At 29.1% G+C, this 57,671-nt stretch carries 62 protein-coding genes and 1 pseudogene (2 of these 63 cut by a window edge); 25 read left to right on the plus strand and 38 right to left on the minus strand.

Annotated features, from left to right (window positions below):
* On the minus strand, nucleotides 1-490 hold the 5' portion of the coding sequence (gene surE, locus F1B92_RS00295) for a 5'/3'-nucleotidase SurE (RefSeq protein WP_154569923.1). The gene continues 284 nt to the left of window position 1, outside the view; the window shows 490 of its 774 coding nt (coding positions 1-490); the start codon lies at nucleotides 488-490; the stop codon falls past the left edge of the window.
* A 67-nt stretch (nucleotides 491-557) separates the two neighbouring features.
* Between surE and lpxB the strand changes: the two genes are divergently transcribed.
* From lpxB to serC, 18 genes are read left to right on the plus strand one after another with little or no spacing between them, the layout of a single operon-like run.
* Nucleotides 558-1,589, plus strand: a complete 1,032-nt coding sequence (lpxB, locus tag F1B92_RS00300) for a lipid-A-disaccharide synthase (RefSeq protein ID WP_154569924.1) — start codon at nucleotides 558-560, stop codon at nucleotides 1,587-1,589.
* A gap of 12 nt (nucleotides 1,590-1,601) precedes the next feature.
* Nucleotides 1,602-2,087, plus strand: a complete 486-nt coding sequence (greA, locus tag F1B92_RS00305; RefSeq protein WP_154569925.1) for a transcription elongation factor GreA — start codon at nucleotides 1,602-1,604, stop codon at nucleotides 2,085-2,087.
* 9 nt (nucleotides 2,088-2,096) lie between these two features.
* Complete coding sequence (locus F1B92_RS00310) at nucleotides 2,097-2,807, plus strand: UDP-2,3-diacylglucosamine diphosphatase (RefSeq protein ID WP_154569926.1); 711 nt, start codon at nucleotides 2,097-2,099, stop codon at nucleotides 2,805-2,807.
* Between the two features lie 23 nt (nucleotides 2,808-2,830).
* Nucleotides 2,831-3,454 (plus strand): phosphoserine phosphatase SerB, encoded by a 624-nt coding sequence (gene serB / locus F1B92_RS00315; RefSeq protein WP_154569927.1) that lies wholly within the window; start codon nucleotides 2,831-2,833, stop codon nucleotides 3,452-3,454.
* Nucleotides 3,447-4,439, plus strand: coding sequence for a transaldolase (locus tag F1B92_RS00320; protein WP_154569928.1), 993 nt, complete (start codon nucleotides 3,447-3,449; stop codon nucleotides 4,437-4,439). Before serB ends, F1B92_RS00320 begins: the two co-directional genes overlap by 8 nt.
* Before the next feature lie 9 nt (nucleotides 4,440-4,448).
* Nucleotides 4,449-5,591, plus strand: a complete 1,143-nt coding sequence (locus F1B92_RS00325) for a type IV pilus twitching motility protein PilT (RefSeq protein ID WP_154569929.1) — start codon at nucleotides 4,449-4,451, stop codon at nucleotides 5,589-5,591.
* Nucleotides 5,592-5,651: 60 nt separating this feature from the next.
* Nucleotides 5,652-6,188, plus strand: coding sequence for a 50S ribosomal protein L25/general stress protein Ctc (locus F1B92_RS00330; RefSeq protein ID WP_154569930.1), 537 nt, complete (start codon nucleotides 5,652-5,654; stop codon nucleotides 6,186-6,188).
* Between the two features lie 2 nt (nucleotides 6,189-6,190).
* On the plus strand, nucleotides 6,191-6,736 hold the full coding sequence (gene pth, locus F1B92_RS00335; RefSeq protein WP_154569931.1) for an aminoacyl-tRNA hydrolase: 546 nt from the start codon (nucleotides 6,191-6,193) through the stop codon (nucleotides 6,734-6,736).
* Nucleotides 6,733-7,794, plus strand: a complete 1,062-nt coding sequence (locus F1B92_RS00340) for an LptF/LptG family permease (protein ID WP_154569932.1) — start codon at nucleotides 6,733-6,735, stop codon at nucleotides 7,792-7,794. The genes pth and F1B92_RS00340 overlap by 4 nt, the downstream gene beginning before the upstream one ends.
* Nucleotides 7,795-7,853: 59 nt before the next feature.
* Nucleotides 7,854-9,074, plus strand: a complete 1,221-nt coding sequence (gene lysA, locus F1B92_RS00345; protein ID WP_154569933.1) for a diaminopimelate decarboxylase — start codon at nucleotides 7,854-7,856, stop codon at nucleotides 9,072-9,074.
* Complete coding sequence (gene pheA, locus F1B92_RS00350) at nucleotides 9,061-10,134, plus strand: prephenate dehydratase (protein WP_154569934.1); 1,074 nt, start codon at nucleotides 9,061-9,063, stop codon at nucleotides 10,132-10,134. Before lysA ends, pheA begins: the two co-directional genes overlap by 14 nt.
* A complete protein-coding gene (gene hisC / locus F1B92_RS00355) occupies nucleotides 10,131-11,225 on the plus strand; it encodes a histidinol-phosphate transaminase (RefSeq protein ID WP_154569935.1) in 1,095 nt (364 codons plus the stop codon). The genes pheA and hisC overlap by 4 nt, the downstream gene beginning before the upstream one ends.
* An 8-nt stretch (nucleotides 11,226-11,233) precedes the next feature.
* Entirely contained in the window at nucleotides 11,234-13,078 is a 1,845-nt protein-coding gene (dxs, locus tag F1B92_RS00360; protein WP_154569936.1) for a 1-deoxy-D-xylulose-5-phosphate synthase, read from the plus strand.
* A gap of 50 nt (nucleotides 13,079-13,128) precedes the next feature.
* Entirely contained in the window at nucleotides 13,129-13,545 is a 417-nt protein-coding gene (locus F1B92_RS00365) for a Fur family transcriptional regulator (RefSeq protein WP_326833053.1), read from the plus strand.
* A 34-nt stretch (nucleotides 13,546-13,579) separates the two neighbouring features.
* A complete protein-coding gene (locus F1B92_RS09425) occupies nucleotides 13,580-14,944 on the plus strand; it encodes a CYTH and CHAD domain-containing protein (RefSeq protein ID WP_154569937.1) in 1,365 nt (454 codons plus the stop codon).
* Between the two features lie 10 nt (nucleotides 14,945-14,954).
* On the plus strand, nucleotides 14,955-15,671 hold the full coding sequence (ubiE, locus tag F1B92_RS00375) for a bifunctional demethylmenaquinone methyltransferase/2-methoxy-6-polyprenyl-1,4-benzoquinol methylase UbiE (protein ID WP_154569938.1): 717 nt from the start codon (nucleotides 14,955-14,957) through the stop codon (nucleotides 15,669-15,671).
* Nucleotides 15,671-16,837 carry an exodeoxyribonuclease VII large subunit gene (gene xseA, locus F1B92_RS00380; protein ID WP_154569939.1) on the plus strand — a complete coding sequence of 389 codons (1,167 nt, stop codon included), beginning with the start codon at nucleotides 15,671-15,673 and terminating at the stop codon, nucleotides 16,835-16,837. Before ubiE ends, xseA begins: the two co-directional genes overlap by 1 nt.
* Nucleotides 16,838-16,846: 9 nt before the next feature.
* Nucleotides 16,847-17,926, plus strand: coding sequence for a phosphoserine transaminase (gene serC / locus F1B92_RS00385; RefSeq protein ID WP_154569940.1), 1,080 nt, complete (start codon nucleotides 16,847-16,849; stop codon nucleotides 17,924-17,926).
* Between the two features lie 15 nt (nucleotides 17,927-17,941).
* On the opposite strand, the gene ccoS is transcribed toward serC, so the two are convergent.
* The 13 genes from ccoS to F1B92_RS00450 are packed head-to-tail and all read right to left on the minus strand — an operon-like array spanning nucleotide 17,942 to nucleotide 28,852.
* A complete protein-coding gene (ccoS, locus tag F1B92_RS00390) occupies nucleotides 17,942-18,166 on the minus strand; it encodes a cbb3-type cytochrome oxidase assembly protein CcoS (RefSeq protein ID WP_154569941.1) in 225 nt (74 codons plus the stop codon).
* Nucleotides 18,163-20,544 carry a heavy metal translocating P-type ATPase gene (locus F1B92_RS00395; RefSeq protein ID WP_154569942.1) on the minus strand — a complete coding sequence of 794 codons (2,382 nt, stop codon included), beginning with the start codon at nucleotides 20,542-20,544 and terminating at the stop codon, nucleotides 18,163-18,165. The genes ccoS and F1B92_RS00395 overlap by 4 nt, the downstream gene beginning before the upstream one ends.
* 60 nt (nucleotides 20,545-20,604) lie before the next feature.
* The gene (locus tag F1B92_RS00400; protein WP_154569943.1) at nucleotides 20,605-21,708 is read right to left on the minus strand and encodes a DNA adenine methylase; all 1,104 of its coding nucleotides are present in this window, start codon (nucleotides 21,706-21,708) and stop codon (nucleotides 20,605-20,607) included.
* Nucleotides 21,708-22,304 (minus strand): lactate utilization protein, encoded by a 597-nt coding sequence (locus F1B92_RS00405; RefSeq protein ID WP_154569944.1) that lies wholly within the window; start codon nucleotides 22,302-22,304, stop codon nucleotides 21,708-21,710. Before F1B92_RS00405 ends, F1B92_RS00400 begins: the two co-directional genes overlap by 1 nt.
* Complete coding sequence (locus tag F1B92_RS00410; protein WP_154569945.1) at nucleotides 22,301-22,735, minus strand: Sua5 YciO YrdC YwlC family protein; 435 nt, start codon at nucleotides 22,733-22,735, stop codon at nucleotides 22,301-22,303. The genes F1B92_RS00405 and F1B92_RS00410 overlap by 4 nt, the downstream gene beginning before the upstream one ends.
* A 52-nt stretch (nucleotides 22,736-22,787) precedes the next feature.
* Entirely contained in the window at nucleotides 22,788-23,537 is a 750-nt protein-coding gene (gene mreC / locus F1B92_RS00415; RefSeq protein ID WP_154569946.1) for a rod shape-determining protein MreC, read from the minus strand.
* Nucleotides 23,530-24,564, minus strand: coding sequence for a rod shape-determining protein (locus F1B92_RS00420; RefSeq protein ID WP_154569947.1), 1,035 nt, complete (start codon nucleotides 24,562-24,564; stop codon nucleotides 23,530-23,532). The genes mreC and F1B92_RS00420 overlap by 8 nt, the downstream gene beginning before the upstream one ends.
* Nucleotides 24,565-24,573: 9 nt before the next feature.
* Nucleotides 24,574-25,800, minus strand: coding sequence for an ATP-dependent Clp protease ATP-binding subunit ClpX (gene clpX, locus F1B92_RS00425; RefSeq protein WP_154569948.1), 1,227 nt, complete (start codon nucleotides 25,798-25,800; stop codon nucleotides 24,574-24,576).
* Nucleotides 25,800-26,585 carry an acyl-ACP--UDP-N-acetylglucosamine O-acyltransferase gene (gene lpxA / locus F1B92_RS00430; RefSeq protein ID WP_154569949.1) on the minus strand — a complete coding sequence of 262 codons (786 nt, stop codon included), beginning with the start codon at nucleotides 26,583-26,585 and terminating at the stop codon, nucleotides 25,800-25,802. The genes clpX and lpxA overlap by 1 nt, the downstream gene beginning before the upstream one ends.
* An 11-nt stretch (nucleotides 26,586-26,596) precedes the next feature.
* Nucleotides 26,597-27,046: a 3-hydroxyacyl-ACP dehydratase FabZ gene (gene fabZ / locus F1B92_RS00435; protein WP_154569950.1), complete on the minus strand. Its 450-nt coding sequence runs from the start codon at nucleotides 27,044-27,046 to the stop codon at nucleotides 26,597-26,599.
* Nucleotides 27,047-27,083: 37 nt separating this feature from the next.
* Nucleotides 27,084-28,145 carry an epoxyqueuosine reductase QueH gene (locus F1B92_RS00440; RefSeq protein WP_154569951.1) on the minus strand — a complete coding sequence of 354 codons (1,062 nt, stop codon included), beginning with the start codon at nucleotides 28,143-28,145 and terminating at the stop codon, nucleotides 27,084-27,086.
* Nucleotides 28,146-28,148: 3 nt separating this feature from the next.
* Entirely contained in the window at nucleotides 28,149-28,652 is a 504-nt protein-coding gene (gene bcp / locus F1B92_RS00445) for a thioredoxin-dependent thiol peroxidase (RefSeq protein ID WP_154569952.1), read from the minus strand.
* On the minus strand, nucleotides 28,649-28,852 hold the full coding sequence (locus tag F1B92_RS00450) for a tautomerase family protein (protein WP_154569953.1): 204 nt from the start codon (nucleotides 28,850-28,852) through the stop codon (nucleotides 28,649-28,651). Before F1B92_RS00450 ends, bcp begins: the two co-directional genes overlap by 4 nt.
* A gap of 142 nt (nucleotides 28,853-28,994) precedes the next feature.
* Between F1B92_RS00450 and F1B92_RS00455 the strand changes: the two genes are divergently transcribed.
* The 6 genes and pseudogenes from F1B92_RS00455 to F1B92_RS00480 all read left to right on the plus strand — a co-directional run bounded on the left by F1B92_RS00455 (nucleotide 28,995) and on the right by F1B92_RS00480 (nucleotide 33,222).
* Nucleotides 28,995-29,921 (plus strand): branched-chain amino acid transaminase, encoded by a 927-nt coding sequence (locus tag F1B92_RS00455; RefSeq protein WP_154569954.1) that lies wholly within the window; start codon nucleotides 28,995-28,997, stop codon nucleotides 29,919-29,921.
* Nucleotides 29,922-29,936: 15 nt separating this feature from the next.
* The gene (locus F1B92_RS00460) at nucleotides 29,937-31,007 is read left to right on the plus strand and encodes an SPFH domain-containing protein (protein ID WP_154569955.1); all 1,071 of its coding nucleotides are present in this window, start codon (nucleotides 29,937-29,939) and stop codon (nucleotides 31,005-31,007) included.
* Entirely contained in the window at nucleotides 31,004-31,741 is a 738-nt protein-coding gene (gene hisIE, locus F1B92_RS00465; RefSeq protein ID WP_154569956.1) for a bifunctional phosphoribosyl-AMP cyclohydrolase/phosphoribosyl-ATP diphosphatase HisIE, read from the plus strand. The genes F1B92_RS00460 and hisIE overlap by 4 nt, the downstream gene beginning before the upstream one ends.
* Nucleotides 31,742-31,758: 17 nt before the next feature.
* Nucleotides 31,759-32,008 (plus strand): annotated as a pseudogene (locus tag F1B92_RS00470) (DNA adenine methylase); the annotation flags it as partial.
* Between the two features lie 272 nt (nucleotides 32,009-32,280).
* Nucleotides 32,281-32,463 carry a hypothetical protein gene (locus F1B92_RS00475; RefSeq protein ID WP_154569957.1) on the plus strand — a complete coding sequence of 61 codons (183 nt, stop codon included), beginning with the start codon at nucleotides 32,281-32,283 and terminating at the stop codon, nucleotides 32,461-32,463.
* A gap of 348 nt (nucleotides 32,464-32,811) precedes the next feature.
* On the plus strand, nucleotides 32,812-33,222 hold the full coding sequence (locus F1B92_RS00480; protein ID WP_154569958.1) for an SEL1-like repeat protein: 411 nt from the start codon (nucleotides 32,812-32,814) through the stop codon (nucleotides 33,220-33,222).
* A gap of 1,151 nt (nucleotides 33,223-34,373) precedes the next feature.
* Here F1B92_RS00480 and purF read toward each other — a convergent pair.
* The 21 genes from purF to mqnP all read right to left on the minus strand — a co-directional run bounded on the left by purF (nucleotide 34,374) and on the right by mqnP (nucleotide 52,027).
* Nucleotides 34,374-35,714 carry an amidophosphoribosyltransferase gene (purF, locus tag F1B92_RS00485; protein WP_154569959.1) on the minus strand — a complete coding sequence of 447 codons (1,341 nt, stop codon included), beginning with the start codon at nucleotides 35,712-35,714 and terminating at the stop codon, nucleotides 34,374-34,376.
* 1 nt (nucleotide 35,715) lies between these two features.
* A complete protein-coding gene (gene dapB, locus F1B92_RS00490; RefSeq protein WP_154569960.1) occupies nucleotides 35,716-36,468 on the minus strand; it encodes a 4-hydroxy-tetrahydrodipicolinate reductase in 753 nt (250 codons plus the stop codon).
* 91 nt (nucleotides 36,469-36,559) lie between these two features.
* Nucleotides 36,560-39,052, minus strand: a complete 2,493-nt coding sequence (locus tag F1B92_RS00495; protein WP_154569961.1) for a molybdopterin guanine dinucleotide-containing S/N-oxide reductase — start codon at nucleotides 39,050-39,052, stop codon at nucleotides 36,560-36,562.
* 9 nt (nucleotides 39,053-39,061) lie between these two features.
* The gene (locus tag F1B92_RS00500; RefSeq protein WP_154569962.1) at nucleotides 39,062-39,622 is read right to left on the minus strand and encodes a hypothetical protein; all 561 of its coding nucleotides are present in this window, start codon (nucleotides 39,620-39,622) and stop codon (nucleotides 39,062-39,064) included.
* A gap of 200 nt (nucleotides 39,623-39,822) precedes the next feature.
* Nucleotides 39,823-40,764 carry a thioredoxin-disulfide reductase gene (gene trxB / locus F1B92_RS00505; RefSeq protein ID WP_154569963.1) on the minus strand — a complete coding sequence of 314 codons (942 nt, stop codon included), beginning with the start codon at nucleotides 40,762-40,764 and terminating at the stop codon, nucleotides 39,823-39,825.
* 77 nt (nucleotides 40,765-40,841) lie between these two features.
* A complete protein-coding gene (trxA, locus tag F1B92_RS00510) occupies nucleotides 40,842-41,156 on the minus strand; it encodes a thioredoxin (RefSeq protein ID WP_154569964.1) in 315 nt (104 codons plus the stop codon).
* A 67-nt stretch (nucleotides 41,157-41,223) separates the two neighbouring features.
* A complete protein-coding gene (locus tag F1B92_RS00515; protein WP_154569965.1) occupies nucleotides 41,224-41,562 on the minus strand; it encodes a YraN family protein in 339 nt (112 codons plus the stop codon).
* A 2-nt stretch (nucleotides 41,563-41,564) separates the two neighbouring features.
* The gene (locus tag F1B92_RS00520) at nucleotides 41,565-42,824 is read right to left on the minus strand and encodes a homoserine dehydrogenase (protein ID WP_154569966.1); all 1,260 of its coding nucleotides are present in this window, start codon (nucleotides 42,822-42,824) and stop codon (nucleotides 41,565-41,567) included.
* Nucleotides 42,821-44,029 (minus strand): LL-diaminopimelate aminotransferase, encoded by a 1,209-nt coding sequence (locus tag F1B92_RS00525; protein ID WP_154569967.1) that lies wholly within the window; start codon nucleotides 44,027-44,029, stop codon nucleotides 42,821-42,823. Before F1B92_RS00525 ends, F1B92_RS00520 begins: the two co-directional genes overlap by 4 nt.
* A gap of 9 nt (nucleotides 44,030-44,038) precedes the next feature.
* Nucleotides 44,039-44,710 carry a hypothetical protein gene (locus F1B92_RS00530; RefSeq protein WP_154569968.1) on the minus strand — a complete coding sequence of 224 codons (672 nt, stop codon included), beginning with the start codon at nucleotides 44,708-44,710 and terminating at the stop codon, nucleotides 44,039-44,041.
* Nucleotides 44,704-45,627 carry a hypothetical protein gene (locus tag F1B92_RS00535; RefSeq protein ID WP_154569969.1) on the minus strand — a complete coding sequence of 308 codons (924 nt, stop codon included), beginning with the start codon at nucleotides 45,625-45,627 and terminating at the stop codon, nucleotides 44,704-44,706. Before F1B92_RS00535 ends, F1B92_RS00530 begins: the two co-directional genes overlap by 7 nt.
* Nucleotides 45,620-46,300 (minus strand): 23S rRNA (guanosine(2251)-2'-O)-methyltransferase RlmB, encoded by a 681-nt coding sequence (gene rlmB / locus F1B92_RS00540; RefSeq protein ID WP_154569970.1) that lies wholly within the window; start codon nucleotides 46,298-46,300, stop codon nucleotides 45,620-45,622. The genes F1B92_RS00535 and rlmB overlap by 8 nt, the downstream gene beginning before the upstream one ends.
* Before the next feature lie 35 nt (nucleotides 46,301-46,335).
* Nucleotides 46,336-47,148, minus strand: coding sequence for a 16S rRNA (cytidine(1402)-2'-O)-methyltransferase (gene rsmI, locus F1B92_RS00545; protein WP_154569971.1), 813 nt, complete (start codon nucleotides 47,146-47,148; stop codon nucleotides 46,336-46,338).
* On the minus strand, nucleotides 47,149-47,349 hold the full coding sequence (gene rpmE / locus F1B92_RS00550; protein ID WP_154569972.1) for a 50S ribosomal protein L31: 201 nt from the start codon (nucleotides 47,347-47,349) through the stop codon (nucleotides 47,149-47,151).
* A gap of 72 nt (nucleotides 47,350-47,421) precedes the next feature.
* Nucleotides 47,422-48,078, minus strand: coding sequence for a 16S rRNA (uracil(1498)-N(3))-methyltransferase (locus tag F1B92_RS00555; protein ID WP_154569973.1), 657 nt, complete (start codon nucleotides 48,076-48,078; stop codon nucleotides 47,422-47,424).
* The gene (locus F1B92_RS00560) at nucleotides 48,079-48,468 is read right to left on the minus strand and encodes a hypothetical protein (protein ID WP_154569974.1); all 390 of its coding nucleotides are present in this window, start codon (nucleotides 48,466-48,468) and stop codon (nucleotides 48,079-48,081) included.
* A complete protein-coding gene (locus F1B92_RS00565; RefSeq protein ID WP_154569975.1) occupies nucleotides 48,469-49,050 on the minus strand; it encodes a 6-pyruvoyl trahydropterin synthase family protein in 582 nt (193 codons plus the stop codon).
* On the minus strand, nucleotides 49,047-49,787 hold the full coding sequence (locus F1B92_RS00570) for a 7-carboxy-7-deazaguanine synthase QueE (RefSeq protein ID WP_154569976.1): 741 nt from the start codon (nucleotides 49,785-49,787) through the stop codon (nucleotides 49,047-49,049). The genes F1B92_RS00565 and F1B92_RS00570 overlap by 4 nt, the downstream gene beginning before the upstream one ends.
* Nucleotides 49,788-49,789: 2 nt before the next feature.
* Complete coding sequence (gene moaA / locus F1B92_RS00575) at nucleotides 49,790-50,761, minus strand: GTP 3',8-cyclase MoaA (RefSeq protein WP_154569977.1); 972 nt, start codon at nucleotides 50,759-50,761, stop codon at nucleotides 49,790-49,792.
* 60 nt (nucleotides 50,762-50,821) lie between these two features.
* The gene (locus tag F1B92_RS00580) at nucleotides 50,822-51,145 is read right to left on the minus strand and encodes a hypothetical protein (protein WP_154569978.1); all 324 of its coding nucleotides are present in this window, start codon (nucleotides 51,143-51,145) and stop codon (nucleotides 50,822-50,824) included.
* A gap of 9 nt (nucleotides 51,146-51,154) precedes the next feature.
* Complete coding sequence (gene mqnP, locus F1B92_RS00585; RefSeq protein ID WP_154569979.1) at nucleotides 51,155-52,027, minus strand: menaquinone biosynthesis prenyltransferase MqnP; 873 nt, start codon at nucleotides 52,025-52,027, stop codon at nucleotides 51,155-51,157.
* 86 nt (nucleotides 52,028-52,113) lie between these two features.
* Here mqnP and miaA point away from each other — a divergent pair, with 86 nt between their 5' ends.
* A complete protein-coding gene (gene miaA / locus F1B92_RS00590) occupies nucleotides 52,114-52,998 on the plus strand; it encodes a tRNA (adenosine(37)-N6)-dimethylallyltransferase MiaA (protein ID WP_154569980.1) in 885 nt (294 codons plus the stop codon).
* On the opposite strand, the gene nuoN is transcribed toward miaA, so the two are convergent.
* The 3 genes in view from nuoN to nuoL are tightly spaced (each overlapping or abutting the next) and all read right to left on the minus strand, a layout consistent with a single transcriptional unit that may run on beyond the window.
* Nucleotides 52,979-54,427, minus strand: a complete 1,449-nt coding sequence (gene nuoN / locus F1B92_RS00595; RefSeq protein WP_154569981.1) for an NADH-quinone oxidoreductase subunit NuoN — start codon at nucleotides 54,425-54,427, stop codon at nucleotides 52,979-52,981. The genes miaA and nuoN overlap by 20 nt on opposite strands.
* Entirely contained in the window at nucleotides 54,414-55,931 is a 1,518-nt protein-coding gene (locus tag F1B92_RS00600; RefSeq protein WP_154569982.1) for an NADH-quinone oxidoreductase subunit M, read from the minus strand. Before F1B92_RS00600 ends, nuoN begins: the two co-directional genes overlap by 14 nt.
* A protein-coding gene (gene nuoL, locus F1B92_RS00605; RefSeq protein ID WP_154569983.1) for an NADH-quinone oxidoreductase subunit L crosses the window boundary here: on the minus strand, nucleotides 55,922-57,671 show its 3' portion. 101 nt of this gene lie beyond the right edge of the window; 1,750 of the gene's 1,851 nt are visible here — the last part of the coding sequence; the start codon falls outside the window, past its right edge — the gene reads right to left on this strand; its stop codon occupies nucleotides 55,922-55,924. The genes F1B92_RS00600 and nuoL overlap by 10 nt, the downstream gene beginning before the upstream one ends.

Genomic DNA, 57,671 nt, shown 5'->3' on the forward strand with positions numbered 1-57,671 from the left:
TATTTTTTGACAAAGGATAGCCATTTTCAAAAATTTTTCTTACTAAATTATGAGTGATTTCACACGCTAAATCAAATCCAAATTTCTCCAAACTATCGCCATCATAAAATTGAGAAACGCTAATAGAATTTATACCTTGCAAAACGCCCTCCATAGCACCGCCACAAGTCCCTGAATAAGTAATATCTTGAGCTAAATTTGCACCGTGATTTATACCACTTATAATCAAGTCTGGCTTTTTGTCGCAAAACAAAGTGTGAAGCCCTAAATATATACAATCGCTAGGCGTTCCATCTACTAGTTTATAAAAATTATCATCAACTTTTACAAATTTTAGGGGTTTTGTTAATGTCAAAGAATGAGCACAAGCCGATTTTTCAGAGCTTGGAGCGACTATTGTAACTTTTGCAATATCTTTTAAAGCATAAGCTAATTCTAGTAAGCCTTTTGCTTCAAAACCATCATCGTTTGTTATTAAAATTTCTTTCAAAATTTATCCTTTTTGCCTTAATTTTAACATAATTTTGTTATAATAACCTAAAAAATTTAGGAAATTTATGAAAAATATTTTGGTTTCTTGTCTTGAGCCATCAGCGAATTTGCATTTATCAGGCATATTAAAATTCGCTCGCAACTATAAACTAGAAGGAATTTTTGATCCAAAATTTGGCAAACCTCTTATTTCAAGTAGTGAATTTTGTGCTATGGGTTTTGTGGAAGTTTTGCCGCTTATTTTTAAAGCAAAAAAAGCTATAAAAAATATGGTAAATTTAGCCAAAAATAGCGACGAAATTTTACTAATAGATAGCCCCGCTTTTAATCTACCTCTTGCAAAAGCCATCAAAAAAGCTGGTATAAAAACAAAAATTACATATTATATTTTGCCACAAGTTTGGGCCTGGAAAAAAAATAGAGTCAAAAAAGTAGAAAAATATTGTGATAATTTAGCCTCCATTTTACCATTTGATTCTAAATTTTATAACAAATCAAAATTCGTAGGTCATCCTTTACTAGATGAGATAAATTACCAAAAAACTTCATATAAAAAAAATAAAATCATCTCATTTTTACCTGGTTCAAGAAAATCTGAAATTTCAAGATTGATGCCTATTTTTAGAGAACTTACTGCCAAATTTGATGGTTTTAAAAAACTCTTAGTTGTGCCTTTAAATTTAAAAGATTGCATAGATGAAATTTACGGCGATGTGAGTAAATTTGAGGTTGTATTTGATACAAAAACAGCACTTTTAAAAAGTGAATTTGCTTTTATTTGCTCAGGTACAGCAACACTTGAAGCAGCTCTTATTGGCACTCCATTTGTACTTTGCTATAAAGCAAAGGCTATTGATATTTTTATAGCAAAAAGAGTTGTTAATATAAAATACGCTGGTCTTGCAAATATAATGTATGATTTTATGGGAAGAGATCCTTTTCATAAAGAGCTAATCCAAAATGATGTAACTTTGCAAAATTTATATCAAGCGTATGTAAATTGCAATCCTAATGATTTTTTAGAAGCAAGTCAAGTTTTAAAGCAATACTTAAAATTTGGAAGTGCTTTAAATATGGTAAAAATTTTAAATTTATAATTAAGGAGCATTATGACAACAGAACCAATGACTTTATATGGATATGAAAAATTATCATCAGAACTTAGAGATTTAAAACTAGTTCAAAGACCAAAAATAGTTGAAGAAGTCGATATAGCAAGAAGCCACGGAGATTTAAAAGAAAATGCAGAATATCACGCCGCAAAAGAAAAACAAGCTTTTATTGAAGCAAGGATAGCTGAAATAGGAAATTTAATCGCAAAAGCTCAAGTAATTGATCCAAGCAGTTATGAGCATAATAGGGTTAAATTTGGCTCAACAATTACAATTATGGATGTAGAGAGCGAGATTGAAAAAACTTATACAATAGTAGGCACTAGTGAAAGCAATTTAGATAAAAATTTAATTAGCATCAACACCCCTCTTGCAAGAGGATTGATTGGAAAACAAGAAGGGGATAGCGTTATATTAAATTTACCAAATGGCACAACTGAGATTGAGATAGTTAAAATTTGCTATAAAGAGATTGAATTTTAAAGAAAATTTATGGAATTTGAGTTAAAGCAAGATGCGATTTTTATAAGTGATGCGCATGCAAATGAAAATCGTCCTTATTTTTTTGAATTTTTAAAAAATACTAAAAAAAATTTGCCTAAATTTAGTCAAATTTTTTTTATGGGCGATATGTTCGATTTTTTGGCAAATACAACTTTTACTCAAAAATTTTATCAAAAAGAGATAAATTTGATTAACCAATTATCTCAAATTTATGAAATTTTTTATTTTGAGGGAAATCACGATTTTAATTTAAAAAATATTTTTCCAAAAGTAAAAGTTTTTAATCATAAATCGCAGCCAGTTTTATTTAAAACAAAATTTAATCAAAAAATTTTGCTAGCACACGGGGATTTGTTTTTGCCAATTTTAACTCAAAATTTTATGCTTTTTTTGAGAAACAAGCCCTTTTTAAAGGTTATGAATTTTTTAGATCTTTTATTTAAATTTAAAATTTCAAAAGCTATATTAAAAAGTCAAAAAGATAAAATTTTATATAAAAAATTTATAAATTTTGATAAATACATAGCAAAAAAATTAATTAACTATGATGGCGATTACGTTATCGAGGGACATTATCATCAAGATGTAAAATTTCAAATGGATGATAAAATTTATATAAATTTAAACTCATACGCAGTAACACAAAAAATTTATGTGGTAAATTTTAGTGAAAATGGGCTTATTTTAAACGGAATTTAGTATAATTATTAAAAAGGATTTTTATGATAAAACTTTGTATTTTTGACTTTGACAATACCATAATGGATGGTGAAACTATCGATTTTATGGCAAGATTGATAGGAAAAGAAGAGATTGTAAAAGATTTGACGCTAAAAGCTATGAAAGGCGAGCTTGATTTTTTTGAAAGTTTAAAAGCTAGGGCTTTAAATTTAAAGGGGCTAAGAGTTGATGAGGCTAAAAATGCTCTTTTAAATTTACCATATATCAACGGAGCAAAAGATTTGATTGCATATTTAAAGAAAAAAGGCATAAAAGTTGTTGTTTTTAGCGGAGGATATCATTTAGCAACAGATATCGCAAAAGAAATTTTAGGATTTGATGCTAGTTTTGCTAATTATTTGCACGAAAAAGACGGAATTTTAACTGGTGAAGTTGGCGGAGAGATGATGTTTGGATACTCAAAAGGGAAGGTTTTAGAAGAGATTCAAAATTTAATGGGCTTACAAAAAGATGAAATTATGTGTGTTGGAGATGGGGCTAATGATATTTCTATGTTTAAAAAAGCTGGATTATCTGTGGCTTTTTGTGCAAAAGATGTGCTTAAAAAATACGCTACACACATTGTTGATATTAAAGATTTAAGGGAGTTAAAAAAGTATGTATGATGGAAATTTTTCACTTTGGTGTGATTTTGTAGAGAGAGATTTTATAGGTGGTGAATTTAAAGAACTTTTAAACAATCAAACAATCAACGGTGCTACATCAAATCCTAGCATTTTTAAAAGTGCTATTTTAAATTCATCTGCTTATCTTAAACAAAAAGAGGATTTTAAACATAAAAAAGCAAAAGATTTATATGAAATTCTTGCTACAACAGATATCAAACTTGCAGCACAAGCTATGCTTAAAAATTTTGCAAATAAAGACGATGGCTTTATAAGTATTGAAGTAGATCCAAATTTAAGCGATAATGCAAACGCAACTTATGAAGAGGGAAAGAGACTTTATGGAAAAATTGCAATGCCTAATGTTATGATTAAAATTCCTGCTACTGAAGCTGGATTTGAAGCTATGAGTGATTTAATGTCAAAAGGAGTTAATATAAATGCTACTTTGATATTTTCTCCAACTCAAACTAAAAAATGCCTAGATGCTTTCCAAAGCGGAACTGAAAAATTTAAAAAACGCTTTTTAAATGCCGACTTACCGCAAGGTGTTATAAGTGTTTTTGTAAGTAGATTTGATAGATTGATGGATGATAAATTTAATGAATTAGGGATAGAAAAATCAAAACTTGGAATTTACAATGCCACAAAATGCTATCACTTAATACAAGAAGCAAATTTGCCAAATGTAAGAACTCTTTTTGCAAGCACTGGCGTAAAAGGAGATGATTTAAAAGCTAGTTACTATATAGATGAGCTTATGTTTAAAAATGCCATAAATACAGCTCCTCTTGAAACTATAAAAGCATTTTTAGAAAAAAAACAAGAGATAAAAGAGCCTGCTAATCAAAAAATATTGGATGAATATTTTGCAAATTTAGAAAAAAATGAAATTTGTATGAAAGATGTTTATAGCAAGCTTTTAAGCGACGGCCTAAATCAATTTGAAATCGCTTTTGATGAAATTTTAAAAAGTTTAAAATAAGGTGTTAAAATGGTAAATGAATTTTCAAATTTAAAAAAACTTGATAGCTACTTAAATTTATTAATCAAGCATGGCGGAAGCGACTTACATATGAAAGCAGGCTCTATAATTAGGATCAGAATAAACGGAGAGTTAAAAAAAGTTGGTGATAAAATTTTTACAAAAAATGATTCAGTCGCTCTGGCACAAGGACTTGCTGGCGGTGATTATGATAGATTGCTAGAACAAAAAAGTTTAGATTTTAGTTACGCTTTGGGAAGCGATTACAGATTTCGTGTAAATATATTTTTACAATTAGATGGTATTAGCTTTGTTTTTAGGGTAATTCCTGCAAAAATTCCATCAATTGATGATCTAAAGCTTCCAAAAATTATCAAAAAAATTTCAGATGAAACAATGCGTGGATTGATTCTAATAACAGGTCCAACAGGAAGTGGAAAAACAACAACAATCGCAAGTATGATAGATAGAATAAACAACAAAAGAAATAGCCACATTATAACAATCGAAGATCCTGTTGAATTTGTGTTTAAAGATGATAGATGCATTATAAATCAAAGATCAATTGGAAGTAATTGTAATAATTTTGCCGATTCTCTTCGTGCAGCATTAAGAGAAGATCCTGATATCATTTTTGTTGGAGAAATGAGAGATTTAGAGACGATTGAAACAGCACTTCACGCTGCAGAAACAGGACACCTTGTACTATCTACATTGCATACAATTGATGCAAAAGAAAGCATTAATAGGGTTGTTTCTATGTTTGAAAAAGAGGAGCAAGAAAGAATTAGATTAAGCCTAGCTTCTGTTTTAGCAGCCACCATTTCACAACGTCTTGCAATTTCAAATGATGGCGGAAGAAGAGCTGTTGTTGAGGTGCTTATAAAAAATACTAGAATAAAAGATATGATTCTAGAAAATAGAATTCACGAAATCCCTGATGCTATACAAGATGGTAAAAATACGTATGGAATGCAAACTTTTGATCAACATCTTTTAGAATTATATGAACAAGGAATAGTTTCAAAAGATGAGGCTTTAGATAAAAGCACAAATAGAGGAGATCTTGATATTATGATTAAAAACATAATAGCCAAAAAAACTGGCGGACAATCAAAAGATGAAAATTTAATCAAACTTCAAGATGTTTAAAGCTAAATTTAGTAAATTTTGGCTAAAATCTCAAGTTTATTTTATTATGAAAGGAAAGCGATGTTAGAAGGTATCGTTAGAGAGAGTATCGGCAAAAAGTCTGCTAAGGCTTTAAAAAGAGATGGTTATCTAATCGCTAATGTTTATGCGAAAGGATTTGAAAATATAAATGCTGCATTTAAATCAAATGAATTTATAAAATATGTTAGAAATAAAACAACATTAGCATTTGATATAAAACTTGGCGATAAAACATATAAAGTAGTAGTTGAAGAGTATCAAAAACATCCAGTTACAAACGATTTAACTCATGTAGATTTAAGGGTTGTGCTTGATGATGTAAAATCAAGATATTTTATACCAGTAAAACTTACAGGAACGCCTATTGGTTTAAAAAATAAAGGCGTATTGGTTCAATCAAAAAGAAGATTAAATGTTGAATGCTTTGGCAAAGATCTTCCAAATTCTTTTATTTTAGATGTAACTAAGCTAGATACAGGAGATTCTATTATAGTAAGAGAGGTAGAAGTTCCAAATGGTGTAAAAATATTAGATGGCAGTGATGTTGCAGTTGTTGGGGTATTGACTGCTAAATAGCTATGATCTTAATCGTTGGTCTTGGAAATATCGGCAGTGAGTATAATTTAACTAGACATAATGTCGGTTTTATGCTTATTGATATTTTTAAAGACGGTAAATTTATAAATATTTCTCAAGATAAATTTAAAGGCGAGCTTTACAAAAATAGCTCGCTTCTTCTTCTAAAGCCATCTACTTTTATGAATTTAAGCGGAATTTCGGTTAAGGCTGTAAAAGACTTTTATAAGCCTGATAGAATTATAGTAATTCATGATGATTTAGATCTTAAATTTGGCTCAGTTAAATTTAAAAAGGGCGGTAGTAGCGGTGGTCATAATGGTATAAAATCAATAGATAGCCTGATTGGAAGTGATTATGAAAGAGTTAGGATTGGCATTGGACGCGGGCAATCGTGCGTTAAAAACTATGTATTAGGAAAATTTAAAGAAGATGAAATTCTTAAGTTAGAAAAAATTTTAAACTACACTAAAAATGCAATAAACGAACTAATTAAAAGTGATATTGATAAAATCAAAGCCAAATTTAATATAAATGAGATAAAATGAAGCTGTATTCAAGGTATTTGGGGGTTTTTTATCTAAAATATTTTTTGATTTTATTTATAGCTCTTGAGGGTTTTTATATAGGAGTAGATATTTTAATTAGCTCAAAAGACTTTCCAGATTCTGCAAATTTAGGGCTTTTATATATAGGATTTACTGCAATTATTGCTATAAATTATACCATAATGATTAGCTTAATTTTTGCTATGATTTTAACTATAATAAATTTTATAAGAAGCAATGAACTTATTAGCTTTTATTCGCTTGGTATAAGCAAATTTAGTATTATAAAAACTCCATTTTTGATATCGCTAATCATAACCTTCTTTTATATTTACCTCAACACCACACCTCTTGTTTACGCCAACGAGTATAAAAAAAATATAGAAAATTTAAATCTCATAAACAAAGTAAGTAATGATTTTTTTTTAAAACACCAAAACAAATACATATATATAAAAAATTTAAATTCTCTAACAAATACAGCAAATGATATAAAAATTTTCTATTTAGATCAGCAAAATCTCAATCAAATAGCAAACATCAAAAAAGCAAATTATGATGACAAAAAATGGGTATTTTTTGATGCAAATATAACTAAAATTCCAGCCAACTTAAATTTAGGTGCAGATGGTTTAGAATATGAAAGTGTTGAAAAATTTGAAGATTTACAAAAACTTCATCCAGCCATAATAGAAAAAATTTATAATTCATCAAATATCTATTCTATAAATGATGCCATTAAATCCATTAAGGCTTTTCAAGATCAAGGCATAAATATAAATAACATTAAAGCAAATTTATATAGCCTAATATTTACTCCATTTTTTGCGCCATTTATGATTTTAATTATATTTTATTATATGCCTACAACTGGTAGATTTTTCAATCTTGCAATTGCGAGTTTTATATTTTTTATATCTACACTTTGTATTTGGGGAGCTTTATTTGTTTTAACAAGATTTTCAATAACAGGGGTTATTTCTCCTGAAATAGGAATCATTTTACCGATTTTATTTTTGATGATATTTGCTATTTATTTGAATTTAAAAACTCATTAAGATTTTTTAAGCAAAATATTTGTAAAATCAAAATTTAAATTAAATTTTAAAGGCATTAAATGGATTATCAAAATTTAGCTAACACATATGAAACACCGCTTTACATTTATGATTTTAACGATATAAAAAGTAGATATTTAGAGCTTAAAAACTCATTTAGTGCTAGAAAATCGTTAATTTGCTATGCTGTAAAAGCTAATTCAAATTTAAGTTTGTTAAAATTTTTAGCAAATTTAGGATGCGGTTTTGATTGTGTTAGTTTTAATGAGGTTAAAAAAGCACTGCTAGCTGGAGCTAAAAATTATAATATAATTCTATCTGGCGTTGGTAAAAGAGATGATGAGATAGAAGAAGCCATAAAATCAAATATTTTAATGATAAATGTTGAAAGCAAAGCAGAACTTTTACAAATAGAAAAAATTTCACAAAATTTAAACAACAAAACAAGAATTAGCATAAGAGTAAATCCAAATATAGATCCAAAAACTCATCCATATATCTCAACAGGACTTAAAGAGAATAAATTTGGAGTTAGTATAGAATTAGCAAAATGGATGTACCTATATGCTAAAAAAAGCGATTTTTTAGATCCAGTTGGAATTCATTTTCATATCGGAAGCCAACTTTTAGATGAACAACCAATAATTGAAGCTTCAAAAATAATAGCAGATTTAATGAAAAGCTTAAAAGCCTTAGATATAGATATAAAATTTTTCGATGTTGGTGGCGGTATTGGAGTGGATTATGAAGATGAAAAAACTATAAATTTATACAATTACACTCAAGGAATTTTATCATCCCTAAATGGACAAGATGTTACTATCGTGTGCGAGCCTGGTAGATTTTTGGTAGCAAAAAGTGGCAAGCTTCTTACAAAAGTTTTATATGAAAAAGAAAATTTAGGAAAAAGGTTTGTGATTGTAGATGCTGCTATGAGCGAGCTTTTAAGACCTAGTTTATATCAAGCATTTCATAACATAAAAGCCCTAAAGCCATATGAAAATTTAAGCAAATGCGATGTTGTTGGACCTATTTGTGAAAGTGGAGATTTTTTAGGAAAAGATATAAATTTACCAAATTTAAATAGTGGCGATTTACTTTTGATTGAAGATAGTGGGGCTTATGGATTTTCGATGGCAAGTAATTATAATTCTAGATTAAAACCTGCTGCTATTTGTGTTTTAGATGATAAAATTCAATTAATTTGCAAAAAAGAGAGCTTTGAAGATTTGATTAAAAATGAAGTAGAATTTCTAGGAAATTTTGATGAAAAACATTGACACACTAAGAGAAGAGATTGATTTAATAGATAGCCAAATTTTAAAACTTTTAGATAAGAGAATGGAATTTGTAAAAAAAATTGGAAATTTAAAAAATTCAAACGGAGCACCTATTTACAGACCAGAAAGAGAAAAAGCTATATTAAAAAGGCTTGATTTTGAAAAGGGTGTAAATTTAAACAAAAAGGCTATAGAGGCGATATATTATGAGATATTTTCTATATCAAGAAATTTAGAAAAGCCTCAAAGTGTAGGATTTTTAGGGCCTGTTGGAACTCACACTCATCAAGCAGCTAAAAGTAGATTTGGTGCTGTTAGTCACTACATTCCTTTTGCAAGTATAGAAGCAGTTTTTAAAGCACTTGATTCAAAGGAGATTAAATATGGAGTTGTTCCGATAGAAAATAACACTGAAGGTGGTGTTGGTATAACTTTTGATTGCCTTGGTAAATTTACAACAAGTAAGATAGTGGCTGAAATTTATATGGATATTCATCACTCTTTTGTAAGCAAAAATGAAAAATTAAGCAGTATCAAAAAAATTTACTCTCATCCGCAAGGCTATAATCAATGCCTTGGATTTTTAGAAGATCACGGACTTTTATCCATTGAATTTATAGCGACAAAATCAACAGCTCTAGCAGCAAAAATGGCAAGTTTAGATGAAAATTCAGCAGCAATTTGCTCTAAAATTTCAGCTAGTATTTATAATGTGCCAGTGATGTTTGAAAAAATAGAAGACAATCTAGCAAATAGAACTAGATTTTTTATAATAAGCGATTTCAAAAACGAAAAAAGTACAAAAGATAAAACAAGCATAATGGTCAAAACAGATCACTCTCCAGGGGCTTTAGTAGAACTTCTTGGAATGTTTAGAAATGAGGGTATAAATTTAACAAAACTTGAGAGCAGACCGATTAAAAAACGTGATTTTAAAGCGAATTTTTATATAGATTTTGAAGGGCATATAGATGATGAAAGAGTTCAAAAAATTATAAATTTAGCCAAAAATAGAGGCAATGAAATATTTTGGCTAGGAAGCTATGGAGATGAGCAATGAAATTTAATAAACATTTAAAAAACATAAATAACTATGAAGCAGGAAAACCAATAGAATTAGTCGTTAGAGAATTTGGAATTAAGGAAGATGAGGTTATAAAACTAGCTAGCAATGAAAATCCAAATGGAGTTAGCAAAAAGGCTCTTCAAGCTTTAAATAAAAGCATAAATTTTGCAAATTTATATCCAGATGATTCTATGTTTGAGCTTAAAAATTCTCTATCAAAAAAATATAATATTTTGGATAAAAATATTATAATTGGTTCAGGAAGCGATCAAATCATTGAGTTTATAATTCATGCAAAAACTAATCAAAATCAAGGAATTTTAGTATCAAAAACAACATTTGCAATGTATGAAATTTATGCAAAGCATTCAGATACAAAGATTTTTAAAACTCCATCAGGCATTCATAATTTAAATGAATTTACTAAAATTTATCAAGAAAATAAAGATAAAATTTCAGTAATTTTCTTATGCGTTCCAAATAATCCACTTGGTGAGTGTTTGGATGCAAAAGATGTGTATGAGTTTATTAAAAATACAGATGAAGATACTTTAATTGTTATTGATGGTGCTTATAATGAATTTGCTGCATTTAAAGACGAAAATAAAAAAATTAATCCAAAAATAATTAGCGAATTTAAAAATGCTATTTATCTTGGCACTTTTTCTAAGCTTTATGGACTTGGCGGAATGAGGGTTGGATATGGTATTGCAAATGAAAATATCATCTCAAATTTAGCTAAATTAAGGGCTCCTTTTAATATTACTACGCCATCACTAGCTGCTGCAATTGCTGTATTAGAAGATGAAGATTACATATATCACTCTTTAAATAACAATTTAATAGAAATGAAAAAATTTGAGGAATTTGCGGTTAAAAATGGTATTAAATTTATACCAAGCTATACAAATTTCATAACTTTTGTGCTAGAAAAACAAGATTCTACTCAAATTTGCAACTCTTTGCTCAAAAAAGGTATAATTTTAAGAGATTTAAAAAGCTATAATATGAATGCTATACGCATTACAATTGGGTTAAAAAAACAAAATGAAATCGTCTTAAAGCATCTAAAAGAACTTTTATAGAGGGAAAGATGGATATAAAAAATAAAAGTATAGATGAGTTAAAAATATTATCAAAAAATATTCGAGATAGAATTTTAAGAGTTGTTAGTAAAAATGGCGGGCATTTGAGTTCAAACTTAGGATGTGTGGAATTGACTTTGGCTATGCATTATGTTTTTGATGTTAAAAAAGATCCTTTTATTTTTGATGTAAGTCATCAAAGTTATACACATAAACTCTTAACTAATCGCTGGGCTGAATTTGAGTCTCTTCGTCAATTTGGTGGAATTAGCGGATACACAAAACCAAATGAGAGCGAGTTTGATTATTTTGTAGCAGGACATAGCTCTACTTCTATTTCTTTAGCAGTTGGTGCTGCAAAAGCTATAAATTTAAAAAATGAAGATAGAATCCCCGTTGCTTTAATAGGTGATGGAGCGATGAGTGCAGGAATGGCTTATGAGGCATTAAACGAACTTGGCGATATAAAACTTCCTTGTGTTATCATTTTAAACGATAATGAAATGAGTATAAGTAGGCCAATTGGAGCTTTTAGTAAATATTTAAGTCAGAAAATGGCTGAACCGCTATATATGAATGTTAGAAATTACATTAAAGACTTCTTAGCTAAAAATATGCCAAAAGGTGCTTCATATATGGCAAAAAGATTTGAAGAGAGTTTTAAACTGATTACTCCAGGACTGTTTTTTGAAGAGCTTGGACTTAAATATATAGGTCCAATTGATGGTCATAATATAAAAGATTTAATCCACGCCTTTACAATAGCTAAAAATTTAAAAAAACCAGTTGTTATCCACACTCAAACAACAAAAGGCAAAGGATATGAATTAGCAGAGGGTTGTAAGGAAAATTGGCACGGGGTTTCACCATTTAACCCTGAAGATGGTAAGGCAGTTAAAAAAAGTAGTGGCAAAAAAACAGCTACTCAAATTTACTCACAAACTCTTTTGGAATTAGCTAAAAAGTATGAAAATATAGTTGGGGTTACTGCTGCTATGCCAACAGGAACAGGGCTTGATAAGTTAATAGATACTTTTCCTAATCGCTTTTGGGATGTAGCAATTGCAGAACAACACGCAGTTACTTCAATGGCAGCTATGGCAAAAGAGGGCTTTAAGCCATACATTACGATTTATTCAACATTTTTACAACGAGCTTATGATCAAGTAATTCACGATGCATCAATTATGAATTTAGATGTTGTTTTTGCAATGGATAGGGCAGGTATCGTAGGAGAAGATGGCGAAACTCATCAAGGAGTTTTTGATATAAGTTATTTAAACGCTATTCCAAATATTTCAATGATTGCACCAAGAGATGAAAAAAGTTTTAAGGCGATTTTGGAGTATTCTTATACACATAAAGGACCTTTAGCCATAAGATATCCAAGAGGAAATTTTATTTTAGGCGATGAGTTTGAGTGTGAAAAAATAAAACCCCATAAATCTCAAATGCTTATTGATAATAATTCAGATATCTCATTTTTAGGCTATGGAAATGGTGTCGGAAAAGCCTATAAAGTTTTAGAAAATTTAAAAGAAAATAGCTCAAATTTAAAGCCAAATTTAGTTGATTTAGTTTTTGCAAAGCCGCTTGATAAGGAGTTTTTATTAAATTTAAGCAAAAGAAGTAAAATTTGGTATATTTTTAGCGATAGTGCTAAAATGGGAGGGATTGGCTCTATTTTGGCTTTGTTTTTGCAAGAAAATCAAATTTATGATGTAAAAATAAAAAGCTTTGAATTTGAAGATAAATTTATAACTCACGGCAATACCGATTTGATTGAGAAATCTTTAGGGATTGATACTGTAAATTTAACAAAAATTGCAATTTTTGAAAACATTGATAACTAAATATTAAAAAATTTTAGCTATTATCTACAAATTTACTAAAATTAAGGAAAATTATGTTTTTAGAAATGCTAAAAAATAGAGGATTAAAAGCCACTCCTCAAAGAATTTCTGTTTTAAGAATACTTGGCAAACATACACATCCAACAATTGACGAGCTTTATGATGAGATTAAAAAAGAGCATCCATCGATATCTTTAGCAACGATTTATAAAAATTTAAGCACACTAATAGAAAATGGATTGGCTGTTGAAATTTTAATGCCAAATCAAAAAAGTAAATTTGATATATATGAAAGACCCCATATTCACGTTGTTTGTGAAAAATGTGGTGAAATTTATGATTTTTATGATGAAGTTTGTGAAATTTGCTCTTACCAACAAAATTTAGAAAAAAAAATTTCTAGTGAAATTACTAAATTTAACATAACTGCGACTATCTGTGATTGTAAAAACTGTCAATCAACGTAATTTAAACACTTAATTAAGGAGGTGTGTTTTGAATGTGAATAGAAAATTTTTGCTTAAAAATAGCGATATTTTAGATATTTTATTTAAAAATCAAATAGTAGTTTATAAATCAAAAATAACTAAATTTTACACTAAAATTTCAAAACAAACAACAATATCATACAAAAAACGAGATAACGCCTACTATCTTAATGAAACTACCAACTCTTTAGAACCAAAAAATGTTGAAATTATGATTTCAAAAAATCAATACAAAACAGCAAAAAAAGAGAAAATTTCACGCTCGATAAAAAAAGAACATTTTTCATTCAAAATAGAAAATGAGGAGTATTTTTTAGATGTTTTTAAGTCAAATTTGAAAGGAATTGTTATTTTAGAGGTTAAAATCAATAGCAAAATAGACGCAAATAATTTTCAATTTAATGAAATTTTAAAAAATATTGAAAAGAAAGAAATCACATCAAATAGTGCTTATGAAGATAAGTATCTTTGTCTATATGGTGATATCGAGGCTAAAACTAACAAGTCAAATTCTATGAAATTTTTAGATTATAGTGATGCTTATGATAATTTTAAAGCTATAACTACCCAAATCTATGATGAAATTTTAAAATATAAAGATGAGTATTTAACCACAAAAAATAGTGAAATTCTTCATAAAATAAGAGTAAATATTAAAAAATCAAGAAGTCTTTTAAAGATGTCTAGCGATTTATATGATCCAAAAATATCAAAAATTATTTTAGAAAATCTCAAAATAGCGATAAAGCAAACAAACCATAGGCACGATTTTGATGTATTTATAAACTATTTAAAAAAAGTTCCAAACTCAAGTCAAGTAATTGAAAGTCTAGAATTTGTTGCAAATCAAAAATTTTTTGATGTTTGCAAATTTATTGAAAATGAAGAGATGGATGATGTTTTATTGGATTATGAAATTTTATTAAAAGATAGCAATAAAATTTATGCCACAAATAAATTTATGATGAAAAAATTTGTGGCTTTAACGCTTAGAAAAGAGATTGTAAAGCTAGAAAAAAAACTTTTTAAATTAAGCGATGAGTCGCAAAATAAATCTTTTCATAAGGTGAGATTTCAAATTCAAAACATAAACTATTTATTTGAAAATTTTATAGAGATGTTTGGATTAAAAAGTTTTGAGAAATGTTATAAAATGTCAAAAGATATAGAAAAATTATTTCAAAATTTAAAAGACCAAGATGCTTGGTGTCATATAATTTCTATGTATGATAAGGGTGAAATTCATCAGTTTTTAACCACTCAAAAAGATGAAATTTCTATTAAAATGTTTGAGCTTAGAGGCGAAATTTTAGAAAAAAAAGATAAATTTATGAAAAAAATTTCAAAAATTTCAAAAATTTTAAAAGCATATTATTAAAAGGATATTTATGAAACAGCAAGAAAAAATCATTGAGATGTTTAATGCTATTGCACCAACCTACGATAAAGCAAATAGATTTATGAGCTTTGGAATAGATATTAGCTGGAGGAAGGAAGCTTGCTCCAATATTTTAGGTAAATTTATAAATAAAGATATGAAAATAGCAGATGTTGCGTGCGGAACTGGTGATATGATGGGACTTTGGGATAATATGTCAAAAGGCTATAATACCAATATATCTAAGTTAGTAGGCGTTGATCCAAGCAGTGGTATGCTAGAAGTTGCTATGCATAAATTTCCAAATTTTGAATTTATTCAAGCAAGTGCAACACATACAACTTTAAAAGATAGAGAATTTGACGCCCTTAGTATAACTTTTGGTATAAGAAATATTATTGAAAGATTAGAAGCTTTAAAAGAATTTAATAGGGTGTTAAAAAATGGTGGCTACTTTGTAGCTTTAGAATTTACAAAACCAAAAGAGTGCGGTATAGCTGGTAAATGCAGGGATTTTTATATAAAAAAAATACTTCCAAAAATAGGAGGTTATATATCAAAAAACAAAGAAGCTTATGAGTATCTTCCACAATCAATTGATAATTTTTTAGATGTGAAAGAGTTTGAAAACGAACTTTTAGAGTGCGGATTTAGGATAGAGCTTACAAAAGGCTTTAATTTTGATGTAACAACTCTTTTTATAGCAAAAAAGATTAGAGATATATAATGATACTAAGTGTTAGCGACTTAAACGAGCAAGCTAAAGCCTTACTTGAGATAAATTTTGCAAATGTCGAAGTTAGGGGTGAAATTTCAAGCCTCACAAAACATAGCTCAGGGCATTGGTATTTTGTTTTAAAAGATAAAAATGCTTCTATAAATTGTGTTATGTTTAAACCTTATAACTCAAAGATTAAATTTGAAGTTAGTGAAGCAATGGAGGTTATAGCAAGTGCAAAAGTTACTATTTACAAACAAAGCGGAAATTATCAGCTTACCATAAATAGTCTTAGAGTAGAAGGGATTGGAAATTTAGAGCTAGCATTTAATCAACTTAAAGAAAAACTCGAAAAAGAAGGGCTTTTTGATATAAATCACAAAAAACCTCTTCCATATATTCCGCAAAAAATAGCTTTAATTACTAGCATAACTTCAGCCGCTTATCAAGATATACTTAGAGTTGCTAAAGATAGAAACGATATGTGTAAAATCTATGTTTATAACTCATTAATGCAAGGAGAAATGGCACCAAATTCGATTATAAATTCTCTTAAAAAAGCCGATTTAAAAGGATATGATGCAATTGTTATAGCAAGAGGTGGGGGAAGCAAAGAGGATTTATGGTGCTTTAATGATGAAAAATTAGCAAGAGCTATTTTTGAAGCAAAAACGCCAATCATCTCAGCAATTGGACATGAGATTGATTATAGTATAAGCGATTTTGTAAGCGATCATAGAAGCCTTACTCCAACTGCGGCCATAGTTGATTTATTGCCCGAAAAGATGGCTTTTATACAGTGGCTTGATGCAAAAGAGGATGAGATTTTAAATTTAATAACTTTGAAATTAAACAACAGCCAAAATTTACTTACAAATTTAGATTTATTGCTAAAAAACAGATCTTTAAACGAAAAACTAAGGTCAAATTTATCGATTTTAGAAAATTTAGAGCTTAAAATTAAAAATGAGATTAAAGAAATTTTTGCTAAATCTTCGTCAAAAATAAATTTAATCCAAGCTATTTTAGATGAAAAAGAACATTTTTATAAAATAACTAAAAATTTAGTTCAAGTCTCAAAAGATGGCAAGATATTAAATTTAAAAGAGCTAAAAAGTAAAGATGAGATAATGCTTTGCTCACAAAATTTAACTAAAAAAGCAATCATCAAATAAGGAGGAAAAATGGATAGAATTATAAATTTCAGTGCAGGACCAAGTGGGATTCCTTTACCTGTTTTAGAAAAAGCAAAAGATGAATTTTTAAGCTATAAAGGACTTGGATACTCAATAATGGAGGTATCTCATAGAACAAAAGTTTTTGAAGAAGTTTTATTTAATGCAATCGCAAAAGTAAAAAATCTTTATGGATTTAGTGATGATTATGCTGTGCTTTTTTTACAAGGTGGTGCAAGTCTTCAATTTGCTCAAATTCCTATGAATCTCAGTCGTGGCAATGTGTGTGAATATATAAATACAGGTAATTGGACTCAAAAAGCCATACAAGAAGCAGAAATTTTAGGCATAAATTATAAAGTAGTTGCAAGTAGCCAAGATACTAAATTTGATAGAATTCCAGATATTCCGGAACTAGATAGCAATGCTGATTATACCTACATATGTTCTAATAACACAATATATGGCACGCAGTATTTAGAATTTCCAAAAACAAAATCAACTCTTGTCGTAGATAGTTCAAGTGATCTTTTTTCAAGAGAAATTGATGTAAAAAATGTGGGGCTTTTTTATGGCGGAATTCAAAAAAATGGTGGTCCTGCTGGAGTTACTTTAGTGGTTATCAAAAAAGATTTAGCACAAAGAGTGAGTGATAAAATTCCAAACATTCTTCGCTATACAACTCAAATAAAAGCCGATTCTATGAGCAATACTCCAAATACATTTGGAATTTATATGCTTGATTTAATGCTTGATTGGGTTTATGAAAATGGCGGATTAAAAGGAGTTGATGAAAAAAACACACAAAAATCTAATCTATTATATTCAGCAATCGATGATATGTCCGATTTTTATAAAGGTCATGCACAAAAAAATTCAAGATCTAAGATGAATGTAAGTTTTAATATCCCAAAAAATCAAGATTTAGAAAAAATTTTTGTAGATCAAGCTTTGAAAGAAAATATGCTAGGTCTAAAAGGTCATCGAATTTTAGGCGGTATAAGAGCTTCTTTATATAACGCAGTTAGCCTAAAAGATGTTGAAATTTTAGTAGATTTTATGAGAGAATTTGCTAGAAAAAATGGCTAATTTAATAGACTGCCCTTAATCAGGCGGTCTATAGCCACTTTTATTTTTAAGTGCATTTTTCTTTTTTTGCTCCATTTTATAGGCGTCATTAAGTGCCTCTTCACTATCAAATTTTGTGCCATCTAAAAATTTAGTATAATCTTCAAACTGTTTAGTTTTAATACCCCAAAGCAGTGCAAACAAAGCTATACATCCAAGCGTTATAGATACAATTACCATCAAAAATATAACAGACGTCATTTTTCTCCTTTAAATTTTCTTATCTTTAAGCTATTTAATATAACAATTAGCGAGCTAAAACTCATTGAAATTGCAGCAAAAAGCGGTATGATAAATCCACAAATAGCAATAGTTATGGTAATAGCGTTATAACATAAAGAAAATGCTAAATTTTGTTTTATCGTTTTTAAGACACATCTTGATAATAAAATTGCATTTTTTAAATTTTTTAAATTTTCATTTAAAAGTACAGCGTCGCTTTTTTCTACACTAACAGTAGCACCATTACCCATACAAATACCAACGCTAGCGGTATTTAAAGCTACCAAATCATTCACTCCATCGCCCACCATAATTGTATTTTTATCGCTTAAATTCTCTATAAATTTAGCTTTTTCATCTGGTAATAAATTTGCTCTAAAATTAGGAATTTCAAGGCTTTGAGCTATATTTTTAACTGCATTTTCATTATCTCCGCTCAAAATATAAATTTGAAATCCTAGCCTTTTTAAATCGCCAATAACACTTTTTGCCTCATCCCGCAAAGTATCTTGCAACTCAAATTTAGCCATAATTTGAGAATTGATAGCAAAAAAATAGTTAGTTGTTTTGCTTTTTGAAAGATTAATTTCATTTTCTTGCATAAATTTAGCACTTCCACCGAGTAAATTTAAACCATTAACTTTTGCCACAACGCCTTTTGCTGGAACATTTTTAAATTCATCAAATTTAATGCTTTTAAAACTATTATCATTTAAAAACTCAAAAATAGCAGTGCTTACTGGATGATTAGAATTTTTTAGTAAATTTAAAAGTAAATTTTTATCAAAATTGCCCATAAATTCGCTATTTATTACTTTCAATTTTGCCTTTGTTAATGTGCCTGTTTTATCAAAAATTATAGTTTTTGATTTTGCTAATGTTTCTATAACCTTGCCTTCTTTAAATATGATTGCATTTTTTAGCCCCACATTTAGACCAACCAAAGTAGCAACTGGCGTAGCAAGCCCTAATGCACAAGGACAAGCTATAACCAAAACACTAATTGCAACGATCAATGCTTTTTCAAAATTTACAGCAAAATACCATCCAAAAAACGTTATAAACGCCACACTAAGCACAATGATTGAAAATTTAGCTGAGATTTGATTTGCCAATTTCTCTATTTTTGGCTTTTTAAATGAGGCGTTTTGGATTAAATTTATAATTTTATTTAAAATGGAATTTTCAAAATCACTACTACATTCATACTCCAAACTACCATCTAAGCAGATTGCACCGCTACTTATTTTGTCTTTTGCTTCTTTAGATATCGGCAAACTCTCTCCATTTAAACTAGAGTAATCAAAACTGGCAACTCCATTTTTTACGATACCATCTATCAAAACTCTATCACCGCTATTTATTAGCACAATATCGCCTTTTTTTACTAAATTTGGATCTTTAAGCTCAAAATTTTCGCCCGTTTTTACTTTAACTTCTTCTAAGATAGAATTTGAAAGAGAATCAATTGTATCTGTAGCCTTTTTTTGACTTGCCACTTCAAGATATTTTCCAGCAAAAACAAAGGTAATTATCATACAAACGCTCTCAAAATACACTTCACCGCTTCGTGCAAACATCGCATAAATAGAGTAAATATAAGTTAAAAAAGCCCCACTAAATACCAACAAATCCATATTTGGCGTTTTTGTTTTTAAGGCTATGATTGCACCTTTTAAAAATGCATTTCCCGTATAAAAAAGCACAGGTGTAGCAATCACAAACTCAACAAAATGAAAAATATCTTTAATCTCGCTATCCATTCCGCTAAAATAGCCACTATAAAGCGATATGGCTATCCACATAATATTCATAGTAGCAAAAATTCCAACAATCAACTTTGCATAAAAATCTCTTTTTTTTGTATCTATATGGTTTTGAGAACGCGTTATGTCGTATGGATATGGATTATAGCCGATGCTTTGAATTAAAGTAAAAATTTGAGCTAAATTTATCTCGTTTTCATCCCAAACAACTCTTGCCTTATGAGTAGAAGCGTTGATTTCAACCTCCACTATACCTTTTGCATTAAATAAAATTTTCTCATTCAACCAAACACAAGCAAGACAATGTATGCCATCTATTATTATGTGAATTTCATTAAATCCATCTTTTGTTTTTTTAACATAATTTTTATAAAAGTTTTTTGTATTTTGAGAGGTTGTAGTTTTTAAATTTAAAACAGGGCTTAGGCTATTTTTGCCAAGCTTTACATAAAAATCACTAAACCCCTCATCTCTTAAAAGATTAAAAACTTGCTTACATCCATTGCAACAAAATTTCTCTCCAAACTCATCGATAATCATATCATTTTCGTTAAATTTAAGCTGACAATGAGAGCATTTTACTTTTGTCATTATTTTCTCTTTCAAATTTTTAAGATATTTTACAAATAATTGCCTTTGAGATAGTTAAATTTAACCAACATATCTTTTTTGTAAAATATATAAATTCTCTTTTACATAGATATTTCTATTTGCTAAATTCCTGCTTCCTCTAAAAGTATTGTAGTTTTGTTCTAAAATTTCAACCCTGCCAAATTTAGATAAATTTTCCAAAAACTCATCTTTTGTGATAAATCCTTCAGAATTATAAGATATCAAAATAAATTTAGCTTTTAAATTTGAAATTAAATCCAAAAAAGCATCTTTTGCTTTGTTTTTCTTATTATAAGCACTTCTGTTCCAATCTTTTGGTATGCCTGAAACTTTAGAAATTTCATTCGGTTTTTTGTATGAAGCGATTAAATTTAGCATAAAATAGTTTGAACTATAAGGGTGTTGATTATATGGTGGATCAATGTAGCATAAATCTAAGTTATCAAGTTCTTTTATTAAATCATTTGCATCTTTTTGACAAACTAAAAACTTGCTTTTAAAATTTGAAAAAACAGGAGGCTCTAAAGAAATTTGAGTTTTTATGCGTTTTAGAGCGTTTTTGCCACTTCCGCCATATTGACCAATGCCGTGTTTATTTTTGTAAAAACCTTTAAAAACGCCACTTGTATTAGTGTGATTGCTTGCTAGATATAAAAGAGGAGCTATAAAAAACTTTTGTAAATTTTTATCAATTTTTTCAATCTCCATTCTAGCAGTATCTATATAATTTGCATTAAATTTAGTATAAAAAACTCTCTCATTTTTCTGTATATCTTCATCATCTTTGGGGGCGTAAAACTCGCTAATAAAACCACTTTTTAGATTATTTTTTATAGATTTTTTTAAATTTTTATAAATAGATGAAATTTCAATTAATAAATCATCATTTATATTTGTTAAATAACACTCATTTATAATCTTAGAATACAGTTCCAAATCATTTGCTATTAAAAAATCGCTATGTTGCTTTAAGAATCTAGCCACAATCCCGCTTCCGCTAAAAAGATCGAGTGTGCTTAATTTATCTTTTTTTAACTCTTTTTTTACAATTTTTACACCATCATTAATAAAATCAAGTAAAGAGCGTTTATTTCCTAGATATGTAATGATTTGTTTAGTTAAAAAATCGATGTTTTCTTTCATCAAAATCCAAGTCTTTGTTTTATCAACACAATAATAATCCTTCCCTCATCATCGCCTTTTATAATGCTAAATTTTTTAGCAATATTCCTTTCATTAAATTTTGGTTCTTTGCCATATTTTAAAGCAGTTTCATTGCATCTTTGAATATTTTTTGGAATGCAAATTTTATTAATCCTATCCATCGCTTCTTCTAAATTATTTACTATCTTATCCGTACTTACAAAAATCAAAACCTTTTTTGGTCCAAAAATTTGTGCTGCAACTCTATTTCCGCTACCATCCACATTTACAATCTCTCCATTTTTTGTAATAGCATTAGTTCCTGTAATATATAAATCACTCAAAAGCCCATCTCTTCTACGTTTTAAATTTTCAGCTCCAGATATATTTTTTTCATATTGATTAAATAATATTATATTTTTTAAACTAGTCAAATAGTCCAAAAGTCCGATTTCTGCAACAGTAGTAGAGCCTCCAAGCCCGATACTAATATCTGCTTTTATGAACTTTTTTGCATACTCTAAAGCTTCATTTTTATCTTCAACTAAAACCACCTCAAAACCATTATTTTTTAAATTTTGCATAACCTCTATCATCTCAACCTCCTTTTTTTTATTTTTGAAATCCTATAAATTCTTGAAGCCTCACCTTCAACAAATTTACTTCCATCATCATTAAAAACAATCTTATTGGCTACCTTTTTGGCAAATTTAAAGTCAAATTTCAATCCGTGCTTATTTGCAGAAGTTGAGTAAAACCAACCATTTTTATCTAAAAATTTTGCATGTTCACAATCTTTAACAACACGAAAACTCTTTAAATTTGGATAAATTATAGTAGTTTTTTTAGCTCTTCTAACAAAATTTCTAAAATTTACTGGAACTCTAACAAAATCCTTTAAAAGATAAAATTTAGAAATCGTAATCAAGCAATCTTGATCAAGTTTTCTTCCTTTTGCTATGTTTAACTCTTTTAAATTTTTACTCAAAAAACCAACTGTTGTATCAGTTTGTGCTAAATATATCATATTTACATCCCATCAACAAAGCCGCTATGGCTATAAATTTAACCTTTAAATGCTATTTTTCTTTTGTTATAACATACACATAAGATGGAATTTTTTCATTAAAATTTGACTTTAAAATCACGCTTTTATATAGATCTTCATCGATAACCTCTATCACTTCTCCAACAAAAACGCCAGAAAAAAACACCCCATCAAGACCGCTTGTAAAAACTTTATCTCCAATTTTTGGCTTTAACCATTCTGGTATAAATTTAACCACAACTCTTTTTCCATCGCCAGTAGCAATACCAGGAATTTTATTATCTCCAACATAAACTCCAAATGATGATTTTGGATCATGTTGTAAGATTAAAATTGGTCTATTATTTTTTTGTGTAATAATGCCAGCACTATTTCCACCAAAAATTACACCATAAATTTTATCTTTATTAAACTCATCAAAATCTACCCAAAATTTAGAGTAATCACCAGGGCTAACATAAGATAAAGTTTTGATAAGTTTAACATCTGGTGCGTATTTGGTTAGCTTTGAGTCGATTAAAATTTGATTTAATTCGTGAGCAAAAGTATTAAGCAAAAGTGCTGATTTTTTAAGCTCTAAATTTTCCGCTCTTAGAGTTTTTATTGTGTTTACTTGATTAAAATGTTCATCGATTTTATTTATTGCAAAATTTTTCGTATCTTTAAAAAATCCTATAATAGAACTGCTAAAATCAATTACTCCACCTTTTACAAAAGCTCCAATGCATACAGATAATAATACAAAAATTATTAAAAATACAACCTTTTTGATTTTATTCATTTGACATTTGTCTTAGCTTATTTATCTTTTCTAAGGCTTTGGCTGTACCTTTTGCAACAGCTAAAAGTGGATCATCTGCAACATAAACAGGTAGTTTTACTATATCACTTAAATATTTATCTATACCCCTTATTAAAGCACCTCCTCCTGTCATTACAATTCCATTTTCAACAATATCTGAAGCTATATCTGGCGGCATCATTTCAAGAACGCTTTTTAAAGCATCGGCTATCTCTTTTAAAGGTTCTCTCATCGCTTCTCTAATATCTTCGCTTGTTAGCTCTATCTTATTTAAAAGCCCACCAATTTGATCTCTGCCTTTTATATTTATAACTAATTCTTTTGGAAGCTGCACTGCTGTGCCTATTTTTATTTTTATATCCTCTCCCGTTCGCTCACCAATTAAAAGATTGTATTTTTCTTTTACATAATTAACAATGCTGGTATTAAATTTATCGCCCGCTGTTTTAACTGATTTGCCAATAACAAGACCGCCAAGAGATATCACACCTATTTCTGTTGTGCCTCCGCCTATATCAACAATCAAACTACCCTTAGGCTCTTCAACGGGAAGTCCAGCTCCAATAGCTGCTGCCATTGGCTCTTCTATCAAAAGCACCTCTCTTGCACCTGCCATCAAAGCACTATCTCTAACAGCTTTTCTTTCAACTTGCGTTAGTCCATATGGAACTGAAATTATAATTCTAGGACTTATAAAACTCTTTCTTTTATGTGCTTTTTCTATAAAATATCTTATCATTCTCTCAGTCATATCAAAATCAGCTATAACCCCGTCTTTCATCGGACGAATTGCTTGTATATCGCCAGGAGTTTTACCAACCATATCTTTTGCTTCGTGTCCAACGGCTAAAATTTTCTGTTTTCCAAATTTAGTATTTTCAACAGCAACCACACTTGGTTCATTTATAATGATGCCTTTATCTTTTACTAAAATAAGCGTATTTGCTGTGCCTAAATCTATACCCATATCGCTCGAAAAAAGCCCTAAAATCGTATCAATTATCATTTTTTTCCTTTATACACTAATCTTATCTTGCTTGACTAAAATTGGTTTTTCGCCACTTATAACATCTTTTGAGATGATAACATCATATCCTTTCAACTCAGGCAAATCAAACATCACATCAAGCATAATGCTTTCCATTATACTTCTTAGCCCTCTTGCTCCTGTTTTTCTTTTAATAGCTAATTTTGCAACTTCTAAAAGAGCTTCATTATCAAATTTTAAATTTACTCCATCAATTGCAAAAATTTTCTCATATTGTTTTAAAATAGCATTTTTTGGCTCAGTTAAAATTCTAACCATATCCTCTTCATCAAGATCGTTTAAAGTAGCTACCATATGCAATCTTCCGATTAATTCTGGAATTATACCAAAATGAACTAAATCATCAGATTCAACTAAATGGATTAAATTTTGAATCTCTTTTTTAGTTCGTTTTTCTTGCCCGAAACCTAAAATATTCTTTCCAAGTCGTTGATTTATGATATCATTTAAACCATCAAAAGCACCACCACAAACAAACAAAATATTAGTAGTATCTATTTGTATAAAATCTTGATTAGGATGTTTTCTGCCGCCTTTTGGTGGGATATTTACCAAACTTCCCTCTATTATTTTTAATAAAGCCTGCTGAACGCCCTCGCCACTTACATCTCTAGTGATACTCCTGCTCTCACTTGCTCTTGCAATTTTATCAATCTCATCAACAAAAACAATGCCCATCTGTGCTCTTTTTACATCTCCATTGGCTGCTTGAAGTAGTCTTGTTAAAATATTTTCAACATCTTCACCAACATATCCAGCTTCTGTTAAGCTAGTCGCATCACAAATAGCAATTGGAACATCTAAATGTTTAGCTAAAGTTTGTGCCATTAGGGTTTTTCCACTTCCTGTTGGACCAATTAATAAAATATTTGACTTTGAAATTTCTGTATCATCTATTTTGTTTTGTTTAAAAATTCTTTTGTAGTGATTGTAAATTCCAACGCTAAAAGTTTTTTTAGCTATATCTTGTCCAATCACATATCCATCTAAAACTTCTTTTAATTTTTTAGGTGTAATTTCATCAAAATTTGGCTCTTTGTATTTTTTTTCTTTTTCTTGATTTTCTTGTCCATGAATGACCTCATAAGCAGCGTCTATACAAAATTCACATATAAACGAATTTCGTTCAGAATTTGGTAAAATTTTTCTTCCATCTTTGCTATCACTGCCACAAAAACTACATATTTTTGTCATTAAATTTTTCCTTTACTTAGAGGAATTCCTCTTTTTGTATTTATTATAAATTTACACATTTTTTTAACATTTAAATTTGATGTTTGATCTAATAAAATTTGTGCTTGTTCTTTTATGCTTACACCTTGGTTAAATATAAATTTATAAGCTTTATTGATAATTTCAACTTCATCTTTATCAAACCTTCTTCTAAGTCCTACTAAATTTAAACCCCTAACATAAGCCCTATTTCCTTCAGCTAAACAAAACGGAGGGATATCTTGGCTTAGTGCTGAAGCTCCTGCTATCATACAACTCTCACCTATTTTTACAAATTGATGAACAGGTGTAAGCCCACCTATTACGGCATAATCTCCTATTTCAACATGTCCTGCTAGGGTTGCGTTATTTGCCATAATTATATTATTTCCCAAAATGCAATCATGTGCAATATGAGAGTATGCCATTATAAAAGCATTGCTGCCAATTCTTGTAAATCCATCGCCTTTGTGTGAGCCTGAATTTATAGTGCAAAATTCATGAATTGTAGCATTTTCTCCTATAATAAGTCCTGTTTTTTCGCCATCTTTAAAACTCATATCTTGCGGAATTTCTCCTAATATAGCGTAGCTAAAAATTTTACTATTATCACCAATTGTAGTATCGCCTATAATTCTAGCGCCTTGTTTTATAATGGAATTTTTACCTATTTTAGAATCTTTACTTATAAAAGCGTATGCTTCAACTGTAACATTTTCTCCTAAATTTGCACCATTTTCTATAATAGCAGTTTTATGAATGTTCATTTTAAATCCAACTATTTATCAACTATCATAGCTTGCAATTCAGCCTCAGCACATAAATTTTCATCCACATACGCTTCGCCATTTAAAACCCAAATCTTACCACGATTTTTTATAACGCTAATTTTAAAAACGACTCTATCGCCAGGTCTTATTGGTTTTCTAAATTTCGCCTTATCTATACTCATAAAATAAACTACTTTATTAACCAACTCATTACTTTTATCTTTAGCCTCCATACTTTTAAACGCCAAAACTCCGCCAGCTTGTGCCATTCCTTCAATTATCATAACTCCTGGATAGATTGGATGACCTGGAAAATGTCCCTCAAAAACAGGCTCTCCAATAGTTACATTTTTATAAGCTACAATATGACTATTAATTTCTAATTCCGCTACTCTATCTATAAGTAAAAACGGATATCTATGTGGTAAAATTTTCATAATTTCTACAACATCTATCATAAATCAACCTTCAAATTTTATTTAACCAAATATTTTATCAAATTCTTACTAAAATTTCTCTAATATCTAGGTATATTTTTGAATTTATTTTTATTTCTACTTGACTTTTGTAAATTTGATCTACTATTATAATTGGTGAAAAGCTCCCTTTTTTGCAAATTTTATCCCTTAATTTAAGTTCCTTTTTTATACTTAAAGGATTATTTAAAAACTCATCAAAATTTTTAAATTTATAGTTTAGAATTTGATTAAATTCATTAAAACTAAATAGCCTAATTTGATTTTTTAAATCAAGAATTTTACTTTTTTTGTCAGTGATTTTAAATTTGATTAATTTTTTTTCTAAATGAGAATTAAACAAAAAATAGCTTTTTACAGGTTTATTGTCAAATTTAACCAGACCTTGTAAAAGACGGTAATTTATAAAACTATCTTTTAAAATTTGAAATTTAATATTTTTTTCTTCAAATTTTCTAACTTTTTTATAAAATTTAATTCTATCATCGGCTGAATTTGGCAAAATTTGATTGTTTATAGGACTCATTAACTCAAATTTTAAACTCTCTTTAAAATCCATAGCAAACATACAACCACAATAGTTTTGATGATATAAATTATCTTTTTTAGCTAAAGCAAACTGCTCATTTGATCCACCATTTTTTCTATAATCAGGCGCTATAAATTTAAGATCAAATTTATTAGAAATGTTTTCAAGGGATTTAGTAAGTTGGTCGTGAGATTTTTTAGGACTCATTAAAAGAGTTGTGGTAATTAAATTATGTCCTATTTTTTTAGCAAAAAGAGCCGTTTTTTCCACTCTAAAATCAAAACACTTTTGACATCTCTTACCACGCTCTGGCTCATTTTCAAGCCCTTTTATATAGCTAAACCACTCATCAATCTCATAATCTCCTAAAAATACCTCTATATTTAGAGATTTTGCACTTCTTTTAACATCTTCAAATCTAAGCAAAAACTCGCTATATGGATGTATATTTGGATCATAAAAATAGCCAATTATATTCTCATTTGGAAACTCTTTTTTAAGACACCTTAAAAAATAGTGACTATCGACACTGCAACAAATTTGAACTACCAAATTTTAATCTTTATTAGTCAAATCAGCTAAAACTTTTGCAGCGTGATCTTTAGCCTTAACGCTTTTATAAACTTTTTTTATAATACCTTGCTTATCTATAACAAAAGTAGTTCTAACTATGCCTAAATATTCACGTCCATAGTTTTTTCTAACCTGATAGACACCATAAAGCTTACTTACAACTTTATCTTCATCGCTTAATAAAAGATGTTTTAAATCATATTTTTGAGTAAAATTTGTGTGAGATTTTGTTGAATCTGGACTAATTCCTATAATAACTGTGTCATTTTTTATAAACTCATCATAATTTTGAGTAAATTCACAAGCTTCGGTAGTACATCCTGGGGTATTATCTTTTGGATAAAAATACAAAACTACATTTTTACCAACAAAATCATTTAAATTTATCTCTATGCCATCGCTATTTTTTAGGCTAAAATTTGGAGCTTTATCCCCTTTTTGAAGCGAAATTTTTCTATCTATATCTTCTTGGCTAAATTCACTCATTTTACACCCTTTTTAATATCTTCAACACTTTTTCCTCCAAAATAAAAATCACTTGCATTTACACCCTCAAAAACAACAACCGTTCTTTCAGGCACTTTTCCTAAATTTTGTATAAAAATTTCTGTAATCTCAGAAGCGATTTTATCTTGAGTCTCTTTATCTGGAAGAGGGTTTGTTAGTTTTACATTTATAAATGGCATATCTTTCCTTTATCATAAAATTTCGCATAATTATATCAATAAATTCTATAAATTTAATACAAATTTTAAATTAAAATTTTTTATTTAAAGAAATTTTAGCTATAATCATAAACTTTTTAAAATTTAAAAATTAAGGAAAATTATGGCAAAAGTAAAAGAAGCTAAAAACATATGGTTAGATGGAAAATTAATCCCTTGGAATGATGCTAAAATTCACGTACTTTCACATTCACTTCACTATGCAAATGCTGTATTTGAAGGCGTTAGAGCCTATCAAACTAAAAATGGAATTGCTATTTTTAGACTAGAAGAACACACAAAAAGACTATTAAATTCAGCAAAAGCGTGCCTTATAGACGTACCTTATACATTGGATGAGTTGATAAAAGCTCAAATAGAGCTTATTAAATCAAACGATTTTAAAGAAACTGTCTATTTAAGACCGCTTATATTTTTAGGATATGGTTCAATGGGCGTTTCTCATCTTGGATCTCCAACTCAAGTAGCATTAATAGCTTGGGAATGGGGTGCTTATATGGGCGAAGAAGCTTTAGAAAATGGTATAAAAGTTAAAATCTCATCTTGGGCAAAACCTGCACCAAATGCGATGATGAGTAAAGCAAAAGCAAGTGCAAACTATTTCAACTCTCAAATGGCAAATCACGAAGCAATCACTTGCGGATATGATGAAGCTCTGCTTTTAGACGCTAATGGATTTGTAGCAGAAGGAAGTGGTGAGTGCTTTTTTATAGTAAGAGATGGGGCAATTATAACTCCACCAAATGATACAAGCCTAGAGAGTATCACTCAAAATACAGTTATAGAAATTGCTAAAAATTTAGGATATGAAGTAAAAAGACAAAAAATCACAAGAGATGAAGTTTATGTAAGTGATGAAGCGTTTTTTACAGGAACAGCTGCTGAAGTTACACCAATTAGCAACGTTGATGGAAGAATTATTGGAAGCGGAAAAATTGGAGAGATCACTAAAAAACTTCAAAAAGCATATTTTGCAGCAGTTAGAGGCGAAGATGAAAAATATTTAAAATACCTAACATATTGTAACTAAATTTAAGGATAAAAAATGCCAGCAGATTTAAATGATTATTTCAATAAAAACAAAAACAACGATCAAAATAAACAAAATCTTGATAAAAAAATGCCCGAATTTAAAGGATTTAGTAAATTTTCACCAATATTTTACATACTTATAGTTGTGGTTTTAATACTATTCATAACCAAGCCATTTGTTACAATCAGCTCAGGTCAAGTCGGTATAAAATCAAATTTAGGTCGATATGCAATAGAGCCAATGCAACCAGGATTTCACTTTTTTATACCTTTTATGCAAAAAGTTTTTGTTGTTGATACTAGAGTTAGAATTATCAACTACACAAGCGGCGAAGATAGAGGAGAGGCTGCAAATTTAAGCGGTTCAGGAATTATAAGGAAAAACTCAATTTCTGTTTTAGATGCTAGAAATCTGCCCGTTAGTATTGATATCACTGTTCAATATCGCCTAAATCAAGAAACAGCACCAAATACTATTGCACAATGGGGCTTTTCATGGGAAAATAAAATAATAGATCCTGTTGTTCGTGATGTTGTTAGAAGCGTAACTGGAAAATATACAGCAGAAGAACTTCCAACCAAAAGAAATGAAATAGCCGATGCTATCGATAACCAAATAAGAAACAATATAGAATCACTTCCAAATAAACCTGTAAATTTATTAGCTGTGCAGTTAAGAGAGATAATCTTGCCTGACAAGATAAAAGAACAAATAGAAAGAGTTCAAATAGCAAAGCAAGAAGCAGAAAGAACAAAATATGAAGTAGAAAGAGCAAATCAAGAAGCTCTCAAAAAAGCAGCTCTTGCAGAAGGTAATGCAAAAGCAGTTTTAATAGAAGCTCAAGGAAAAGCTGATGCCATAAAAGTTCAAGCTGATGCATCTGCATATGCAAATAAAGAAATAGCAAAAAGTTTAGATAGAAATATTTTAGAGTTAAAACAGATCGAAACTCAAGCTAAATTTAACGAAGCTCTTAGAGAAAATAAAGACGCTAAAATTTTCTTAACTCCTGGTGGAGCTATTCCAAATATCTGGATAGATACAAAAAATCCACAAAAACAAAGTATTATGAGTAACCAATGAAAGTTGATTGGCAAAAATGCGGTGGATTGCTACCAGTAGTAGTTCAAGACTATCAAACAAATGAAGTTTTAATGCTTGCATTTATGAATGAAGAGGCTTTAAATTTAAGCCTCTTCACAAAATTTGCTCACTATTTTTCAAGGACTAAAAATAGAATTTGGAAAAAAGGTCAAGAGAGTGGAAATTTTCAAAAAATAGAAAAAATTTATCTTGATTGCGATAATGATACCTTGCTATTAAAAGTCAAACAAAAAGGCGTAGCATGCCACACTGGTGCTAAGAGTTGTTTTTTTAAAGAGATAAATTTAGATGGCAAATTTAAAAAACCTACCCAAAATAAAACGCTAAAAATTTATGACACAATAGATGAAATTTACCACATCATACAATATAAAAAACTAAATGCATCGCCACAAAATTCATACGTAGCAAACCTTATAAGTCGTGGCGAAAATGCTATGCTTAAAAAAATTTGTGAAGAAGCTGCAGAATTTGTTTTAGCTTGCAAAGACTTAACTAAATTTAATAAATACGCTAAATTTAACATTGAAAAATTTGGCGAACATATAGATGGAAATCCTAAATTTGACGTAGTTTATGAAGCAAGTGATTTAATATTTCATCTTTTAGTTGCATTAGCTACACACAACATACATCCAAGTCAAATTATAAACGAACTTGCACGCAGGAATGGGTTAAGCGGAATAGATGAGAAAAAATCAAGGAAAAAGTAGTTGAGTGAAAAGAAAACATCGATTTTTTAACTAAACAAATCATTACATATCTAGGAAATAAACGCTCTTTACTTGATTTTATTAATGATGGTGTAAAAATTGTAAAAAAAAGAGTTAAAAAAAGATAAATTAAGCACACTCGATCTTTTTAGCGGAAGTGGGATTGTGGCTAGATTTTTAAAGCAACATAGCGATTTTTTAATAGCAAATGATTTGGAACTTTATTCTAAGATTATAAATGAGTGTTATTTAACAAATATCAAAAATAAAAAACCTTTGATAAGGGAAAAAATATGAAAAATAGTAAATTAAATAAAATTGACAACGAAATAAATATTTTGCAAAACAAAAACCATTAAAAAATAAAAAGAGTTTGTTGGAAATTTTATAATTAATAAAATTAACAATGATAAAGAATTTGGATTAAAGTTTATAGAGTTGATAAAAGAATTTAAATAAATTGACTTTTCTAATAAAATTAATTTATTTATAGAAGATAAGTGTATAAAAAATACGAGAAAATAAAAACGGCAACACTGATGAAAAAGGATGTGTTACTAGAACTAGTTTCAACTAGACTTGGTGAAATAACAAGAGCAGAACTTCGTGGCAATGTTATAGCAAATTTATCAAATCCTGATAGAATTTATTTAGTTAATATGCAAAATAAATTATATAATTCAAAAGAAACCAAATGGGATTTTAAAAAAAACAGCAGATGAAACAAAAAACATAAATGAAAAATATCAACTTAGAAACTAATTATGGTTGATAATTTTGTAACAAAATATCCATTTGACAAAGAAGAGTTTAATAAACAATTTAATAAAATTTGAACTGAGAAAATTAAAAATAAAATACCATCTGGATATAAAAGTACATTTATTTTAGATGGTCAGCCTGATGTAGAAAAAAGTTCGCTAATTTGGCTTTTCCGATTGACATTAACTTTATCCACGCAAGGGCGATATTTTAAATTCTTTGTTAAATTTCATATATAAAAAAGAAAAATACAAAGGCATAGGGGAATGAGTAGGTAAAATGCTATAATATTTAAAAAGGTGGAAAATATGAAAAAAATAATTTTAATTTTATTAACAAGTTCATTTTTATTTGCAAGTAATTTTATATTTAATCCAGCAGTAGATAAATTTAGTGTTTTGTTTGAATATTGCACTCCAATGTTTTCAACAAGGGGGGGGGGGACTAATCTTGGCAACAATAGTGAAGAACAAGCAATTTGTAAAGAATTTTTAGATGAAGCAATTAAATTTTATGAAAAACAGTGTAATAATAACGATATAGAAAGTTGTAGAAATCTAAGCAATATTTTTTATGTTGGAGATGGTGATTTTTTACCAAAAAAGGATATAGAAAAAGCATATCTTTATGATAAAAAAATGTGCGAATTACAAGATGGTAAAGGTTGCAATGATGTTGGCGATTATTTTTCAGAAAAATCAACTAATAAAAAAAGATAAGAAAAAGAAAAAAGAATATAAAAAATTATCAAAATCTTTTTATATAAAGGCTTGTAAGCTTGGATATAATAAAGGATGTTTCAATTATAAAAACTATTAATTTAAGATGGTAGAAAATTTTCTACCATCTTTTGTTTTAAATAAAGCCTTGAAAGCTTAATTCTATATTTGTTGCTTCTTTTCTTAAAATTTGCACTAGTACAGCATTCGCTAAAGGATTTGATTTAATTTTGTTTTTTTTCTTTAATTAAATCTTTTTCTGTAATTTTAAGTATATTAATAGCATCTATTATAAATTATCAGTGCCTTTAAATACAGGAACTATTCTTGTATTTGTAATAATGTCTTTACCTCAACAAATTATCTCTTAAATTTATAAGATTTTTTGATTTAAAGTTATAAGAGTTGCTAAAAATTTCAGATAAAGTTTTTAAATAAATTCAAATTTAATGCTAAAAGAGAGTAAAACTAAGAAGCAAAATAGATGAGAGTTATTTTTGTATAAAAAGGAGTTGTGGCAAATTTAGGCTTAGGCGTTAAATTTAATGAAATAATTTAACTCTAAAAACTAGTTTTTTCAAACCGCGGTATTAAAAGCAAAATGAGTTTGTAAATGATATTAATGGAATTTAAAATTTAAGGATTATAAGATTAGTGCTAAGAGAAAATTTACTGAATCTAAAAATATAAAATAACAGATAAATTTGATTTAATACGGTCAAAAATTTAGCCACTAAAATAGAGAGAAGTTAAAAATTAGTTTAAAAACTAAGCATAATTTATAATAGTATTAAAGTAAATTTTGAATTACATTTAAAGAGTGGATTTAGAAAGATGAAGAATAATATTAAAAAGAGGTTTAGGTAATAATTAAATTTTATAAAATTAAATTCTTTTAAGCCTCATTTTTGCAATAAATCTAAAATAATAACCATTGATCACTTTGTAAATATTATGTTTTTAATAAATTTCAAATTTTAAGTTAAATTTATAAACCTTTACTTGCAAAATAAGATTCTTAGTTTTATTATAGTTATTAATTTAGCTTCAAATTTAAGGATTTTTAATTTAGTTCTCCAATTTTAAACCAAAAATAACTAAAATTTTAAATAAAATTTAGTAAGAATTAAATTCTTACTAAATTTACTAAATCATTTCACAAAATAATCTCCATCAAAACTAACTAGCGAATATCTTCTTTCGCGACCAATTCCTTCTATTAATTCATCTATTTCTAAAAATTCTAAACTATCAACGCCTATATATCTTCTAACCTCTTCTATATTTGATTTAAAACTAATTAATTCATCTTTATTTGGCGTATCTATGCCGTAAATATCAGGAAATTTTATCTCAGGTGCTGCTATTTTAAAATGAATTTCTCTAGCGCCTGCTTGTCTTAATAATTCTACTATTTTTTTAGAAGTAGTTCCCCTTACGATACTATCATCAATAACAATTACGCTTTTATCTTTTAATACCGAACTCATTGGATTTAGTTTTAATTTCACTTTTAAATTTCTCATCTCTTGCGTTGGCTCTATAAAAGTTCGCCCCACATAGTGATTTCTAACTATTGCCATTTCAAAAGGAATTTTACTCTCATTTGAAAATCCAAGTGCAGCTGGAACTCCACTATCAGGCACAGGAATAATCATATCTGCTTTAATTTTATTTTTTAAAGCTAGTGTTTTTCCTAAATTTTTTCTTACCTCATAAACATTTTTACCCTCCACAACGCTATCAGGTCTAGAAAAATATATATATTCAAAAGCACAAATTCTTGGATCGCACTCTTTGAAAATTTGATAACTCTCTATTTTATCGCTACCTTCTTCAAAAATTACCATTTCGCCAGGTCTTACATCTCTTATAAATTTAGCTCCAACTAAATCAAAAGCACAACTCTCACTCGCTACAATATATCCACCATCTTCTAACATTCCTATACTAAGCGGTCTAATTCCAAATTTATCCCTTATAGCAAACAACTTAGATCGACTCATTATGAGCAAGCAATACGCTCCTTTTATGATATTTAATGCCTCTAAAATTCTATCTTTTAAAAGATTTTCCTTGCTTCTTGCTATAAGATGAATAATATTTTCAGTGTCCATATTTGTGTGAAAAATAGCACCTTCTTTTATTAAATGGTCTCTAACTTCATCTTTATTAATTAAATTTCCATTATGAGCCACTGAAATCTCACCTAATAGATAGTTTGCTGCTATTGGCTGAGCGTCTTTACTTTCTTTGCTTCCTGCTGTACTGTATCGATTGTGGCCAATAGCCATCAAGCCTTGTAGTGAATTTAAAATTTCATTATTAAAAATATCAGATACTAGTCCTTGATTTTTATATGTTTTTATATGATGATTAAAACTAGCACTAATTCCGCTTGCCTCTTGCCCTCTATGTTGCATAGCAAACAGACCATAATACACGGTTTTTGCTGCATTTGCAGAATTTATAACTCCAACTACTGCACACATCTTAAAATCCTAAACAATCATTTATAGAATATAGCCCATTTTTTTGCCCACAAAGCCAAATAGCAGCCTTTATGGCCCCATTTGCAAAAGTTGCTCTTGAAGTTGCCGTATGATTTAACTCTATAAATTCTCCATCGCCATAAAACCCAGCCGTATGCCTGCCCACTATATCACCGCCTCTTAAAGACATAATAGCTATCTCATCCTTACTTCTTTCGCCTATAATCCCATCTCTACTGCTAACTCTTACCTTATTTAAATCCAAATTTCTAGCTTTTGCAACATTTTGAGCTAATGTTAAAGCTGTGCCACTTGGTGCGTCTTTTTTATATTTGTGATGCATTTCTAAAATTTCAGCGTCAAATTCAGCCAAGCTTTTACTAGCTAAAAATGCAAGTTGATTTAATACAGCCACACCTAAACTCATATTTGTAGCATAAAGAAGTGCGGTTTTTTTAGATACTTCTTTCATTAAATTTATAGTTTCATCATCTAGACCAGTTGTGCCAATACAAAGCGGCTTTGGGCAATTTTGAGCGTATTTTAAAAGAGTTTTTGTGCCATTTGGCGATGAAAAATCTATTATCACATCACATTTTTGCAAAAATTCGTCTAAATTTTCACAAAAAAGCTCTTCGTTTGAATTTTGTCTATCAAACAATGCTGATAAATTTACATTTTCATATGTTTTTAAACACTGAGCTATCATCTGCCCCATTCTGCCGCTAGCACCATAAATTCCGATATTTAGCATTTTAATCCTTTAAAAAATTTAACTTTTTAAGTATATCAAATTTATAATAAGACTTTGATAAATTAAATTTACCCCTTTAATCGGGGTAAATTTAATTTTGCATTTTTGGTTCTTTAAAAATACTAAGTTCTGGTGCTTTGCCTGTAAATTTTTCAATATTAACTAAACACGTGTGAGAAATATTACCATTAGCTAGTTTTGAAGTTGGCATATCTATTGTCAAGACATTTGCACTGCCATTTTTATCAAGAGTGTTTAAATTTAGAGGGTCAAAAGGATCATACCAAGCCCCTTCACTCAATCTAACAACACCGCTAATAACATCATCGCTAACCAAAGCACCTGCTAAAATTTGACCTCTTTTATTAAAAACTCTAACCAAATCACCCGTTTTAATACCCAAAACTTTTGCATCTTTTGTATTTATCCAAATAGGCTCACGGTTGTTTATAGAGTAGCTATTTCTTAAGGCTGTATTGTTTAATTGAGAGTGCAGTCTGTTTTCTGGATGAGTGCTTATGAGATGAAATTTGGCTGGCTTTTCTTTCATACCAAGCCATTCAATAGGCTCAAACCACATAGGATGTGCTTTGCAATCATCATAATTCATCTTCTCTATCGTTTCAGAATAAATTTCAATCAATCCAGATGGAGTACCTAAAGGTGCTAAAATAGGATCTTCTCTAAAATCAGCATATCTTACAAAATCATACCCTTCTTGAGTTTGAGTGAAAAATATAGGTTTATTTTCAGCCCAAAATTCATCAAAAGGCTTCATAACAACACCATTTAAATTTTCTAAATCCATCTTTATCGCTTGAGATCTTGCACTCTCATAAAACTCTCTTATCCAATCTAAATCGCTCTTATCTTGCGTATATTTTTTATATGTATCCTCGCCAAATTCTTTCGCTAAATCACTAAAAATTTCGTAGTCATTTCTGCTCTCTTCAACTTTCTCAATCGCTTTTTTCATAGGGGTTATACCTAAATTTGCATAATCTCCTAACATTGAAATATCATCTCTTTCATAAATAGTTGTAACAGGCATCACAATATCTGCCATTCTTGCAGTTGGAGTCCAATAAATTTCATTTACCACAACAGTTCTTGGTTTTCTCCACGCCTTTAAATTTGTATTTGTGTCTTGATGATGGACTAGAGGATTTCCGCCAACCCAATATATAAAATCTATTTTTGGATATGTAATTTTACTGCCATTGTGATCTATAGTTTTTCCAGGATTTAGCAAAGCATCAGCTATTCTTGCTACTGGAAAAGCTGAATTTGTGGATTTTTGTAGCCAACTTTGACCTGTTCCGCCATTAGAAGTGCCTGAGTTGATTCCGCCTAAAATTCCAGCTTTTGCACTTGGAGTTCCGCCATTACTATAGTGATAACTAAATCCAAATCCTCTACCTGCAAGCCCGATTTGTCCTAACATCGCACAAAGCGTTACTAATGCCCAATGTGGCTGCTCGCCGTGATGAGCTCTTTGCATCCCCCATCCACTCATAATCATAGTTTTATTATCAAACAAAGTGTGTGCTAAATTTTTAATAGTTTTTTCATCTATTTTTGTAATCTTAGCTGCCCATTTTGGTGTTTTTGCTACGTTATCTGTTTTACCTAAAAGATAAGGTAAAAATTTATCAAAACCAGTCGTGTAGGTATCTAAGAAATTTTGATCATATTTTTTAGAAGTATAAAGCTCATACATCATACCAAGCATTAAAGCTACATCTGTATTTGGGCGTGGAGATATCCATTTAGCATCTAAAAATTTGCAAGTTTCATTTCTAATCGGATCTATAAATATAATTTTCTTACCGCTATTTTTTAACTCTTCTAAGTATTTAAAGCCATTCTCATCACTAACTGTCCAAGCGATTTTTAAAGTAGAGTATGGATTAGCTCCCCAAATTACCACAACATCTGCATGTTCTAAAACAAGCGGCCATGATGTTTGTTGTTCATAAACTTCAATGCTTCCCAAAACATGAGGCATAATAATTTGAGAAGCACCTGTTGAATAATCGCCCAAACTCCCCGTAAATCCACCGATTTGATTCATAAATCTATGTAGTAAAATTCTAGCATTTTGCATATTTCCAGGACTTTTCCATCCATAACTTCCAGCAAAAATACTCTCATTTCCACTAATTTTAATAGTCTTTTTAAGCTCTTTTGCAATCAACTTTATAGCCTCATCATAACTAACCCTAACCCACTCATCAGCACCCCTAAGTTCAGGTTTTGGAGAATCTGGATTTTCTAGATAGCTTTTTCTGACATATGGAAATTTGATTCTATCTTTTGCATAAACTAAATCTTGAGTGTGAAGCTGTAGAGGATTTTTAATATTTGAAGTTTTTTGATAAGGCTCACTTTTTACAATCAATCCATCCTTAATAGTTAGTTTTAGCATCCCCCAGTGAGCTGCTGTTAAAATTTCACCATCTTTTATAACGCTAAATGAAACCTTGCTTTTTGCAAATAAATTTGTCTGCATTATAAGAGGCATAATTGCTAAAGCACCAAAAGTTTTTAGAGTTTTTCTTCTTGATAAATCTAAATTTGACATTACTTCTCCTTATTGTTTAGTGGTTGTTTTTTGTAAATATTGATTAACTAAAAATTTATCTTTCTTGCTAATTGCTGTTCTACTTATCATAGATTCGATAATACCTGGCCATTGATTTGCATTATACTCGTTAATATTATGAAGACTATGACAAATAGAGCAATTCTCTTCATATAATTTTGCAGCCCTACCCAACATCGATCCTACTTCGCTTTCAAAATCGCTATTTTCAACATAAGCAACCACGCTCACCTTATCCCAATTTCTATCTTCTAAAATTTTTATGGAAATCGGGGCATTTTTCTTAAAAGCTGCATTTAAAATCCTCTTGCCTTCACTAAAATAGATCGCTTGCTCTTTTCCATCTTGTATAAATCCAACTATCTCAATCTTTAAAAAGTTACCATCTTTTTGCAAAACTTTAACTGGTGCGGTTGGCAAAAGCCTACCTATAGCAATTTTATCATCTTTATTTGCATAAAGCGATTTTACCGAATTTGCATAAATTATCTCATCTGCATTTAAACAGGAAATGACTAAAAATGAGATTGTTGCAATGATTTTTTTCATATTCCCTCCTTAAATAATTTTAATATTATTTTAACATTTAAAAAATAAATTTTATATAAAAAGTAGATAAAATTAGAGTATATTTTTGATACTTTTTAGGTTAGAAATTTTTATAAATTTAATGATTTGGTTTTAAAAATTTTATTTGCAAGATGAGAGTATTAGGCTGTATTTAATATAAAAATACAGCCTAATTAATTTTAATCATTTAAACTTTCTAGATAAGATAATACGCTTAGTGCTGCAACTGCACCATCTCCTGCTGCTGAAACCACCTGTTTTGGTGCATCTTCTCTAATATCCCCTGCTGCAAAAAGCCCTTTTAAGCTAGTTTGCATTTTTAAATTTACCTTTATCTGACCAGTTGGCGTTGTATCACAAATAAAATTTCCATCTTCATCTTTAATGATACTATTTCTCACATTTAAGCCAACAAAAGTGAAAATTCCAGGAACATCTAAAATTTTAGTTGAACCATCATTAAATTTAACTTTAATACTGGTTACGCCTGAATTATCGCCTAAAATTTCATCCACAACAGCATTTAGAACTAGCTCTATTTTATCATTTTTCTTTACTTTTTCAACTGTTATTGGAGCTGCTCTAAAGCCTTCTCTTCTGTGAATCAGATAAACTTTTGAAACGATATTTGAAAGATATAATGCTTCTTCTAAAGCCGTATCGCCACCACCTAAAACTGCAACTTCTTTATTTTTATAAAAAAATCCATCACAAGTCGCACAAGTACTAACGCCTCTACCAAAAAATTCATCCTCTCCTTTAACGCCAGCTCTTTTTGGTTCCGAACCAGTGCAAATAATTACAGCTTTTGCAAGTTGTGTTTGTCCGCCTTCTAAATTTATACTAAAAGTTCCATCTTCATTTTTAGAAACTTTTTCTACTTTTTTTGCTTCATGTTTTAAACCAAATCTAAAACATTGCTCTTGCCAAGGCGCCATAAAACTCATTCCATCCATAACAGCTGCTACTCCTGGGTAGTTTTCCATCTCAGAACTTCCTGTTATCTGCCCTCCTGGCATACCCATTTCAAACATTGTTACATCTTTAAGTCCGCCTCTTGTAGCGTAAAGTCCTGCAGCAAGTCCAGCTGGCCCGCCACCAATTATCGCTAAATTTAACATATATAATCTCCTAAAGTTTGTGATTTTATAAATTTAAAAACTTATAAAATCACAAAAAGGAGGTTAAACCTCCTTTTTTATAAAAGTGAATTAATTTTATCTGCAATAGCTTGTTTTGATTGAGCACCAATAAGCTGATCTTTAACTTCACCATCTTTAAAAAATAGAAGCGTTGGAATACTTCTAACTCCAAACTGAGTCGCCAAATCTTGCTCTTCATCTGTATTTACTTTGCAAATTTTAGCTTTGCCATCAAATTCCTCAGCCAACTCTTCAATAACTGGTGCAAGCATTCTGCAAGGTCCGCACCAAGGTGCCCAAAAATCAACTAAGCTAACGCCTTCCTTTGCTACATCAAAATTTTCAGACGTAAGATCTAAATATTTTGCCATTTTTTCTCCTAAATAATAAATTTTCTTAATTCTACATTGTTTTTGTAAATTTATAATCAATCAAATTTTAAATTGTAATATTTTCTATAAATTTAATCTCATTTTTTTGTACCAATAAAGCGTCTATTTGATAGTTTAAATCAAATTTGCTTTTCATCAAGTAAAAATCTATAGTTTTTAAAATTTTATCCATTTTAATAGGCGTTATGCGATAAATACTATCATACTCTCCACTAGTTGCTTTGACTTCAACAAAATGCAAAACACTATTTTTTTTAGCAATAATATCTATCTCTCCAAATTTACTCTTAAAATTTCTATCAATTATCTCAAAATTTAAATTCCGAAGATAATTTACTGCCTTATCTTCGCTTTTAAAACCAAAAATATACTCTTTTAAGCCCAAATTTAACTCTCTATCCTTATCATAAATGGTCTATTTAATACAAATTTCATATTTTCTAAAATTTCAATAACTTTTTTAATATCAGCCTCTAAACTCGTATGAGTTGTAAAAAATAGAGTTGTGTATTTTTCGTCCTTTAGGCGTGGTTTTTGCAAAAAACTGTCAATTGAAATTCTATTTTCACTCATAACATTTGCAATTGTAGCTAAAACTCCTTTTTTATCTTCAACTCTTACTCTTAAATAATATTTTGTTTTTATATCATTTTGAGATAAGAGTTTTACATTTTGTAAAGTTGTATTATAGCCTAGCATCGGGCTTTTATTTCCTTTAGCGATATCGATTAAATCAGCCACTACTGCACTAGCTGTTGCATCTCCACCAGCACCAGGACCATAATACATACTATGTTTCAAAGCATCTCCATACACGCTAACGGCATTCATAACCCCATCAACTTTAGCTAAAATATTATCTTTATTTATAAAAGCAGGATGAACTCTAAGCTCTACCTTTTTATCTTCTATTTTTGAAATAGCCAAAAGCTTAATTACATATTCAAATTCATTAGCAAAAAATATATCTTCACTCGAAATTTTTCTAATGCCTTTTACTAAAATATCTTCAGGATCTCCATGAACAGAATACGCTATACTACTTAAAATCAACAACTTATGAGCCGCATCAAATCCATCCACATCAAAACTAGGATCTGATTCTGCATAACCTAAATTTTGAGCTTTCGTTAAAGCCTCATCAAAATTTACACCATTTTGCATCATATTTGTCAATATATAGTTGCTTGTGCCATTTAAAATTCCAACTATTTTTTCTATTTTATTTGCACTAAGCCCTTCTTTTAAAGCCTTTATGATCGGAATTCCTCCTGCTACACTTGCCTCAAAACCAAAAGGAGTATTTTTTGCTAAATTTTGTAAAGCATATCTATGATAAGCTAACATCGCCTTATTTGCAGTAACTACTGGCTTTTCTTGTTTTAAAATTTCACTCACGATTTTATAAGGCCTATCAACTCCTCCCATTAATTCAACATAAGCATCGATATCATCTCTTTTTAAAATAGAATTTATATCATCGCTAAGCTCTATATCAACATCTCTTTTTTTAGACAAATCTCGTACAAATCCAATAACAGGATTTATCTCAACACCAGATCTAGCCTTTATAAGCTCTTTATTTTTTTTTAAAATTTTAACTACAGAGCTACCAACGGTTCCTACCCCTAAAATTGCGACATTCATTTTAAATCTTTTAAATAAATTTTTATATTTCTAGCGGCTTGCCTGATGCGATTTTCATTTTCTATCAAAGCTATTCTTACATACTCATTTCCAGCCGTACCAAAACCACTTCCAGGACTTACTGCTACATTAGCTTTTTTTAAAAGCTCCTTACTAAATTCTAAACTTCCCATATCTTTTGCAAATTCAGGAATTTTTGCCCATACAAACATCGATGCAGCAGGGCTTTGTATTTGCCATCCTGCATTACAAAAAGATTCAACCAAAACATCTCGCCTTTTTTTATACTTTTGTATATTTTCTAAAACGCAATTTTGATCTCCTTCAAGTGCAATCGTTGCAGCAACTTGAATGGGTGTAAACATACCATAATCAAACCAAGATTTAATCTTCTTTAAAGCTGTAATTAATTTTTTATTGCCACACATAAATCCTACTCGCCAACCTGCCATATTGTATGTTTTTGATAAAGTATATAACTCAACAGCCACATCTTTTGCATCTTTAATTTGAAAAATAGATGGCGTTTTATAACTATCAAAAGCAAGCTCAGCATATGCTATATCGCTAATAATATAAAATCTCTTCTCTTTTGCAATTTTTACTAATTTTTCATAAAAACTTAAATTTACAACGGCTGTTGTTGGATTATGAGGGAAATTTACTACTATATATTTTGGCTTTGGAATACTCTCTTCATATGCTGTTTCTAAATCCCTAAAAAACGCCTCTTCGTCCAAAAAAAGGTCATCGCCATATTTTAATGGCATTTTTACAACATTTCCGCCTGCTATTATAAAAGCTTGCGTATGGATAGGATAAGCAGGATCTGGCACAATAGCAACATCACCTGGGTTAATGATAGCAGTTGTTAAATGAACAAAACCCTCTTTGCTTCCCATTGTAGCAACTATTTCACTCTCAGGATCGATATCTACATTATATTTATTTTTATACCAATTAGCACATGCAACTCTTAATTTATAAATTCCTTGAGAAACTGAATAGCCATGAGTTTTGTCTTTATTTGCACTCTCACAAAGTTTATCAATAATATGCTGAGGAGTCTTTCCGTCTGGATTTCCCATTGAAAAATCAATAATATCTTGCCCATTTCTTCTAGCCTCCATTTTTATAGCATTCACTTCTGCAAAAACATAGTTTGGAAGTCTTTCTATTTTATTAAAGCGAATTTCATCAAACATAATCTATCCTTATTTTATATTAAATTTAAGCCCTTTTGAAATTTTTTCCATACTTATATCATCACCAACCAAAATATAATGTGTATTTTCTAAAATATCTAAATTTAAACTAACGTGCCGAGTTTTTATAATTTTTTCATCTATTAAATTTAAATTTCTATCAAAAAACTGAATGCTAGGATGCCAAATATCATCATTTTGAGCTAAAATTTCAATACTTTTTATGTTGCTAACATTAATAAAATATGGTTTTATCGGTTTTTTATAGCTACTATCAAAAATTTCAGTTTCTATGCTGGCATTTGTCATATCAATACTATATTCATAAGCTTGATTGGTTTTTTTTACACCAGTTACTATAACCCCATCTTTTTGTAAATTTCTTTTAATGTCTCTTGGGTGCGGAAGTTTTGTAGAATAAACTATAACTGAATATGAAGAATTTGATGAGTTTTTAAAATTTAAGTCATAAAAATCATTAAATCCCAACTTTTCCAATAAATTTGAAATCGTTTTTATAAGTAAAGTTCCTGTAGAATTTGAGTTGAATTTTAAAACTATAGGAGTTTTTTTATCAAAAACAGTTATAAAATCTTCGCTTTTTTCTATCTCTTTAATATCGCTTTCATTAGCTATTAAAAAAATGGATAAAAAAACTATCCAAAATGCCTTTTTTACCACGCTTTTCCTTTATTTAGTTTTAAAAAATCATCATAACTAATATCCAAAATTTTTCCATCTTTAATATGAAATCTATGAGGATTTTTATCTTTAAAATTTTTAGTTTCTCCATTTTGCTGAATTTCAAAATAACCATGTCCTGTTAAAATGAGTTGGTCTTTTGATAAATCTAATTCAAATTTATCAGATGTATTTTTGCTATATTTTTTACCTGTTTTTAAATCTATAACGCCTATCCAAATTTTATCATTCGCTTTTATAAAAGCACTTTTTTCATCATCTGAGCTATTTTCTACAACTTCCTCTTTTTTATTGTTTGAATTTTCAAGGAGTGCTGTTTTTTCAAGTGCGTTTAAATTTTTTGTTTGATTTTCTTCTATATCTTGAAAATCTTTTTCTGTAATCTCTTTGCTATCGTTGTTTTCAACGATTGGGGCTATTTTTATACCAACATTTTCTAGTTTAATTTCAGCTTGTTCTATGGCGGTTGAATTTGTTGAGTAAATTTGCACAGTTTTGTTTTCATCATTTAAAATATTAATCATTTTATATAATTCAAATTTTATTAAAACCCATATAATGACCCCTAAAAATATTAACCAAAAAAATATCAAGGGAACTTTACTTTTGTTTGTAATTTTTAGCTCTTCTTTTATGCTATTTGGAAAAAAATTTTTATGATTACTACCGATATCTACGATAGCGTGAGCATTATATTCATCAAGCCAAAAACTTAAATCCAATCCATACTCTCTTTCTATGATTTTAATAAAAGCTTTGACGTTTTTTCCATATAAAGCCTCAAAATCTTTTTTAATAATCAAATCAATATAATCACTATCAATGTAAGTTTTTTTAGAAATTTCAACTACACCTATTTCTTCTAACGCTTTTAGCGGATTTTTTATATCACTCATCTAACATCCTATCACAAATTATTGCAAATGCTGCACTAACATTTAAACTATCCCAATTATTTTTCATTTTTATAGTTAAAAGCTTATCGCACTTTTCAAGGGCTTTTTTAGGCATTCCAGAACCTTCACTACCCATTATAAGGGCTTTTTTGTTGCCAAATTTAGCAGATTTTATATCTACGCCTTTTAAACTCGTGCCATAAATTTCAAAACCACTTTGTTTTAACTCATTTAATAAAGCAAGTCCATCACTATATAAAGCAACTTTCATATCAAACATCGCCCCGCTACTTGCTCTTAATACACCCTCAATAGCCAAACTTTTACTCACAACTACGATACCGCCAACACCTAAAGCATAAGCGGTTCTAATAATAGCACCGATATTTCCAACATCGCTTAAACCATACAAAATTACTAAAGATTTTTCATTTTTTAAAGTTTTAAAATCTGCAAATTCGAATGGTAAAATTTCAGCTAAAAATCCTTGATGATTTCCGCCTTTTGCTAATGCTTGAGCCTTTTTAAAATCAAGCCGAATTACCTCAACACCAGTTTTTAAAATTTCTTTAAAAAGTGGCTTTTCACACTCTTTGGCTAAATAAATTTTTATAAATTTATCCCTATGTTTTTTTAGCAAATATAAAAATAACTGTTTTCCATATATAATCATCTTGTAATGATAGCAAAAAACGGTTAAAATTTAACTTACTTTAGAAGATTTTTATAAATATTTTTTGATTTTTCGCCTGTTATTTTGGCAATAAGTTTGGACTTTTGTTTTATTGATAAGTCTAAATTTAAAATATCATCAATTGTAATTTTTTCAAAACCAGAAGTCTTTGAAGCAGAAATCACAACCACCCATTCGCCAGATAAATTTGATTTTTTTAAAATTTCAAGCACATTAGAAACACTACCAAAAAATTTAGTCTCAAATTTCTTAGTAGCCTCTTTGATTAAAAAAATATCTCTATTTTGATCAAATTTAGAAATATCTTCCACTAAATTTAAAACCCTTTTTGGAGATTCGTAAATAATAACAGGATATGGCGAATTTATGGCATTTTGTATAGATATTTTTCTATCTTCACCCTTATTTGGCAAAAAACCTAAAAATGTAAATTCTTTCTGTACTAATCCACTAGCAGCGGCAGCCAAAAGCAGAGCATTAGAGCCACTTAAAAATTCATAATCAATGCAATTTCTTTGTGCAAATTTAACTAAAAACACCCCAGGATCACTAATGCAAGGCATCCCAGCATCGCTTACATAAATACAAGTTTTCTTAAAAATTTCAATATCTAAATTTTTAATAAAATCATCTTCATTATGAGAATGCAAACTAAGAAATAAAATATCTTTTAAATTTAAATTATAACGCTCCTTAAGGAGTAAAACTAATTTTTTAGTAACTCTAGTATCCTCGCAAATTAAAACCTCGCACTCTTTTAAAATGTCCAAAAAATGCAAGGACACATCGCTTAAATTTCCTATTGGAGTAGGAGCAAAATATAGCAACTATTTCATACCATATTTTTTCTTAAATTTTTCAACCCTGCCAGCAGAATCTACAATTTTTTCACTACCTGTAAAAAATGGATGACAACTTGAACAAATATCTACTCTTATTTCATTTTTATTTGATTTTGTTTCAAAAACATTACCACAAGCACAAGTTACACTACAAGTAACATATTCTGGATGAATCTCTTTTTTCATAACATTTCCTTTTAATTAGTGATTATTTTAAGTAAGGCGTGATTATACTATTTTTTTTCTTAAAAATCAAATTTACAACAAAACCTTTGAAGCTACACTTAAAATTGCTGTATTTGAGCGAAGAATATATGGCAAATTTAAAGCATATTTTTTTCTAAATTTCTGCTTTTCTCTATCGCTAAATCCCCCTTCAGGACCTATAAAAAATATCTCATCAAAAGCTGGTTTTTTAAATTTTTCTCCATCAAAATCTATCAAAGCTACATTGTTATATTTAGAAATAAATTGATCAATATCATTAAAAATTTCTGTCTCCATTACGGAATTTCTACCGCATTGTTGTGAAGATGAAATTAAAATTCTCTCCATTCTATCAGTATCAAATTTAAAATTTCTTTGCGAAAAATCACTATAAACTAAAATCAATTTTCCAACGCCCATTTCATTTAAATATGGAAGTGTTTTTTCTATAACATTTGGATCAACAACAGCCCAAGCAAGAGTTAAAAAATGATCTATTTTTTCTACACTATGCTTAAAAACTAGCTCTAAAAATGCTTTTTTTCTATCAATTTTTTTGATTTCATATATATAATTATAACCATCTTTTAAATTTCTTACATCAATCCTATCGCCTAAATTTAAACGCCTAGCCTTTAAATGTTTAAATTGACTTTCATTAACTCCTATAATCTCATCGCCACTAAATTTCGAATACAAAAACACCATCTATAAAAATCCTAAACTTAAATTTATCATAAAAATAATACCTAAAAAAATCGCCATTTTCATTTTATATTTACTAAAATTTTTTATGTAACAAGCCCTTTTAAGGCTCTTATATCCAATAGCAATTAAAGCAATTATAATAAAAGCAGATATCATCATTAAGATTACTTTATAATGCAAATGAAAATTCAAAATCGGTAGCATTATTATGCCAGTAAAGATTAAGCACGCCAAACAAAAGTTATAAATAGTTAAAAAAATGCGAATTCTTTTTACAAATTTTACACCACCTTTTAAACGTGTAAGTATAAAAAAAATAATAGTCAAAACTATAAAAAAATGTGCAAAAAATTTATGAAAACTAAGAGCAAATTCAAATAATTCAACCATCTAGCACTCTTTTGGAAGATCTAGTTTTTTACTGTTTATAAGTTTATGCATTAAATTTTTATCCATCCACTCATCCATAATATCATCGCTAAATTTAATATCGCTTAAATTTATAATTCCCATATTTTTATTATAAGCATCTTCTCTAAAGCACTGTGCATAGCCTGTTTTTGTTTCATGCACAATAATGCTATAAAGAGTGATGTTTTTCTCGTTATTATTCATACTGCTTAATTTTAAAATTTGATCTATTAATACAAAAAAGACTCTACAAAACTGCTCTGCACTTGGATTTTGTGGTATTTCTATCCATCTTTTTGAATGTTTTTTTATATCATTTTTATACTCTTTACTATCGCCAGTAAAAATAGTAGTAGCATGGTCAAAACTATCTATTATTGTTTTGATATAAATTTTCATCAACCCAAAATCATAAACCATTCCAGCACTATCTAAAAAATTTGAACTAATCAAAACCTCGCATCTATAAGAATGCCCATGAATACTAGTTTTGCAACGCTTTGAACTGCAAAATCTTACAATATGTGCATTTTCAAAATCAAAAATTTTTCTTATTATCATATCCCATCTTTATCGTTAAAAATTCTAATATGCAATCTATCTGAATAATTATAGCCGTTTTTTACACAAAACTCAAAAACAAATTTAGCATTTTTTTGCAATTGCTCTTGATTTTTCCCAAGAGGCATACAAAAAACTTCCATTTTTACAGCTTTTAAAATTTCATCAATCTCATTTTTTAAAAAATTGTTTGCATCAATTACAAATTTATAAAAACTCTCTTTTGCATTTTGCTTGATTAAATTTAAAGCCTTAAAATTTAATCTTTTTTCTATTTTTTCGCCAGAATTTGATAGCTTTGGAGAGATGGCAAAAACACAATTTTTATAAATCGGAAAATTATCAAAATCAACTAAAATTGTTCCGTTGCTCTCAAAATGCACATCATAACCACGCCCCAAAATTTCACAAATAAATTCATAAAAAATTATATTTTTATGATGGATCAATGGCTCGCCACCTGTTATAATAATAATGGGTTTAAAATTTAAATTTAATTCATCGATCTTACTTAAAAGCTCATTTTTAGATGAAATTTCCTTATGTTGAAAATGGCTTTCATAAACAGCTCTTATAGTGTCGCAACCGACTAAAATTTCGCCAGTTTTAGGGGATTTAAGTTCAGCCCCAAACCCTTTACATCTTAAAGTGCAGCCACCAAAACGAAAAAAAATAGCATTTTTACCTGCATATTTTCCTTCACCTTGAATACTATGAAATACTTCAACTAATTTCAAATTTACCCACCAGTTTGATAAAATGCTCTAGTTGAAATTTCATGTTCAGAAATTTTATTTTCCCAACGATTTTTTTCAGGCTTATTTCTTAAAACTTCTCTTAAAATTTCAGTTGCTTTTTTGATATCATTTTGTCTTAAAGCATCTTTTATACTTAAAGCCTCATCAAAATATAAACAAGGTATCAAAAGCCCTTCGGCTGAAAGTCTAATTCTATTACAGGTATCACAAAAATCGTGTTTATGGGGATCAATTATGCCAAATTGATAACCATCTTCTATGCTATACATTGTAGATGGCGAATTTTTTACCTTTCCAACCTCTTTAATGCTATATTTTTGAGATATTATCTCTAAAATTTCATCTCTTTTAAGGCTTTTTAATTCATCATTTGCATGTATATTTTCCATATATTCTATAAATCTTATAGTTGAGTTGTGGGCTTTAGCAAATTCTAGCAAGCTAATTAACTCATTATCATTTACGCCTTTTAAAGCAACCGTATTTATCTTGACTATTAAATTAGCTTCTATGGCGGCTTCAAAACCCTCTAAAACATTATGCAAAACGCTCTTTTGTGCCAAAAAGTGGGCTTTTTTTGGATCTAATGTATCAAGTGAAATGTTTATGCGTTTTAAGCCAGCTTGTTTTAAAATAAGAGCATAATTTTTTAAAAAATACCCATTTGTTGTCATCGCTAAATCAATCTCAGGGGCATAATCACTTATCATTTTGATAAATTTATCCACATCTTTTCTAACTAACGGCTCACCGCCTGTTATGCGAATTTTTTTTACTCCTTCATCAATTGCTACTTTTATAAATTCAAACATCTCTTCAAATTTTAAAATATTTTCATGCGGAACCCAATCAAATGGAGTGTGTGGCATACAATATTTACATCTAAAATTACACCTTTGCGTAACAGAAACCCTTAAATAATCAACAACTCTGCCATGCCCATCTATTAACATAATTCATCCTATTTTTGTCTTATTATACAAATTTTACGTAAATAAGCACTAAATTTATCTTTAAAGTTCATTATTTTTTTGATTTTTTTGATTTTTTTGAACTATCTCATCTATAATTTTTATGGATTTAATAATAGGTAAAATTTTCTCCTCCACTTGCTTATCGATACTTTCTGAAAAATCTCCAATATTCATATCATTTAAAATTTCCTTTAAGTTTTCAACTTCTTTTTGTAAAATAAAAATTCCATTCATATTATCATTTATAATTTGATCATATCTGTCAAATTTAGCATCAGTTTGTTTGTCTTTTATGTAAAGCAAAATAAGTACTATAAAAAGCACCAAACATAGTCCTAATATAATTATGCTATTAGCATCCATAAATTCTCCTTATAAAAATAAATCTAAAAATATAAAACAAAAAAACATTATCCCCAAATACCCATTTAAGGTAAAAAAAGCTTTATCTATTTTAGAAAAATCTTTTTTTACAATTCTATGCTCCAGATATAAAATCAATGCACTAATCATTACCCCCAAATAAGCAATATATCCAAGCTGAGCCGCCCAACAAAAGAGTAACCAAAAAAGTATAGCAATAATATGAAATAATCCGGAAATAAACATAGAAGCAGCACTTCCATAGATAGAAGGAATACTAAAAAGTCCTGCTTTTTTATCATATTCCATATCTTGAAGAGAGTATAAAATATCAAATCCACCAACCCAAAATGACACACCACAGCAAAGCAAAGCAGACCATAAAGGAATTTCACCACTTATAGCTACAGCACCAGCAATCGGTGCAAGCCCTAAACAAAAACCAAGTATAATGTGTGCTATTTGCGAAAATCTTTTAAAAATAGAATATCCACCCAAAATAATTAATATAGGAAAAGATAGCCAAAAAGCCAAATCATTTATAAAATATGCAACCAATACAAATATACAGGCATTTGATATAATAAAAATTATTAAATTTTTACGACCTATCCTGCCATCAACGCTAGGTCTATTTGCACATCTAGGATTTAATCTATCTATATCTTCATCCATATATCTATTAAATGCCATTGCAAAATTTCTAGCACTAACAGCACAAAAAACACCTAAAATAAATAGCTTAATGCCAAACCACATTGTATTGTTTTGAATTTTTGAAGCCGTAATCATAGCCACAAATATAAAAGGCAACGCAAAAACCGAATGTTTAAAAACAATTAATTCATTAATATCTAATAAAATTTGCTTGAATTTTTTCATTTCTCCCTTTCAAAACCTTTATTTTAGCTAATTTAAGATAAAATAGAGATTATTTAATTTAATTTTTATAGATTTTAAGGAAAAATATGTTTTTAGAATTTGCAATCATAGCACCGACAGCTAGTGGAAAAAGCGAGTTAGCACTACATTTGGCATCTAAATTTAATGCTGTAATTTTAAGCCTTGATTCTCTTAGTGTTTATAAACAAATCGATATCGCAAGTGCAAAACCAAGCAAAGAAGAGTTAAAAATGGTCAAACATTTTGGTATAGATTTAGTCTATCCAAATAAACATTTTAGCGTTGGTGATTTTATAACAGAGTATCAAAAAGCTAAAATTTATGCACAAAATTTACAAATACCACTTATCATAACTGGCGGTAGTGGATTTTATTTAAAAGCTATGATGAGCGGGTTAAGTCCAAAAATTCAAGATGTAAAACAAGATCTTTCAAATGAAGAAATTTACAATCTAGCCCTAAAAATCGATAAAGAATTCGCTAATAATTTTAGTAAAAATGACTCTTATAGACTTTTAAAGTGGTATAGTATTTACAAAACCACAAATGAAATTCCAACTCTATTTTTAAAACAAAATTTAAAACCACCAGTGATTCAAAATTTAAAAATTTATGAAATTTTTGTAGAGAGGGAAATTTTAAGAAAAAAAATTGAAGCTAGAACAAAATCAATGATAAAAAGTGGCTTAATAGATGAGGCTAAATTTTTATTTGATAAATATACAACTAAACCAAAATCTCTAAATTCAATAGGCTTAAAAGAGTGTGCTAGTTTTTTAAGAGGCGAAATCTCTTTAACAGAATTAGAAAATTTAATCTCGACCCACACAGCACAACTAGCAAAAAGACAAAGAACTTTTAACAAATCTCAATTTAAAGATAAAATTTCTCTTTCAAAAGATGAGTTAAAAGCATTTTTAGAAAATTTACTCAAAAGCCACTTAAAATAAGCATTTCATAAATTTTAGGTATCAAGGCTTTAAATACAAAAGGTGCAATTATACATAAAATAGCACAACTTGTAATTATAAATCCAAATTTATCACTTTTTGCGACACTTTTGCCACCATCTTTTAAAAACATAACAACCACAACCCTTAAATAATAATAAACTCCAATAGCACTATTTATCGCCATTGCTAAAGCTAAAAATATAAAACCAGAATTTATAGCTGCACCCATTAAATACATTTTACCCCAAAATAGACTAAATGGCGGAAATCCGGCCAAACTAAGCATAAAAATAGCCATCAATAATGCACTCTTAATATCTTTTCTCGCTAATCCAAAAAAGCTTTCAAATGGATAGTCATATTTTAAATCTCCATTTTGTTTTAAAGCCCAAAGAAGCCCAAAAACGCCTAAATTTGCTATACAAAACATAATCCAATAAATAAATAGGCTAACGTTTGCATAAGTTGTTGAAATCAAAATACCAGCCATCAAAAACCCCACATGAGAAATTGAGCTAAAAGCGAGCATTCTTTTTATATCTTTTTGTATCAAGGCTGTTAAATTTCCAACAAACATTGTGATAATCGATAAAATATAAAGTAAAATTTGTGCAAAATAAACGCCGCTTTCTATCATAACATCAAAAAATCTAAAAGCAACCACAAGTGCTGCAAATTTTGGAATGATAGATATAAATCCCGCTAAAAATGAGTGCGAGCTTTCATAAATATCACCAAGCCAAGTGTGAAATGGCACAAGTGAAACTTTAAAACCAATAGCAACCATCATAAAAACAACACCGACAAATAAAATATGATTTGGTTTTGATGACTCTAAAAATAAATTTATTCCGCTTATATCAATACGTCCTGTTGCATAATATAAAATTCCAGCCCCAAAAACAAAAAATCCAGTCCCTAAAGCCCCCATTACAAAGTATTTTATTGCAGACTCTACGCTAAAATTTGTATTTCTCATAGCTATCATAGTATAAAGAGCTAAGCTAGAAAATTCAAGTCCAACTATTATTAAAATTAAATTTTCACTAATGACCATAAATTCATATCCACTTAACATAAAAAGATACAATACATAATATTCTGGACGTTTAAATTCCTCTTCTTCTCCATCAAAAAACAGCACAAAAAATATACTCATAAGCGATATTATAACAAGCCCCATAAAAGCCACGCCATCTAGCAAAACAAGACCAAAAAAGCCTCTTGTTTTTCCATCGCCCGTGCCAAATAAAAAGGCTAAATTTAAAATCAAAGCAATAACACTTATATAGATGTAGAATTTATTATTTAAATCTTTTTTTACCATACTTACACAAAGCATCAAAAGTCCAAATAAAATAAGCACAACAACAGGCGAAATCAAACCGAAATTTAAAATACCAAATTCAAATTTACTCTCCAACATTTGCATTCCTTAATGTATTTGATCTATCTAAAAATTCTATGGTTTGTTGATTTTGAGTTTTATTTAACATATTTAGCACTAAATTTTTTGAGCTTTTATTGATTTCACTTAAAAATAAATTTGGAAATATACCCAAAACGATAACCAAAATAGCAATTGGAATAATAGCACAAAGTTCTGTTTTATTTAAATCTTTTAAATTTAGATTTTTTTTGTTTGTGATTTTGCCAAAAAATATATTTTTGTATAAATTTAAACCATAAATTGCACTCATTATTATACCGAGTCCGCCAAAAAAAGAGTACCAAGGATTAAATTTAAAAATACCCAAAAGTGCCAAAAATTCCCCAACAAAACCAATTGTTAAAGGAAGCCCAATCAAACCTAGCATAATAATACAAAACAAAAATGCACACATTGGCATAATTTTAGCAAAACCGCCATAATCACCCATTTGTCTTGTATGAGTTCTATCGTGCATAAAACCAATCAACATAAAAAGCCCTCCGCCAACTATACTATGACTTATCATTAAAAAAACAGCACCACTTATACCAATAACATTCATTGAAAAAATACCAAGCATTACAACCCCCATATGTGCAATAGAGCTATATGCAATGATTTGTTTGATATCTTTTTGTGCAAAAGCTATAAATGAAGTATAAATCACCATTATGATGGCTATGATACACATTAAATTTGCAAAATAAACACTAGCATCAGGAAAAATCGGCAAAATAAATCGCAAAAACCCATACGTCCCCATCTTTAAAAGCAAAATAGAGCCAATAGCAGGGGCTTGCTCGTGAACATGTGCTAACCAAGTATGAAACGGAAATATGGGTGTTTTTATAGCAAAAGCCATAAAAAAAGCTAAAAATAACCAAATTTGTAAATTAAAATTAAGTTGCAAATTCTGCCACTCTAAAATATTAAAACTAAAAATACCATTTTCAACATAACACAAATAAGCCATATAAATAATACCCACTAGCATTATAATGGAACCAAAAAAAGTATAAAGAAATAGTTTTAAAGCTGCATAAATTCTATTATTGCCACCCCAATATCCTACAATATAAAGCAGAGGAATCAAAGAAAGCTCCCAAAATATATAAAACAAAATCGCATCTAAGCTTAAAAATACCCCCATCATTGCCATTTCTAGAAACAAAATACTAACAACTAAGTGTTTTTGATTTTTTTGAATATTTAAGCTTACAACCCCAACAAAAACCATAAAAGCACTCATTAAAACCAAAAATAATGAAATTCCATCCACACCTAAAAAATAATTTATACCAAATTCTGATATAAATGGTATAAATTCAACCATCTTGATTGCACCATTAGTAAAAAGAAATTTAATCCAAACATAAACACATAAACAAAGCTCAATCAAACTAGTCATAACAGCATATGTTTTTACATTTTTCTCATCTATAAAACATCCAAAAATAGCCGCTATCAAAGGAAAAAATATTATAATGCTTAAATCCATCTAATCCTCCAAAAAATAAAAGCAAAAGTCAAAATAACAATAAAGCCAACAATCATAAGTAAAAGCATAAAAGATAAATTTTCGCTCTGCATTTTATCTGTCTTTTTGCCCAAATAAAGTAAAACATTGGCGATTAAATCAACACTTTTATCTATCACAACTCTATCTAAGCTAGCACAAATTTCAGACACACAAACATAACTTTTAGCTAAAAATTCTTTATAAAATTTAGGAATAAAATACTCGTGCTTTAAAATTCTATATATAAAATTTAGCTCTAAATTTTGTTTAAATATGTTAAATTTATAAGCAAATATTGCAAATAAAGTAGAAAGACTTATGCAAAATAGCGTTAAAATAATAAGCCAAATTTCAGTAGAATGAGACACGTGCTTATCAAATTTTGGTAAAATTTTTAAAATAAAATCATTAAATTTACCTTCACTAAATCCAGCAAATACAGCCAAAAAAGCAAGCGGAATTAAAGCTATAAGCATAAAACTTTTTGCTTCGTGGGGGTGGTGATTAAATTTTGATTTACCAAAAAATACAAGCATAATAATCCTAAAACTATAAAACGCTGTCATTAAAGCACCAATCAAAAGAACAACCCAAATAAAATAATCTCCACTAGCAAAAGCTGATTCTAAAATTTTATCTTTTGAGAAAAATCCAGAAAAAGGATAAAAACCAACCAAAGCAAGCGAAGCTAATACCATTAAAATCGCAGTTGGCTTCATAAATTTATAGAGTCCGCCCATTTTTTTGATATCTAACTCATCATTCATTGCGTGCATTATATTGCCAGCACATAAAAATAAAAGCGATTTAAAAAACGCATGAGTTACTAAGTGAAAAATAGCAATATGATACACCCCAAGCCCAGCTGCAACAAACATATATCCAAGCTGAGATAGAGTTGAGTATGCTATTATTTTTTTTAAATCATCACAAACTAAAGCCATACTAGCAGCAAATATAGCGACAAATGCACCTAAAATAACAATGAATTCACTAACATAAATAGCAGCCGAAAAAATTTCATTTGCTCTAACTACCAAATAAACGCCAGCAGTTACCATCGTAGCAGCGTGGATTAATGCTGAAACTGGCGTTGGTCCAGCCATCGCATCAGCAAGCCAAGTATGCAATGGAAACTGAGCCGATTTACCCATAGCACCTATAAATAAAAACACTCCCATCCACATTACAACATAAGTTGGTAAATTTGGTATTTTTAAAAATACTTCATCAAAATTTAAAGAGCCTGTATAAGAATATATTAAAAATATCCCCATCAAAAGCCCAAGATCTGCTATTCTATTCATAATAAAAGCTTCATTTGCACACCAGCTGAAATTTGATTTATCATACCAAAATCCAATTAAAAGCCAAGAGCAAAGCCCAACCCCCTCCCAACCTATAAAAAGACCAACAAAATTATCACTCATAACTAAAATGAGCATAGAAAAAACAAAAAGCCCAAGAAAGCTAAAAAATTTATTAAATTTTTCATCTCTATCCATATAGCCTATTGAGTAAATGTGTACAACACTTGCCACAATGCCAACAGTAACCATCATAATAGTGCTTAATGGATCTATGCTTAAACTAAAATTTACATTAAGATAGCCTGCACTCATAAAATCATTTAAAAAAACAGTCAAATCACCTTCGTTTAATACTATTTCTAAAAGTATAAACGAACTTATCATACTAATAATAATCAAAAAACTACAA

Origin of the sequence: Campylobacter portucalensis (assembly GCF_009690845.1) — a bacterium.
Taxonomy (GTDB): domain Bacteria; phylum Campylobacterota; class Campylobacteria; order Campylobacterales; family Campylobacteraceae; genus Campylobacter_B; species Campylobacter_B portucalensis.

Coding starts and splice junctions, on each gene's coding strand:
- serB (WP_154569927.1), top strand. CDS start 2,831: ATGATAAAACTTTGTATTTTTGACTTTGACAATACCATAATGGATGGT.
- clpX (WP_154569948.1), bottom strand. CDS start 25,800: ATGACAAAAATATGTAGTTTTTGTGGCAGTGATAGCAAAGATGGAAGA.
- serC (WP_154569940.1), top strand. CDS start 16,847: ATGGATAGAATTATAAATTTCAGTGCAGGACCAAGTGGGATTCCTTTA.
- F1B92_RS00455 (WP_154569954.1), top strand. CDS start 28,995: ATGGCAAAAGTAAAAGAAGCTAAAAACATATGGTTAGATGGAAAATTA.
- ubiE (WP_154569938.1), top strand. CDS start 14,955: ATGAAACAGCAAGAAAAAATCATTGAGATGTTTAATGCTATTGCACCA.
- F1B92_RS00555 (WP_154569973.1), bottom strand. CDS start 48,078: ATGGTGTTTTTGTATTCGAAATTTAGTGGCGATGAGATTATAGGAGTT.
- F1B92_RS00310 (WP_154569926.1), top strand. CDS start 2,097: ATGGAATTTGAGTTAAAGCAAGATGCGATTTTTATAAGTGATGCGCAT.
- moaA (WP_154569977.1), bottom strand. CDS start 50,761: ATGTTAATAGATGGGCATGGCAGAGTTGTTGATTATTTAAGGGTTTCT.
- F1B92_RS00475 (WP_154569957.1), top strand. CDS start 32,281: ATGAAAAAGGATGTGTTACTAGAACTAGTTTCAACTAGACTTGGTGAA.
- F1B92_RS00560 (WP_154569974.1), bottom strand. CDS start 48,468: ATGGTTGAATTATTTGAATTTGCTCTTAGTTTTCATAAATTTTTTGCA.
- trxB (WP_154569963.1), bottom strand. CDS start 40,764: ATGTTAAATTTAGCGATAATTGGTGGCGGGCCAGCTGGACTTGCTGCA.
- fabZ (WP_154569950.1), bottom strand. CDS start 27,046: ATGATAGATGTTGTAGAAATTATGAAAATTTTACCACATAGATATCCG.
- mreC (WP_154569946.1), bottom strand. CDS start 23,537: ATGAATAAAATCAAAAAGGTTGTATTTTTAATAATTTTTGTATTATTA.
- F1B92_RS00525 (WP_154569967.1), bottom strand. CDS start 44,029: ATGTTTGATGAAATTCGCTTTAATAAAATAGAAAGACTTCCAAACTAT.
- lpxA (WP_154569949.1), bottom strand. CDS start 26,585: ATGAACATTCATAAAACTGCTATTATAGAAAATGGTGCAAATTTAGGA.
- hisC (WP_154569935.1), top strand. CDS start 10,131: ATGAAATTTAATAAACATTTAAAAAACATAAATAACTATGAAGCAGGA.
- dapB (WP_154569960.1), bottom strand. CDS start 36,468: ATGCTAAATATCGGAATTTATGGTGCTAGCGGCAGAATGGGGCAGATG.
- xseA (WP_154569939.1), top strand. CDS start 15,671: ATGATACTAAGTGTTAGCGACTTAAACGAGCAAGCTAAAGCCTTACTT.
- F1B92_RS00340 (WP_154569932.1), top strand. CDS start 6,733: ATGAAGCTGTATTCAAGGTATTTGGGGGTTTTTTATCTAAAATATTTT.
- miaA (WP_154569980.1), top strand. CDS start 52,114: ATGTTTTTAGAATTTGCAATCATAGCACCGACAGCTAGTGGAAAAAGC.
- F1B92_RS00395 (WP_154569942.1), bottom strand. CDS start 20,544: ATGACAAAAGTAAAATGCTCTCATTGTCAGCTTAAATTTAACGAAAAT.
- nuoN (WP_154569981.1), bottom strand. CDS start 54,427: ATGTTGGAGAGTAAATTTGAATTTGGTATTTTAAATTTCGGTTTGATT.
- F1B92_RS00565 (WP_154569975.1), bottom strand. CDS start 49,050: ATGATAATAAGAAAAATTTTTGATTTTGAAAATGCACATATTGTAAGA.
- F1B92_RS00495 (WP_154569961.1), bottom strand. CDS start 39,052: ATGTCAAATTTAGATTTATCAAGAAGAAAAACTCTAAAAACTTTTGGT.
- rlmB (WP_154569970.1), bottom strand. CDS start 46,300: ATGATTATATATGGAAAACAGTTATTTTTATATTTGCTAAAAAAACAT.
- F1B92_RS00535 (WP_154569969.1), bottom strand. CDS start 45,627: ATGAGTGATATAAAAAATCCGCTAAAAGCGTTAGAAGAAATAGGTGTA.
- F1B92_RS00405 (WP_154569944.1), bottom strand. CDS start 22,304: ATGATAGAGGTTATGCAAAATTTAAAAAATAATGGTTTTGAGGTGGTT.
- F1B92_RS00400 (WP_154569943.1), bottom strand. CDS start 21,708: ATGAAAGAAAACATCGATTTTTTAACTAAACAAATCATTACATATCTA.
- F1B92_RS00500 (WP_154569962.1), bottom strand. CDS start 39,622: ATGAAAAAAATCATTGCAACAATCTCATTTTTAGTCATTTCCTGTTTA.
- F1B92_RS00410 (WP_154569945.1), bottom strand. CDS start 22,735: ATGATATATTTAGCACAAACTGATACAACAGTTGGTTTTTTGAGTAAA.
- pth (WP_154569931.1), top strand. CDS start 6,191: ATGATCTTAATCGTTGGTCTTGGAAATATCGGCAGTGAGTATAATTTA.
- F1B92_RS00325 (WP_154569929.1), top strand. CDS start 4,449: ATGGTAAATGAATTTTCAAATTTAAAAAAACTTGATAGCTACTTAAAT.
- trxA (WP_154569964.1), bottom strand. CDS start 41,156: ATGGCAAAATATTTAGATCTTACGTCTGAAAATTTTGATGTAGCAAAG.
- F1B92_RS00580 (WP_154569978.1), bottom strand. CDS start 51,145: ATGGATGCTAATAGCATAATTATATTAGGACTATGTTTGGTGCTTTTT.
- F1B92_RS00420 (WP_154569947.1), bottom strand. CDS start 24,564: ATGATAATTGATACGATTTTAGGGCTTTTTTCGAGCGATATGGGTATA.
- F1B92_RS00460 (WP_154569955.1), top strand. CDS start 29,937: ATGCCAGCAGATTTAAATGATTATTTCAATAAAAACAAAAACAACGAT.
- pheA (WP_154569934.1), top strand. CDS start 9,061: ATGAAAAACATTGACACACTAAGAGAAGAGATTGATTTAATAGATAGC.
- F1B92_RS00480 (WP_154569958.1), top strand. CDS start 32,812: ATGAAAAAAATAATTTTAATTTTATTAACAAGTTCATTTTTATTTGCA.
- F1B92_RS00450 (WP_154569953.1), bottom strand. CDS start 28,852: ATGCCATTTATAAATGTAAAACTAACAAACCCTCTTCCAGATAAAGAG.
- lpxB (WP_154569924.1), top strand. CDS start 558: ATGAAAAATATTTTGGTTTCTTGTCTTGAGCCATCAGCGAATTTGCAT.
- greA (WP_154569925.1), top strand. CDS start 1,602: ATGACAACAGAACCAATGACTTTATATGGATATGAAAAATTATCATCA.
- rpmE (WP_154569972.1), bottom strand. CDS start 47,349: ATGAAAAAAGAGATTCATCCAGAATATGTTACTTGTAGTGTAACTTGT.
- mqnP (WP_154569979.1), bottom strand. CDS start 52,027: ATGAAAAAATTCAAGCAAATTTTATTAGATATTAATGAATTAATTGTT.
- F1B92_RS00320 (WP_154569928.1), top strand. CDS start 3,447: ATGTATGATGGAAATTTTTCACTTTGGTGTGATTTTGTAGAGAGAGAT.
- ccoS (WP_154569941.1), bottom strand. CDS start 18,166: ATGACGTCTGTTATATTTTTGATGGTAATTGTATCTATAACGCTTGGA.
- lysA (WP_154569933.1), top strand. CDS start 7,854: ATGGATTATCAAAATTTAGCTAACACATATGAAACACCGCTTTACATT.
- bcp (WP_154569952.1), bottom strand. CDS start 28,652: ATGAGTGAATTTAGCCAAGAAGATATAGATAGAAAAATTTCGCTTCAA.
- F1B92_RS00330 (WP_154569930.1), top strand. CDS start 5,652: ATGTTAGAAGGTATCGTTAGAGAGAGTATCGGCAAAAAGTCTGCTAAG.
- hisIE (WP_154569956.1), top strand. CDS start 31,004: ATGAAAGTTGATTGGCAAAAATGCGGTGGATTGCTACCAGTAGTAGTT.
- purF (WP_154569959.1), bottom strand. CDS start 35,714: ATGTGTGCAGTAGTTGGAGTTATAAATTCTGCAAATGCAGCAAAAACC.
- F1B92_RS00600 (WP_154569982.1), bottom strand. CDS start 55,931: ATGGATTTAAGCATTATAATATTTTTTCCTTTGATAGCGGCTATTTTT.
- dxs (WP_154569936.1), top strand. CDS start 11,234: ATGGATATAAAAAATAAAAGTATAGATGAGTTAAAAATATTATCAAAA.
- F1B92_RS00520 (WP_154569966.1), bottom strand. CDS start 42,824: ATGAATGTCGCAATTTTAGGGGTAGGAACCGTTGGTAGCTCTGTAGTT.